The organism is Leifsonia sp., assembly GCF_051955155.1.
In the GTDB taxonomy this organism is placed as follows: Bacteria; Actinomycetota; Actinomycetes; order Actinomycetales; family Microbacteriaceae; genus Leifsonia.
The window spans coordinates 1-41694 of sequence record NZ_JBQCGZ010000118.1 but is presented as its reverse complement, the minus strand read 5'-3'; the positions used below and the strand labels follow the sequence as shown (position 1 = coordinate 41694).

Below are 41694 nucleotides of genomic sequence, written 5' to 3'. Positions count from 1 at the left end.
GGCGACCATGTCGTCGATCAGGCGGTGCTCGTAGGTGAGGCCGGCCGCGTCGAACTTCTCCTTGTACTCGGTGTCGAAGACCTCCTGGAACAGGTCCTTGAAGCGGCCGTCGTAGGCCTTCAGGATCGTGTTCTTGGTGGACAGGTAGACCGGGTACTGGCGGTCGAGGCCGTAGTTGAACGAGGCGCGCGCGAAGTCGCGGATGGACTCGTCCTGGTTGTACATGCCCATCGCGACGCCGGCGCCGGGCGCCTGGTAGATCTCGAAGCTCTGCGCCTCGCCGCCGTCGGCCGGCTGGAAGCTCATGGTGAGGGTGCCGGGGCCGTCGAAGGTGAAGTCGGTGGCGCGGTACTGGTCGCCGAAGGCGTGACGGCCGATGACGATCGGCTTGTTCCAGCCGGGGACCAGGCGGGGGATGTTGGAGATGATGATCGGCTCGCGGAAGACGACGCCGCCCAGGATGTTGCGGATGGTGCCGTTCGGGCTCTTCCACATCTTCTTGAGGCCGAACTCCTCCACGCGGGCCTCGTCGGGGGTGATCGTGGCGCACTTGACGCCGACGCCGTGCTTCTGGATGGCGTGGGCCGCGTCGATCGTGATCTGGTCGTCGGTCTCGTCGCGCTTCTGGATGCCGAGGTCGTAGTACTCGAGGTTCACGTCGAGGTACGGGTGGATGAGGGAGTCCTTGATCGCCTGCCAGATGATGCGCGTCATCTCGTCGCCGTCGAGCTCGACGACCGTTCCTTCAACCTTGATCTTGTCCACTGGTTCTCCTGGGTCTCTGCCGTGTTTCAGCCGACGACAGCTTACCGGAGCGCGGCAACTATCTTGACATCGAGACAATTTCGTCCAGGTGACGGTCAGAATCGCCGCGACTATGCCGGGGTCGCCGCCGCACGTTACCCTTTCGATATGGCTGAGTTGAGACTGGAAGAGTTGAGCGCGAAGAACGTCGTCGCAGCGAACGCGCTCACGTTGAAGCCGGGGCAGGAGCAGTTCATCGCTCCGGTGTCCTACTCGGCCGCGGCAGCCGTCGCCGACCCCACCACCTCCTGGCAGCGCGTCGTCCTCGACGGCGACGACGTCGTCGGCTTCATCATGGGCGACTTCGATCCGCACGCCCAGCACGAGGAGTTCCGCGCCATCCTCTGGCGCATCAACGTGGACGCGGACGACCAGGGCCGCGGCATCGGAACGTTCGCGGTGCGCGCGCTGGCGGACGAGGCGCGCAGGCGCGGCCACGACCGCCTGCACGTGATCTGGGAGTCCGGCGAGCTCGGCCCCGAACAGTTCTTCCTGCGCAGCGGCTTCCAGCCGATCGGCGAGACCCAGTACGGCGAGACGATCGGTGCCCTCGACCTCTGACGCGCAGGAGCCGGCCCCCGGCGACGGCACGGACTTCGCCTCGCGCGTGCTCGCGGTCGTGGACTCCATCCCGCCCGGGCGCGTGATGACGTACGGCGACGTCGCGGCGGCCATCGGCTCGCGCGCCGCCCGCATGGTCGGCCAGGTGATGGCGTACTACGGCGGCGAGGTGCCGTGGTGGCGCGTGGTCCGCGCGAGCGGGCACCCGCCCGCCGATCACGAGCACATCGCGCTGCAGTACTACCGCGCGGAGGGCACTCCCCTGCTCGGCGGCGGGACCACGGCCTACCGCGTCGACCTGCGCGCGGCGCGGCACACGCCTTGACAGGACCCACGCGGCGGGGTCATCCCTCAGACCGATGCGGGTCCCAGGTTCATGGTGTTGACTGGCAGAGATCGTCCACCGTCCTCACAGGAGCTTCCGTGCCCCGTTTCCGCCGCGCCGGCCTCGCGCTGACCGTCGTCCCCTTCGCGCTCGCCCTGTCCGGGTGCTCGGTCGTCGGCGCGTTCACCCCTCACGTCGAGCCGGCCATCTACGACTCGGCCAAGGAGTTCAAAGCCGCGGACACCTCCCCCATCGGCTCGCCGACCTTCATCCCGGACGACGCCACCGTCATCCGTGTCGACTACGACACCCAGACCGGCGCCGCGATCATGACCTACACCTCCAAGAAGCTGCTGGTCGACGGCGTCTGCAAGAGCCAGACCACCGCCCCCAAGCCGACCATCGACGACAGCTGGTGGCCGGTCAGCGGCATCCCGTCGACCGCCTCCAAGTGCCCGGACGGCTGGAGCGCCTTCGCCATCGGCTCCCAGGTCTACGCGGCCCGCACGGCCGCGAAGTAACGGCGGCGGACGCGGCGCCGACGGTCCCCGTTCGGAACGATTGCCCAGTGCTCGAACGGGCCAACACGCACCGAACGGGGACACTCACGCGTAGCAGACGTCGATCACGCCGCACCTACTCCGCGTACTCCTTCACGAGATCATCCTGGAAGAAGTCCCGTTCGATCACGAGCGCTCCGGCGACGGCTTTGTCGATCGTCAGGAGGACGCTCTGCGAGGATGCAGACGCCGAGGGATCCCGGAAACTCTGGGGGGCGAAGATCCCCGTGCTCACATCGGAGAGACCGCGGAGGGCATCGACCACGCCTTTCCTGGTCAGATCTCCTGTGTCGCACGCCGCGTCGAGCGCCTGACCGAACACGCTGGCTGTCGCGTAGCCGTAGTTGACGAAGATCGTCGGCAGGCCGTCCGGGAACGCGGCCGTGTAGGCATCAGCGACAGTAGCGGCCTCCTCGGAGCCCTCGGCACCGAACGGGAGGTAGGAGAGAACGACCCGCACCCGGTCGGCGATCTCTCCGCCTGCTGCGGTGTCGAGCAACGCCGGACCGAAGGCCGGTCCCTGGGTGAGCACCGGCACCTTCAGCCCGAGGGCCGCGGTACCGCTGACGATGCCCGCGAGCTGCGGGGGCGTCCCCGAAACGACGATGGCGTCGACCTTCGCGTCGACCAATTGCTGGACCTGCGCACTGTAATCCGTCGCCGTCGGCTCCACCGCGATGTCGACGATCTCCATGCCCTTCTTCTCCGCATAGAACACCGAGCCCTTCAGCGCATTCTCCCCGTAGTCACCAGGGAGGTGCACGTGACCGATCGCGCTGCCCGTGGAGATGGTGCCTTCTTCGGCCAGCGCGCTCAGTCCGTTGATGATGTCGTAGGGATAGATCGTGCCCGTGATCGGGATCGCGTCGTCGCCGAGGAAGTCGCTCGACCACGACGCGACGAAGGTCGGAATGGCCTTGCCGTCGATGTCCTGCTTCAGCGCGTTCACCTGGGGAGAGCCGAGCAGCTGGGTGAAGCCGAGGATGTCCGGCTCGAGCTCGGCGAACTGGGAGACCGCCTTCTGGACATCGTTGCCGTGATCGCGCACCTCGACCTTCACGGTGTATCCGCAGATTCCGCCATCGGCGTTCCGCTGATCGAAGTAGAGCTGATTGCCCTGGGCAAGCGTGGTGCCGAGAGCCGCGTACGGCCCGGTCTGGTCGGTGAGGGCCGCGACCGTCAAGGTGGTGCCGCTGACCCCGAAGTCCGTCTTCACCCCATCGCCGCCGGACGCCGACGAAGAACCTTTCGCGGAACATCCGGACACCAGCGCGGCCGTGGAGACGATGGCGATACCCGCCAGAACCGTCCTCGTGGTTGTCATCGCAGTTTTCCCTTCTTTAGTGATGCTGTTGCGGTGCAGGAATCGACGGCAGAGCCCGAGCAGCGGTGGCGCTCAGAACGCACGGGGCCGAATGACACGTGCCCAGGCCCGCGCGCCCAGCCTGGCGATGCCCGCCGGCTCGACGACGATCAGGACGACCACGAGTACCCCGAAGAGAATCGAGGACACCGTCGCGGCGTCGTAGCCTCCGGAACCTCCGGCCGCCAGCAACCCGGCTCGAGACGCGTAGCTCTCCAGGAGCAGTGGTGTCGCCGTGACGATCACGGCCCCGATCACCGCCCCCGCCACCGACCCGAGACCCCCGATCATCGCCATCAGAAGAAAGCTGATCGACAGCGGCAGTCCGAAGTTCTGCGGTGTCAGGTAGGCATAGGCCAGACCGCTGAGGATGCCGGCGCCGCCCGCGAAGGCCGAAGAGACGACGAAGGCGGCAGCCTTGTGGTGCTGCACATCGATTCCGAGGGCTGCCGCAGCAGCCTGGTTGTCCCTCACCATCGCGAACGCTCGCCCAGGGCGGCGGACCATGATTCCCCTGGCCAGGACCGCGGCGACGATCACCGAGAACAGAGCGAGATACCAGAGGCGTTCCTGTGCCCCGAAGGGAACGCCGACGATGTCGAACGGCGGGGACGCGCCGCTGAGCTGGAAACCGAAGATCTCGAAGGGGACGATTCCGCGCCCGTTGACTCCGCCCGTCACGACCGACAGGTTCTTGAGAAGATGCTGCCGGATGAAGACGAGTCCCAGTGAGGCGACGCCGAGGTAGAGTCCGCGCAGGCGAGCGGCGACAGGACTGAACAGCAACCCGGCGACGGCGGCGAGCGCGACACCGCCGATGGCGGCCGCCACGGACGGCCATCCCGGCCCCTCCGGATCCGCGAGTGCCGCATAGCCATACGCTCCCACCGCGGCGAAGAAGGCGTGCGCCAGCGAGAGCTGGCCTGCCGTGCCGACGAGAAGGGTCAGACCGATCGCCACGACGGCGGCGGCCATCGACCAGGAGCCGATCTTGAGCACCTGCGCGTCCACGTAGAACGGCAGGGCCGCGAGGACCAGAAGCAGAGCGGCGAGCACGGCGCGGCGCAGCCACCCGCCGTTCCGTCGCGAGATCGAGCGGGCGTCAGACACGGATGAGCTCCTTCGTTCCGAAGATGCCTGTGGGGCGTGCGAGCAGGAAGAGGATCATCAGGATGTATGGCGTGACGTCCCCGATTCCGCTTCCGAGGAAGCCGAGGGACGCCTCGTAACTGGTCGCGGCTGTCTGCGCGACGCCGACGATCAGCCCGCCGACGATCGCCCCGACGCTGGAGTCCAAGCCGCCGATGATGACGGCCGGGATCGCGTGGAAGGCCAGGAGGTGGCTGTTCGCGTCGAGCCCCGGACTCGGGAACATGGCGAGGAAGATGCCGGCCGTCGCGGCGAGCGCGCCGCCGATGGCCCACGCGCTGAGTGAGATGTTCCGCTGGCTGATCCCCATCAGGGCCGCCGTCTCCGAGTCCGCGGCGGACGCCCGCATCCTGATCCCGAACCGGGTCGTACGGAAAACCACGAAGAAGACGACGATCAGCGCGACGCCGGCGACCAGGGCGATGACCCTGGTGAGCGGGACCGTCGCGCCGATGACGGAGATGGTGGTCGATCCCCACGGGTCGTCGACGGTCGCGAATGTCGTCCCGATCAGCCGGGAGGTCTCCGCGACCAGGATGACGTCGAGACCGACGGTGAGGATGCTGAGAACCAGATGGTCGGCGCGGCGGGCGAGTGCGATGACGCGGTCGAGGAGCGCCCCCAGCAGAGCGGCAGCGGCGATGCCCAGCGCTGCGGCCGCAGCGAAGCCGAACCGTTCGGTGAGCAGAGCCGTCACATAGACTCCGACGACCATGACCGACCCCTGGGCGAGATTGAACACGCGGGTGCCCTTGAAGATGGTGACGAAGCCGAGCGCGATCAGGCCGTAGATCGCTCCGAGCGAGAGGCCGAGAACGAGCACCTGGACGAGTTTCATGGAAGCGCGATCCTTTCATCGGCCGTGGTGGATTCCGGCTGGCCGAGGTAGGCGGCGATCACGGCGGAATCCTGTCGAACGGCGTCCGGACGGCCGTCCGCGATCACCCGGCCGAAGTCGAGCACGGTCACACGATCGGCCAGCGCCATGATCAGCGGCATGTCGTGCTCGACGATGAGCACCGTCGTTCCCAGGGAATCCCGGATGGCGCGCACGATTCCGGCGATCTCGCGCTTCTCGCCATCTGGCATCCCCGCGACCGGCTCGTCGAGCATCAGGACTCTGGGCTCTGAGGCCAGCGCCCTCGCCAGCTCGACCTTCTTCCGGCCCCCGTACGACAAGACTCCGGCCGGAGCGTCCAGGGCGTCGCCGAGCCCGACGAACTCAGCGATCTCGCGGACCCGCTCCCGGTGCAACGCCTCCTCGCGCCGCACTCGAGGCAGCCCGATGGCGGCGCCGATGATTCCGGTCTTCATCAGCCGGTGCCGGCCCACCATGATGTTGTCGATCACGGGAGCGTGGGGAACGAGGGCGATGTTCTGGAAGGCACGGCCCAGCCCCAGCTCGGCGATCCGGTGCGGACGGAGCCCCGTCACGTCGTGACCGTCCACGCGGACCGTTCCCGTCTCGGGCCGGTAGAGGCCGGAGATCACGTTGAAGGTGGAGGACTTGCCGGCGCCGTTGGGTCCGATCACGGCGTGGATCGTGCCGGGGGCGACCGAGAACCCCACGCCGGCGAGCACCTGGACGCCGCCGAAGCGCAGTGAGACGCCGTCGACCTCGATCCCGACGCTCATGACGCCCACCGGCCGAGCGTCGCGCTCCGCGTCCCACGGGGCGCGCTCTCCTCCTCGGCCGTCCCGCCCAGGTACATGCGCCGTATCTCCGCGGACGCGCGCAATTGCGACGCCGAGGCCTCCAGCGACACACGCCCCCGCTCCAGGACGATCCCGCGGTCTGCGATGGAGAGCGCCATCGCGGCGTTCTGTTCCACGAGCAGTACCGTGATCCCCGCCCGGTTGATGTCGGTGAGGGTGCGGCCGATCTGCTGGACCACCTTGGGGGCGATCCCGAGGGAGGGCTCATCGAGGAGCAGCATCCGGGGCCCGCTCATCAGCCCTCTCGCGATCGCCAGCATCTGCTGCTCGCCGCCCGAAAGTAGCGACGCCGACTGGCGGCGCCTGCGGCCGAGCACCTCGAACATCGCGTAGGCGAGGTCGATCCGCCGCCGGCGCAGGGCAGCGCCGCGCACCGACGCCGCACCGGCGAGAAGATTGTCCTCGACAGTCAGGTCGGAGAAGACATGACGCCCTTCCGGCACGAGTGCAAGCCCCTGCTGGACGATCCGGTGCGGATGCGTCCGGTCGATGCGCTTCCCGCCCAACCGGATCTCACCGGACACCAGTCGGCCGCCGTGGAATGCCAGCGTCCCGGACGCAGCGCGCATGAGCGTCGTCTTGCCGGCACCGTTGCCGCCGATCAGGGCGCAGATGATCCCTTCCGGCACCTCGAATCGGGCCTCTTCGACGGCTTGGACGCCGGCGCCGTAGCGCACGGAAACGTTGTCGAATGCCAGCAAGCGGCTCTCCTCATCGAGCTCGTGGGCCGACGGCGGCGCCCGTGACCGCCACGCGGTCGGCGGGCTCCGCCGTTCTCACGAACCGAATGTCCCGCGGAACGGAGTTGCCCCTCAATCCCCCGTTCCGTCTGACGAAACACGCCCAGCGCGGCGCCGAACTCTGCCCGAACCGATCGTCGTGGCAGGACCACTCCCTGTCTGGATGACGACCCAGGCGATGAGGAGCGCACCAGACCGGTGGTCGCGGGATGCGCGGGAGAGGTCCCGAGCGCGGTTCGGATCTCGGCCGGCATGGCCACTACGACGCCCCATGCGCGACCCGCGCCTACCCCTCCGCCCCCTGCACCGCTCGCGCCGGGATGGTCAGCTCGACGATCGTCCCGAGCCCAACGACCGAGCGCACGTCCACGTGCCCGTCGACCGCGTCCACCCTGTCCCGCAGGCCCTCGAGTCCTCCGCCCTGCTCGATCGTGGCGCCGCCGCGGCCGTCGTCCTTGACCACGACCGTGACCACGTCGTCCTCGCGGGTCACCAGCACGGCCACGTTCCGCGCCTGCGCGTGCTTGGCCGCGTTCGCGAGGCACTCGGAGACGCAGTAGTAGATCGTCTCGGCGATCACGTTCGGCAGCGGCTCTGTCGTCTCCACGCGCACCTCGACCGGGAGGTGGCTGCGCTGCGCGAGCTCCTGGATCGCCGAGCGCAGGTCGCCGTCCGTCAGCACCGTCGGGTGGATGCCGCGGGCCAGCTCGCGCAGCTCGCGGAGCGCGTCGGCCAGCTGCGCCGACGCGTTCTCGAGGTCGCCGGCGAGCTCCCGGTTGCCCGCCGCCTCCGCCTTCGCCGTGGCGATGCGCAGGCTGATGGCGAGCGAGACCAGCTGCTGCTGGGAGCCGTCGTGCAGGTCGCGCTCCAGCCTGCGCCGGGCGTGGTACCCCTCCTCCACGATCCGCAGGCGCGACTCCCTCAGCTCCTGGATGGTCTGCTCCAGCCGGGCGCGCAGGCGGTCGTTGTCGACCGAGAGCAGGAGGGCGGACGAGACCGCGTCGAGCAGCCGGTCGTCCTGGCTGAGCGCGACATCGTGCTCGATCAGCGCGATCGGGCCCTGATCCGAGTCGATCGCGCGCGTCGACCGACCGGGCCGATCGTGCTCCGCGGGGTCGTGCGCCGGCTCACCGTCGCTCGTCACGTAGCCATGCCGGGTCTCGTCCCACCAGAACACCCGCAGCGAGCTGTCGTGCAGCGTCCTGGCGAGGCTCGACTCCCACAGGCCGCGGTCCACCTTGTCGCGCGCGACGATCACGAGGTCGGCCACCCGCGAGCGCAGGCCCCGCGCGTAGAGCACCCCGGCGACGAACGCGGGCGGGATGAGCGCGATGGCGACCGGCGGGATGAACTCGATCACGCTGCCGGCCCAGCCCAGGTCGAACGCGAACTGCAGGGAGTCCTGCAGCGTCCCGTACACCCAGAGCAGCAGGGCCAGCGGCATCACGAACGACACCCGCCGCGCGGGCAGGGAGCTGGTGAACCAGCGCACCGTCAGCCGCACCGCCACCGTCAGCATGAGCGCGAGGCCGACGAGCCGCCAGCCGAGGCCGAGCGCGAAGTCCGCGTCGACGCTCGGGAACACTGCGAACGCATTCGTCACGCAGCCGCAGTCGCTGCGCGTCGGCATCGAGAACAGCAGGATGCCGACGAAGCGCACGAGGAAGGCCGCCGCCACCGCCCCGATCATCCACCGGTCGAAGCGCGACTCGATCCGCCCGCTCGGGTAGCAGAGCACGAGGAAGCCGACGAACACGGCCCACAGGTCGGTCACGCCGGCGAGCAGCGGCCAGGCCCAGCCGACCTCGCGCGCCAGCGGATACCAGGCCCCCGCCGACCAGAACAGCGCGGCGCCGATCATCACCCAGCCGGGCACCGGGCTGCGCACAACGCGCCAGGCGATCACCGCGCAGATCACATAGACGAGGGCGACGCCGACGAACACCAGCGCCCAGCCGATCCCCGCCGGCCGCGGGCCGTAGTCGTCGGCGATGGCGCTGAGCACCTGCGGGAGCACATTGGCCGCGACCGTGACGGCCACGGCGAGCGCGCGGAGCCACAGCCGCGCGGCGTTCACGCTCCGTTGTCCCGACCGAGGAAGCGGAGCACGGCGAGCACCCGCCGGTGCCCCTCGGCGGAGTCCTCGACACCGAGTTTCGCCATGATGTGCCCGATATGGGATTCGACGGTGCGCAGGCTCACGTGCAGCTCCCCCGCGATCCCGACGTTGGAGCGGCCCTCCGCCATCAGCCGCAGCACGTCGCGCTCCCGGCTGGAGAGCGACTCGACGGTCGCCTCGGTGGAGCGCGCGGTCACCAGCAGTCCGACGACCTCCGGGTCGACGACGGAGCCGCCGGCGGCGACGCTGCGCACGGCGTTGACCAGGGTGTCCGCGTCGGCGACGCGGTCCTTCAGGAGATAGCCGGTGCCGCTGCCCGCTGTCATCGCGCGGATGGCGTACGCGGCGTTGGTGTACATCGAGAGCAGCAGGACGCCGACCCGCGAGCCGGACGCGCGCAGCCGTTCCAGGGCGACGAGTCCCTCGTCGGTGTGCGTCGGCGGCATCCGGATGTCCAGCACGACGGCGTCGATCGCATCGTCGGCTCCGACGACGTCGAGCAGCTGCTCGGCCGTGTCGACCGACGCCACCACCTCGACGCCGCCCGCACGCAGGATCTGGCCGATGCCTTCGCGGAGCAGGACGGCGTCGTCCGCCACCGCGACCCGGAGCGGGCGGGACTGAGAGCTCTGCCCCGCGACCACGCGCTTACCTTAGCAGGCTGCGAATCGCCTCACCGCTGAGTTCCGCCTTGCTGATGAAGCCTTCCGCGCCGCTGTCGGAGACCCGCGTCCCGTAGTCGCGCACCGACCGGCTGGAGGTGAGCACGACGGCCGCTCCCGTCTCGTGCATCGCGCCGACCAGGTCGAAGCCGTTCCCGTCGGGGAGCCCGATGTCCAGGAGCACCACATCCGGCGTCAGCCTGCGGCTCAGCTCGATCCCGCCTGCGCCGGTCTCGGCGTCCCCGACGACGGTGAAGCGCTCCAGCGCGAGCAGCTCGGCGGCCTGCGCTCGGAAGCGAGCGTGGTCGTCGACGATCACAACGCGGAGGCACATGCTGACCATCATCGCCTCCGTCCGACGGGCACCGCATCCGTGCTGACACGCACCCAGAACGGGTGACCCCCCGGATGCGGGCCAGCACCGCGCACCGGGACCATATGAGACAAGCTCAGATACCCGAGGAGAGCCGATGCCCACTGCCACCCGAACCGCCGGCCCGACCGGCGCCGTCCGCACGGACGCCGGGGCGGTCGCGGTGGGCTCGGAACCCCGGGGGGACCGCGAGCGCGCCATCGCGTCCATCGCCGCGATCGCCGCCGGGCGGGAGCTCCCCCTCGTCGTGATCGACCTGGAACGGGCGCGCAGGCAGTACCGTGCACTCCGCGATGCGTTCGGCTGGGTGGACATCCACTACGACGTCAGCGCGCTGGCGCACCCCGCACTGATCGCGGCCGTCGCGGACGGTGACGGCGGCTTCGAGGTCACCCACGAACAGGCTCTCGCCGCGCTCCTGCGCACCGGCGCAGACCCGCGCCGGCTCCTGCTCGCATCGCCGGCCGAGCACGCGGACGCCGCGCGCGCCGGCTTCGACCTCGGCGTCCGGCGCTACCTGGTCGACGGGATGCGCGACCTCGCGGCGCTCGCTCCCCTGCAGGCGGCCGACGGCCGCCCGCGGCCGCTCCTCCGGTTGCAGCCGGGGAATGCCGACCGCGGCGCGCGGGCCGCGGCGCGCGGCGTCCGTCCCGGTGAGGCGGTCCGCATCGCTCGCGACGCCATGCGCGCCGGACTCCCGATCGCCGGGCTGTCGCTCACGGTGCCGCCCGCGGCGACGCCGGCGGACTACGTGCGGGAGATCGTGCACGCGATGGGCGTCGCCGCCGACATCGAGGACACCACCGGACGCAGGCTGCCGATGCTCGACCTCGGCGAGGGCTTCCCCGGCCGCGCGGCCACCCGTCCCGCCGAGCGCGACGAGCTGGCGCGCGCGATCCGCGGGATCGTCGCGCCGGCGACCTCCGGCATCGCGATCACGGCGTCCGCGGGCCGGGCGGTCACGGCCGGCTGCCTGCTCGTCCTCGGCGGCACCGTCGAGCGCGACGTCGACCCCGCTGTCGCGAGCGCCTGCATCGACGCCGGAGCGGAGGTGGTCGTGCTGCGCGAGCAGCCGCGGCGCTTCCCCGGCCTCCCGTTCTTCCGCGGCAGGGACGGCGGCGCGCATCGCGTCCTCCGCCCGCGCGGCTCCCTGACCTGGTCGGCTGGCTGAACTCGACCCCCGCCCGCCCACCACGGCGGCGGGCCCGCGGGAGAATGGCTTCCTCCCGCGGGCCCGCCGGCACCACCCTGCTCCGCTACACGAGCGAGTCGCGCCAGGCCGCGTGCAGCTGCGCGAACCGGCCGGTGCCCGAGATGAGCTCGTCCGGCGTGCCGTCCTCGACCACCTTGCCGTGTTCCATCACGAGCACCCGGTCGGCGATCGCGACCGTCGACAGCCGGTGCGCGATGATCACCGCGGTGCGGTCGGCGAGCAGCGTCTGCAGCGCCTCCTGCACCAGGCGCTCGCTCGGGATGTCGAGCGAGCTGGTCGCCTCGTCCAGAATGAGCACCGCCGGGTTCGCCAGGAACGCCCTGGCGAACGAGATCAGCTGGCGCTGACCCGCGGAGACCCGGCCGCCGCGCTTGTTCACATCGGTGTCGTAGCCGTTCGGAAGACCCTGGATGAACTCGTGCGCGCCGACGGCGGTCGCCGCCTCCACGATCTCCTCCCTGGTCGCGTCCGGCTTGCCGAGCGCGATGTTGTCGGCCACCGACCCGCTGAACAGGTACGCCTCCTGAGTGACCATGACGATCGCGCGGCGCAGGTCCTTCGGGTGCATGTCCCTCAGGTCCACTCCGTCCAGCGTGACGGCGCCCTCGCTCGGGTCGTAGAACCGTGAGATGAGCTTCGCCAGCGTCGACTTGCCCGCTCCGGTGGACCCGACGAGCGCGATGGTCTGCCCCGCCGGGATGTCCAGGCTGAACTCCGGCAGGATGACGCGGTCCTTCTTGTAGGCGAAGGTCACGTCGTCGAAGCGCACGTGGCCCTCCGCGGTCCAGAGGTCGGTCGGCTTGACCGGGTCAGGGACGCTCGGCTCCTCCTCCAGCACGCCCGAGATCTTCTCGAGCGCGGCCGCGGCCGACTGGTAGGAGTTGTAGAACATCGCCATCTCCTCCATCGGGTCGAAGAACCGGCGCGTGTAGAGCAGCGCGGCGAGCAGGACGCCGATGGCGAGCGAGCCGTCCGCGACCCGGAAGCCGCCGACGAGCAGCACGACACCGACCGTGACGTTGCCGATCATCACCAGTCCGGGGTCGAAGATCCCGAACAGCTGGATGACGCGCGCGTTCACGTCGCGGTAGTCCTCGACCAGACCGCCGAACTCCTTCTCGTTGCGCTTCTCCTTGCGGAACGCCTTGACCGCGCGGATGCCGGTCATGGTCTCCACGAAGTGCACGATCAGCTTCGCCGACGCCACCCGCGAGATGCGGAACAGCACCTGCGAGCGCTTCTGGAACCAGCGGGTCAGCAGGTACAGCGGCACCAGCGAGCAGACCAGCACGACGCCGCTCACCCAGTCCAGCGCGAACAGGGCGATCGCGATGAACAGCATGTACAGGAAGCCCTGCACCAGCTGGTTGATGCCGGAGTCCAGCAGCTCGCGGATCGAGTCGAGGTCGCTCGTCTGCCGCGAGATGATGCGGCCGGACGTGTACGACTCGTGGAACTCGAGCGACAGCTTCTGGGTGTGCAGGAAGACCCGCTTGCGCAGGTCGATCAGGATGGCCTGGCTGATCCGCGCGCTCAGCACCGTGTACCAGGCGATCAGGACGGCGCCGATGACGCCGGTGACCAGGTACGCGACGCCGGCGGCGGCCACCGGGAGCCAGTTCTGCGACTTCAGTGCGCTGATGCCGTTGTCGATGCCGAACGCGATGATCGCGGGGCCGGCGACCTGGCCGGCCGTACTGATCACGACGACGATCGCGGTCAGCACCAGCCGGAGCCGCAGCGGGTGCAGCAACGAGCCGAGCAGGCGCAGCGAACGCCGCCGGATCTGCCGGCTCTCCTCCTTGCTGAGGTCGTTGCGCTCTTCGCCTTCGACGCCCAGGACGGTCGCGGTGCTCACAGGTTCACCTCCTGAAGGATCTCCTCGTTCTGATCGTCCTCGAGACTGGAGAGGACGAAACGGTAGTGCTCGCTGGTCGCGAGCAGCTCGTGGTGCGTGCCGACGGCGGTGATCCTGCCGTCCTCCAGCAGCGCCACCCGGTCGGCGAGCATGACCGTCGACGGACGGTGCGCGACGACCAGGGCCGTCGTGGAGGCGAGCACGCGCCGCAGGGCGGCCTCGACGAGCGCCTCGGTGTCCACGTCCAGTGCGGACAGCGGATCGTCGAGCACCAGGATGCTGGGCGCCGCCGCGACCGCACGCGCGAGCGCGAGCCGCTGGCGCTGGCCGCCGGAGAGGCTGAGCCCCTCCTCGCCGACCTTCGTCTCCACACCCTCCGGCAGGTCGTACACGAAGCCGGCCTGCGCGATCTCGAGCGCCTCGGTCAGCACCTTCTCCGCCTCCGGGGAGGCCGGGTCGAGGCCGTCGCGGCCGAGCAGCACGTTGTCGCGCACGGACGCCGAGAACAGCGTCGCGTCCTCGAACGCCATCGCGATCGCCTTGCGCAGGTCGTAGCGGGTGAGGTCGCGCACGTCGACGCCGTCCACCCGCACCGAGCCGCCGGTGACGTCGTACAGCCGCGTGGTGAGCGCGGTCAGCGTCGACTTGCCGCTTCCGGTGAGGCCGACCAGCGCCATCGTCTCCCCCGGTTCGACGCGCAGCTGGATGCCGTCGAGCAGGTCGGGGAAGCGCGCGGGCGAGTCCTGGTACCGGAAGTGCACGTCGTCGAAGACGAGCTCGCCCTTCGGGTCGGTGATCGTCTTCGGCTCCGCCGGGTCGGTGATGGCGTTGGTCTCGTCCATCACCTCGAAGAACCGGTCGGCCGCTGTGCGCGTGTCGAACGTCATCGAGAGCAGGAAGCCGATCGACTCGATCGGGAATCGCAGCACGGTCGCGGTGGCGAAGAACGCCACCAGCTCGCCGACCGACAGCGCGTCCTGCGACGCCAGCCAGACGCCGACGACCAGGCAGATGCCGAAGGCGACGTCCGGCACCAGCAGCAGCCACAGCCAGATGCCGGCGATGGCCTTCGCCTTCTCGATCTCCGTGCCGCGCAGCTCCTCGGCCTGCGACTCGAACTTCTTGAGGGCGTGCTTGCCGCGGCCGAACGCCTTGAGCACGCGGATGCCATGCACCGACTCCTCGACGGCGGTCGCGAGGTCCCCGGCCTGGTCCTGGCTGCGGCGGGCGACGATCGAGTACTTCTTCTCGAACACGAACCCGTAGATCCACAGCGGCACCGAGAGCACCAGGAAGATCAGGCCGAGCAGCCAGTTCCAGCCGATCAGGATGGCGAAGCCGACGATGATGGTGACGACGTTGACCACGAGCAGGACGATGCCGAAGGACAGCCAGCGGCGGATCAGGCTCAGGTCGCTGACGGCGCGCGAGAGCAGCTGGCCGCTCGGCCAGCGGTCGTGGAACGCGACGGGCAGGTCCTGCAGCTTCTCGTAGAGGGCGTTGCGCATCCGCGCCTCGACGTGCGTGCCCGGCGTGAGCACGAACCAGCGGCGCAGCGAGATGAACACCGCTTCGGCGGCGCCCAGTCCGACCACGAGCAGCGCGGCGGGCCACACCGCTGTCGGGTCGCCCGTCGACAGCGGACCGTCGACGAGCCAGCGCAGCACCTGCGGGATGCTGAGCACGACGAGGCTGGCCAGCAGCGCGGCGACCATCCCGAGCACGATGCGCGGGGCGGCCGACTTCGCGAACGGCAGGATGCGCAGCAGGGTGCGGACCGTGCCGGTCCGCTTCTTCTCTTCTCTTTGTGGCGGGTGCTGATGCGTTTCAGCGATAGACATGAGTTCCGTTTTCTCTGTGAATGCGTTTTCTTCGATGGGTCGACTCCGACCCGCTGAGCGTGCTGAGAGGTCGCGAAAGTGCCGCTGTGAGCCGCGAAAGGCGGTCCTCGTGTGAAGATCCGGGCCCACGGATGCCCGGGCGGTGTGCCGGCGACGTCAGCCGGAAGCGCGATCCGTCCTGGGACCTACCAGGCGGGGGCTTGCTCCGGGGACGCGTACGCAGCAGCGACGAGCCCGAACACGGTCACGGTTCGTGTGTTCTCTGTCGTTGTCATGGCGTCCTCCCGTAGCCCGATGCTCTTCTTCCGAATGCCGCAACAAGGCAGCCCTACAGCTTATTGCCAGGAATGCATGCAAAGCAAGAGCGGCGGTCAGATCGGTCGGCTGCTCGCCCAGCAGTCGTCCCCGCCCACGGACCGCCCGGTCCGCTCCGATTCGCCGAGAAGGCGGGCCGTTCGTGACGAACGCGGACCGTTCGTGACGAACGCGGACCGTTCGTGACGAACGCGGACCGCTCGTGACGAAGGGGGAGGTGCGGAGAGGGCGATCCCGTTCGTGACGAACGCGGGCCGTTCGTGACGAACGCGGACCGCTCGTGACGAACGCGGGCCGTTCGTGACGAACGCGGACCGTTCGTGACGAATGCGGACCGTTCGTGACGAACGCGGACCGCTAGTGACGAACCGGGAGGTGCGAAGAGGGCGATCCCGTTCGTGACGAACGCGGACCGTTTGTGACGAATGCGGGCCGTTCGTGACGAATCGGGAGGCGCGAGGAGCGCGGTCGCCCTCAGCGGATGCGGATGGAGAGGCAGGTGACGCAGCCCTCGAGCTTCTCGAACTCGCTGATCTCCACCGGGATGACGGTGTAGCCGAGGTCCTCGACCAGCGCGATCGACTGCGGAGCCGACGACGACATCAGGACGGTCTCGTCGTCCAGGACGACGACGGCCGTGCCGTGCGCCTCGGGGACGGGCAGGAAGCGCTCGAAGACGCGCGGCTCGTCCACGATCGGCTCGTAGCCGATGACCGTGCCGTCGGGAAGCGCGGTGACCGCGGTCTTCAGGTGCAGGGCCTTCGTGACCGGCACCGCGACCACGGTGTAGCCGAGCGGGGCGACGAGCGCGCGCAGCTGGCGGATGCCCTCCGCGTTGGTGCGACCGCCCCGGCCGACGTACACGGTGTCGCCGACCTTGAGGACGTCGCCGCCCTCCAGCGTTCCCGGCTCCTCGATGCGCTCCAGGCGCAGGCCCTGCGCGCGCAGCGCGGCCTCGGTGCCCGCGGTCTCCGGCCGGCGCGAGTCGGCGCCGGGACGCGTGATGACGGCGGTGTCGCCGAAGACGACGGCCGTGTCCTCCACGAACACGGAGTCGGCGAGGCGGTCGGCGCTGGCGACCTCCACGGTCTGCCAGCCCGCCTCGGAGAGGGCGGCGACGTAGCCGTCCCACTGCTTGTCGGCGAGCTCGGTGTCGATGCTCTCGCGCTCGATGTGCGTCACGAGTCCCTCGGCGAGGTTCGCCGCGGGGATGCGCACCAGTGCGATCCGGCGGCCGGTCTCGCCGGGACCCGGGACGGTGAGGACGCGGTAGATCGCGTCGCCGGCGGTGGGGAACGCGATCGCGATCGCGAGCCAGAACGGCATGTTCAGGGTCAGGAACCACTGGAAGATCTGCTGCCAGGCGCTGCCGGACAGGGTCACGTTGAGCGACGTGAACAGGACGATCGTGCCGAGGAAGGTGCTGACCAGGGCGACGACGATGCCGGTGACGACCGCGATCCAGCGCCGTTCCATCCCGCCGAGCAGCGCACCGGCGAACGCGAGCACCAGCGCGACCAGCGTGTTCCAGACCACGTACTGCATGATCGTGCCCAGCGCGTTGATGTTCAGGCTGTTGGCGACGAGCAGCACCACGGTCGCCGCCACCAGACCGATGGCGGCGACCGCGACGGCGGACACGATGGATGCGACGAGCCGGCGGGCCCACGAAGAAGTCATGGACTCCAACCTAGCGGACGCTTGCTATGCGTTCGCTGGCTCGCGCAGGCGCGCGACGGCCAGCTCCTCGGCCGCCTCGAGGGTCGTGATGCCGCGCTCGTCCGCGGCCTCGAAGATGCGGGCGACGGTCTCGCCGATCCGCTCGACGCGCTCCTGCGTTGCGGCGGCCGACGGCTCCTCCTCGTTCATCATCGAGAGGAAGATGACGCCGCCGGCGTTGACGACGAAGTCGGGCGCCCACAGGATGCCTCGGGCCGCGAGCCGCGCGGCGCCGGAGCGCTCGGCGAGCTGGTTGTTCGCCGGTCCGACGACGGCGCGCACGCGCAGCTCGTCGATCACGGCGTCGGTGAGCACACCGCCGACACCGGCAGGGACGAACAGGTCGCCTTCGACCCGGTGCGCCTCGGCCGGCTCCACCCAGGTGGCGCCGAGCGCGTCGGCGAGCGCGCGCTTGGCCGGGTTCACGTCGGTGACCGTCAGCCGGGCGCCCTCGCTCGCGAGCCGCATTGCGATCAGCGACCCGACGTGGCCGAGCCCGAGCACGGTGACGCGGCGGCCGTCGACGGAGCGCGTGCCGAACGCGCGCTCGAGGGTCGCGAGCAGGCCGGCGTAGACCCCGGCAGCGGTGGCGTCGCTCGGCTCGCCGACGCCGCCCTCCGCGGGCGGCAGGCCGCACACGTGCGCGGTGCGGGAGGCGACGACGGACATGTCCTCCGCGCTCGTCCCGACATCCTCGGCCGTCATGTAGCTGCCGCCGAGACTCTCGACGGCGTCTCCGAGGTCGAGCATGACCTCGTACTTGTCCGTCGGCGTCAGTTCACGGCCGCGCGGGACGTAGACGACCGCCTTGCCGCCGCCGCGGTTCAGGCCCGCCGCCGCGTTCTTCATGGTCATGCCCTCGGCCAGGCGCAGCGAGTCGCCGACCGCCTCCTGCCAGGAGTCGTACGTCCACACCCGGCAGCCGCCGAGAGCGGGACCGAGGACCGTGGAGTGCACCGCGATGCTGATGGTGAGGCCGCTCCGCCTCCCCTTCACCACGTGCAGTGTTTCGTGCGGCAGGTCGGTGGGCAGGACGGACATCGGTGTCTCCTCGTGGGATCGCGGTGAAAAGGGTGACGGTCTTGTGGACCGCCGTCCATTCTCCCGCGAGCCGGGCGAACCCGCAATCGGGCGGAGGTCGGCCCGCGGGTGTCGGTTGACCGATAGCAACCTGATAATGTGTGAAAATTCAGACAGCCTCCGGAGGACCCACCCGTGCTACCCGACCGCAAGCTCCGCGTCATGGTCGACGCTACGAGCATCCCGGCGAGTCACGGAGGCGTCGCACGCTATATCTACGGGATGCTCCAGGGGTTCGCAGCCGACTCGGTCGAGCTCATCGTCGTATGCCAGTCTGACAGTGCGGAGACGCTGGCTGCGATCGTGCCGTGGGCCACCGTCCGGACGACGTCGCCCATCCTCCGCGCCCGCCCGATGCGGATGCTGTGGGAGCAGATAGCCCTCCCTCGCATGCTCCGCGAGGTCCGTCCCGACGTCCTGCACTCGCCGCACTACAGCTTCCCGCTCGTCGGGAACGTCCGGCGCGTCGTCACCGTGCACGACGGGACGTTCTTCACCCACCCCGAGATGCACAATCGGGTGAAACGCACGTTCTTCCGAACCTGGAGCCGCGTGTCGTGGCGTCGGGCAGACGCCGTCATCACGCCGAGCCAGGCCACGGCCGACGAGCTGGCGCGCATTCTCGGCCCGCGCCCGGATGGGGTCCACGTCGCCCGCCTCGGGGTCGATACCTCGCGCTTCCACCCGCCGACGCCGGAGGAGCTGAGCGCGTTCCGCCGGGACAACGACCTCGAGCCGAACGAGCAGTGGTTCGCCTTCCTCGGGACGATCGAACCCCGCAAGAATGTCGGCTCGCTGCTCGACGCCTACCTCGGCCTCCGGGCTGAGCTCGGCCCGGCTGCGCCGCGCCTGCTCATCGCCGGTGCCCGCGGATGGGACGTGAAGACGCTTGCGCGGCTGGATGCGCTCACCGGCGACTCGGGCGTGAAGGTCTTGGGGTATGTCCCGCTCGAACACCTGGCGGCCCTGCTCGGCGGCGCCGTCGCCGTGGTGTATCCGAGCCACGCCGAGGGCTTCGGTCTCCCGGTCGTCGAGGCGATGTCGTCAGGAGCCACCGTCATCACCACACCGACGCTCGCCATCCCGGAGGTCGGCGGCGACGCTGTCGTGTACAGCGATCCCGACGTCGCATCGCTCCGGAAGACCATGACGGAGGTCCTCGCGGCGGAGCTCACCAGGGCCGATCTGTCGGCCCGGGCCATCGCACGAGCAGCGACCTTCGACTGGGCGGCGACCGCGGCTGCGCACCTCGCGGCCTACGTCGGAGGCGAGCCGATCCAGCGCGTCATCACCGCAGCATGAACCTGCGGCGCATCTCCTCGCTCGCCGGTGACCTCCTCCAGGTCAACCGCGCCTTCCTCACCAGCGGTGCGCGGCGGTCTCACCTGCGCGAGGCCGTGAAAGTGGACGGCTTCGACCGACGACGGGACGCCCTCATCCGCGAGGACGAGCGCGCCGCACCGGCGGCGGCCGTTCCGTACGCGCGGCTGGCCGAGACGAGCCTCACGCTCGCGGGCATCCGGACGAAGCCCACGCGCGACCGCACGGTCAACCTGGTGATCGGCGAAGTGCGCAGCTCCGGAATCTTCGCGGGCGTGCACACCGCGGTCACTCTGTCGGCACGCCTGGCCACGGCTCTCGGCGCCGGACTGCGCATCGTCATGCTCGACCCGACGTCGACCGACAACTCGCGGGCAGGTGCGACGGCGGCAGCGCGCCGCATCGTCGGGGACGACCTCCGGCTCGACATCGTCCCGCGGGAGGGCATCCGCGCGGCGGAGTACGGCACGGACGACGTCTGGGTCGCGACGCATTACAAGACGGCGCACGCCGTGCAGGTGGCGTGCGAGGTCGGCGCCATCTCCAGCGAGCGCGTCGTCTATCTGATCCAGGACTACGAGCCCGGGTTCGTCGCCTGGTCGACGGAGTCCGTGCTCGCGGAGGCCACCTACCGGGCGGGCTTCCTCCCTGTCGTGAACTCCATGCCGCTCTGGGAGTACCTCACGGGTGAGGCCGGCCTCGACATCCCGCGCGACCTCGTCTTCGCTCCGGCGTTCGAGGAGGAGCGGCTCCGTGAGGCAGCGGCCGCTCGGCGGAGGACACCGACCGCTCGAGTGCTCTTCTACGGTCGTCGTAGCAAGCACCGCAATCTCTTCGAGCTCGGCGTCTCGGCGATCAAGGCGGCGGCTCTCGAGCTCGGCGACGATGTCCGCAGAACCGAGTTCGTCTCCCTCGGGGAGCCGCACGACGACATCCCATTACCAGGGGGCGCCATGCTGACCAGCAGGGGCCGTCTCGCCTGGGAGGGGTACTTCGCCTTCCTGCCGACGGTGGACGTCGCGCTCTCGCTGCAGCAGAGCCCGCATCCCAGCCACCCGCCGTTCGACGCCGCGATCTCCGGCGGCCTCGCCGTCACGAACGACTTCGCGGGGACGCGCGGGGAACTGCACCCGCGGATCACGGCGGCACCTGCCGACACCGCGAGCCTCGCGGCGGCGCTGATCACCGCGATCCAGTCCTCCTGGGACGCCGAGCCAGGCGAATTCCGTCCCGTCGCCGCGGGATCGCTCGGCGGAGGCCTCGACCAGGTGGTCTCGGTCGTGGTCGAACGGCTCGCGGGCCGGCTCAGCGCTGCTTGATCGCCTCTTCGTAGGCCGCGATAACCGGCTCCGCATCCCCGGCCGTCTTCAGCACCCCGTTGTCGAGCCACGCCGCAGCGTCGCACATCTCTCGCAGCATCGCCATCGAGTGGGTCACCAGGACCACGGTGCGGCCACGCTCCTTGAGCTCCCGGAACTTCTGGGCGCACTTCTCCCGGAACGCCGCGTCCCCGACGGCGAGCACCTCGTCCACGATGAGGATGTCGGGGTCGACGTTTATCGCCACCGAGAAGCCGAGGCGCACGTACATCCCGCTGGAATAGTTCTTGACGGGCTGGTCGATGAACTTCTCGATGCCGGAGAACTCGACGATCTCATCGAACTTCCGCGTGATGTCCTTCCGGCTCATCCCGAGGATCGAGCCGTTGAGGAAGACGTTCTCGCGGCCGGAAAGCTCAGGATGGAAGCCGGAGCCGAGCTCGAGGAGGGAGGCGATTCGCCCGTGCGCCGTGAAGCCGCCCTCGTCCGGGTACAGGATGCGCGACAGGCACTTGAGCAGGGTCGACTTGCCGGAGCCATTCTGTCCGATCAGGCCGAACGTGGTACCGCGCGGGACGTCGAACGATACGTTGCGAAGCGCCCAGAAGTCCTCGTAGACGGCCTTGCGGCCACGCATGAGAGCCGTCTTGATGGAGTTGTTGCGTTCGCGGTACAGCCGGTACTTGAGCGAGAGGTTCTCGACGGACAGCGCGACGTCGTAACTCACAGCAGAACCGCCAATCTCTTCTCGTTGCGCGAGAAAACCAGGAAGCCGACCAGAAACATGCCGACCGCCCAGCCGAACGACCACAGCGTGTCGTCCAGGGCGGGCCAGCGGTTGTCGTACATCAAGTCACGGAAGACGCTCACGAACCGCTCCATCGGGTTCAGCCGGTAGAGCGTCAGCAGCCACTCGCCGTGGCTGGCGGCGGCGCGCTCGACCAGGCTCAGCGGGTAGATGATCGGCGTGAGGTAGAGCCACAGCTGCAGCGCGATGGTAGTGAAGTGCTGGATGTCGCGGAAGTGCACTGTGACGATAGCCAGCGTCATCGACACGCCCGTGGCGAACAGGGCGAGCAGGAGCATCTGGCCGACCACCAGCGGGAGCCAGGGCAGGATTCCTCCGCCGCCGAAGATGATGAGGAAGACCACCAGCAGGCCCATCTCGTTGAGCCACGTGAATCCGGTCGAGCCCGTGACGGCGAACGGGAGATTCATCCGGGGGAAGTAGACCTTCTTGATCAGTTGCGCGTTGGAGGTGATCGAGGCGAGGCCGTGATTGACCACGCGCGAAAAGAACGTCCACGGCAGCAGACCGCACATCAGCCACAGCGGGTAGATGTCCAGCCCGCTCGGGTCGCCGACCTCGGGCCGTGCACGCAGGATCACCGCGTAGACGAGGGTGTAGACGAGCATCGACGCGAGCGGGTTGACCAGCGACCAGAGTTGGCCGAGAACGGTCCGCCGGTACTTCGATCGCACATCGCGCAGGACAAGGTTCGCGAGAAGCTCACGCGAAGCCCACAACTCTGCGAGCGAGCTCACGAGAGAGGGTTTACGTTCACGATACACAGACAGTCCTAACGGCAAACCCTAGGAGTCTAGCGGGTCTCTAGCTGTCAATCCGATCCATGAAGGCGGCAGACGAAGCCCCGATAGGATCGGACACCGTGCTGGTCTACTTCGTCAATCATTCCACGGCGCCGATCAATCTCGGCGGAGCGGAGCGATCGATGATCGCGCTCGTGGAGGACTGGCAGCGGCGCGACCCCGAGTTCGAGCCCGTCTTCATCACCAAGGCTCCGCACGGGAAGTTCGTCGCCGCGATCGAGGAGCGCGGCTGGGCGTACGAGTCCTTCCCGTACCGCGGCTGGACGATCCCAGCACCCAACCCGCCGGCGAGCGAGGTCATGTACTTCGCCAACGACGACTACCGCTCGACGCTCGCAATCATCGCGATGATGGAACGTCGCCGGCCGGACCTCGTCGTCACCAACACGGTCGTCGCCCCGTGGGGGGCGTTCGCGGCGGCGGTGCTCGGCATCCCGCACGCCTGGTTCGTTCGGGAGTACGGAGACCTCGACCACGGGCTCACGTTCCAGAACGGCCGCGCTGAGACGTTCCAGGACATCGGGTTGATGTCGCAGGCCGTCTTCACGAACTCGCTCGCGTTGCGCGACCATGTCGGCCAGTACCTCCGCGGTGCCCGTATCGACGTCGTGTACCCCAGGGTCGAGGTGGACGAGGTGGCTGCGAAGGCGGCGGAGCTGCCGGCCGTCCGCCCTTTCGGCCCGGATGCCGGGCTCGCGATCACGGTCGTCGGTCGGCTCTCCGAGACGAAGGGGCAGTGGCGGGTCATCGAGGCGGTGGGCAGACTCCAGGCGCGCGGGATCACGGCGAGCGTCTGCCTGGTGGGCGGACAGGAACAGGTCGACTACGACAAGCGGTTGATGGATCGAGCTCGGGCGGCCGGCGTCGCGGACCGCGTCGTCATCGCGGGCGAGCAGGCGAACCCGTTCCCCTTCATCGCCGCGGCGGCTGTCTGCGTCACTCCCTCCGGCATCGAGGCCTTCGGTCGCACGACGCTCGAGTACATGGCGGCGGGTCGCGCCGTCATCGCCTCCGCCGGCGGTGGGAGCGCCGAGCTCGTCGAGGACGGCGTGACCGGATTCCTGTTCGAGCCGGATGACCTGGATCAGCTGGCGGACCGTCTTGCTCGCTACGCGTCGGACCCGACGCTCGCGGCGGCGCACGGGGCGGCGGCCCGAGAGCGCGCGGTCGACCTGACGACGCATGAGTTCAGCAATGAGAACGCGATCGCGCGCCTCGAGGAGACCGCCGAGGCGGAGCCGTACCGGCTCCCCAACGTCGCCCGCTACTGGTTCCAGCTTCCCGTGACCTATTTCGCCTCGGGAGGCGGCCGGCCGCGGATCACACTCGCGTTCATCGCTACGCGCCTTCCCGGCCGCATCAAGCGTCTGGCCGGGCGGCCATTGGCGGCACTGCGAAGAAGGAGGAGAGTGTGACCCGTCCTGTCACCGTCGTCGTCCCGGTGTACGGCGACCTGGAGACGCTGCAGGCGTGCGTCGCCTCTCTCATCGACAACGTCGACCAGAGCCTGCACCGTGTGCTGCTCGCGAACGACAGCGGGCCGGAGGCCGATGCGATCGAGGCGGCCCTGCTCGCGCAGATCGATGGCCAGCCCGGGTTCCGATATGAGCGCAATCCGAGCAACCTCGGATTCGTCGGCAACTGCAACCGCGCCGTGCTCGAGCTCGACGACACGGACAACGACATCCTGTTGCTCAACAGCGACACCATCACGACGCCCGGCTTCATCGAGACGCTGTCGGCGGCGTTGCACGAGTCGGAGAACACCGGCGCGGTCTGCCCGCGCAGCAACAACGCAACCGTTGCGAGCCTCCCTTTCGCATTGCGTGATCCCGCTGCCGTCCGATCGGTGGAACGGACCCGGCAGGTGCACGCGGCGCTCGCGAGCGCACTCCCCCTGTTCAGCGTGTCACCGGTCGCGATGGGGTTCTGCATCCTGATCCGGCGTGAACTCATCCGACGGTTCGGCCTGTTCGACGAGGCGTTCGCCCCCGGCTACGGTGAGGAGAACGACTTCTGCCTGCGCATCGGACGCGAGGGCTACCGATCGCTCATCGTGCACCGGGCGGTCGTCTACCACGTGGGCGGTCGATCGTTCGTCGGGGGGCGGCGCGAGGCCCTCCGCTCGGCGCACGAGAAGCTGCTGGTCTCCCGCTACCCGGACTACACCGATGCGGTCACGCGCTACCTCTACGTCGACCGCGACCCGGTGGACGTGTTCGCGGACTGTCTGGTTCCTGCAGACGGACCGGCTCGGGTGCTGGTTCACCTCGGCCGTCGCCACGGGGGCGTCGGGGAGAGCGAGCGCGCGCTGCTCGACGCCGCGGTCACCTGGCAGGGCGCCGGGGTGACGGTCGCCGGACCGGCCAGCGCCCTCCGCACCGTCGCGCGCACGCATCCCCAGCTCGCCCGGCGTCGCGCCGAGCATCTATCGGGAGTCTGGGACCTCGGGCTGCACGCGGGCCCCATCGGCGACGCGACCGTCCGCGGACGGCTCAACCGCACGTGCCTGCGCATCGCCGAGGTCGATGACGTCTCGACGCTCGACATCGTTCGCTTACGCACGGCTCCGGTCGACATCCCGGCCCTCCGCGAACGTTGGAGCGCGGAGACATCGCGCCCCGGCTACCTGGAGGACGCCGGCGCACCGACCGAGCCCCTCCATCGCCGGGTGCTCCGGTCGGCGGAGCGGACCGCCCCGCGGGCCGTCGGGCGCGCGAAGTCGCTCGCCCGACGTGTGCTGCGCCGCCCCTCCTCCTGAGCGACGGGACGCCGCGGCCTCACTTATGCGAGTACGGTGTCCAGTTCAGGCGACCGACGATCTCGTCCTCCGCGGCGAAGCGCACGCCCGCAGCGAGCATCCTGCGGGCGAGGTTCCAGTCACCCGGTTCGTCGACGAGCCAGCTTTCCTGGTCGTACTGGAAGAACCGCAGGCGGCCGTGGACGAGCGCCCCCTGGAAGCTGAAGCCACCGCGCTCCGGGGGCCAGGAGAAGATCCGCGCTTCGGAGCCGTCCACCTGGTTGTGCTGGATCAAGGCCCCGTAGGCGACCTCGGCCTTCGACGCACGCGCGAGCGCGAGCAGCCGCTCGATGTGGTCCGGCTCGAACGCGTCGTCCTCGTCCAAGGGCGCGACCCAGAGGCCGGCGGCCCGGCGGATGCCCTCGTTCATGCCAGGCGATCCCGCGACGAACCAGCGGTGCGAGCGCCGCTTGGGGTAGCTCCAGCGGTGCGGGAATGCGCTGTAGTTCACGCGCGGGTCGCCGAGTTCGCGCACGGCCGCCTCCGTCTCCGGGTTCGGGCCGTCGTTGACGATCAGGACCTCGATGTTCTCGTGCGTCTGTGCGAGAACCGAGGGCAGCGAGATCGTCATCAGTTCGTGGGTGCGCTGATAGGTGGCGATGCGCACCGTTACGAGGGGGTTCTCCTCGGTCCACGCATCCCCATAGCCTCTCTCCGAGCGCGCCAGTTCGAGCCGCTCGGTCGCGCTTGCCGTCGCGTCCCTGCCCGAGTGGAGCAGGAGCTTGTTGCGCTCGACGGTCTCCTCGACGCGCTTCAGACGCGTACCGACCCTCTCGAGCGCGTCTCGCACCTCGCCCTCGAAGGCCGCCGCCGACTCGCGGATCCCCGTGAGGCCGATGTCGAGGTGCGTGTCTACCCCGCGGAGATCGCTGACGACCGTCGACTGCACGAGGGCCGTGAGTGCCGCGATCTGCTCCCGCAGCCTCCGCTGCTCCTCGACCAATTCGTCGATCACGTCGCGGCGCTTCGGCCGGCGCGGACCCTTCGGCACCGTGTTGGCGTCATTCGTCACCGTTAGACCCTACCAATCCGATTCGTTCAGAACCCGCGCCATCCGCGCGACCACGTCACGGGTCACTCCCTCGTGGACGGGCAGAGAGACGACGCGGTCCTCGATCCGCTCGGTCACATCGAGTGGTCCCCTGGGTGCTCCCGCGAAGCGCGGGTGCCGGTGCAGAGCAGGGGCATAGTAGGTCCTGGCTTCCACGCCCTCCGCGGCAAGGGCGGCGACGACGCCGTCCCGATCGGCACCCTCGTCGAGGATCAGTGGCAGGAAGGCGAGCGTCGACCGCTCGACATTGTCGGGGACGCGGTGACGGCCGAGCGCTTCGGAGAACCAGCCGAGCACCCGGCGCCGCTCTGCGAGGATGCCGTCGAGCCGGTCCAGCTGACGGATACCGATGGCGGCGTGCAATTCCGAGAGTTTGCCGTTCAGACCCCACCGCACGGACTCCCTCCCGCCGTCGAAGCCGAAGTTGCTCGCGGACCGCAACTGGTCCGCCAGGTCCTCGTCCGCGGTGGTGACGGCGCCCCCCTCGCCGACGGCAAGGGGCTTCGTCGCGTGGAACGAGAAGACCTCCGCATCGCCATGGCCGCCCACCGGAGACCCGTCGGGGTACTCCGCCCCGAATCCGGCGGCGGAGTCGATGATCAGCGGTAGCTGTGCGGTGACGGCGACACGCTCCCAGTCGGCCGCTGCCGCGGAGCCGATGCCGAAGGGGTTGGCGAGCAGCAGGCCTGCTGTCGGACCGTCCTCGATGAGGTCGCGGATGCGATCAGGGTCGGCGGACAGCGTGCGTTCGTCGACGTCGACGAACGCGGGCACGAAGTCGAGCATCTCCACGGCCTGCGCGGCCGCGGCGAACGTGAACGAGGGCAACACGATGCGCCTGCGGCCGTCGCCGATTCCGACCAGGGTCGCGAGGGCGGCGACCAGCCCGATGGTGGCGCTCGAATAGGTAGCGACCCCGGGGACGCCGAGCCGCCGCGCGATCCCCTGGCGGAACCTCTGCTCGCGCGGCCCGAAGTTGCTGAACCGGCCGGAGGCCATGATGACCTCGTAGTCGGCGGCCACATCCTCGACAGGAGGGAAGTCGGCGCGGATCAGGGGGATCTCAAAGCTCATCGGCCCATCCTTCCGCCGTGCGCAAGCGGCGCGCCGGGCAACCGGCGACGACGGCGTTCTCCTGCGGGATGTCGCGGACGACGACGGCCCCCGCCCCGATGACGACACCCGCGGCGACGGACACGCCGTTGCGGATGTTGGCGCCGATGCCCACCACCACGCCGTCCCCGATGCGGCAGCTCCCGCCAATGTGCGCGCCGGGCGCGATCGTGACGAAGTCGCCGACACTCGTGTCGTGCGAGACCGTGGCGCCGACGTTGATGATCACGTGCCGTCCGACCCGCACATCCGTCGTCACGACGGCGCCGGGGGCGACGAAGGTGCCTCCGCCGAATTCCACGCGATCGCCGACGACGCTCTGCGCGGCGACGACCGTCGCGAATGCCTCACCTGGCCAGAGGCCGACCAGTCGTCGGCGCGCGCCGGGCGCGCCGACCGCCACGACGACCGGGGTGGCGCGCTGTTCCTCCGTCGCATCCTCGAAGGCGATCGCGTCGCCCGCGCGCGCGATGTGATCGGCCGTGACGGCGTGGAAGGCTATCGTGCGCCCCGCGGCGAAAGAGGCGAGTTCGCGAGCCTGACCGCCGGCCCCGAGTATGCCGATGGGAGGGAGCATGCGTTCGATCCTAGCGAGCGGGCTTCGCGGGCCGTCCGGCGAGGTAGGCCTCGACCGCTGTGAGGTGCGACCAACGCCGTTCCAGTCGTGGCACGGTCGTCGAGAGGTCGTCTGTGCCGTGAACGAGGTCGGCGATGGCCTCGGCGGGCGCGCCGGCCGCCGGCTCGCCGCGCACGATGGTCTCGGGTCCCGACGAGCCGTGCAGCCGGACCCAGCCGTCGGCGTGAGCTTCCAGGTCGCTGGCCGCAACGCGCACCTCGGCCAGCTCTGAGACGCGCCGCCATGAGATCGGCACCGCGTCGAGCAGGGTGAGGCCGACCCAGCGCAAGTGCCTCCGGTTCGCGGCCGTCAACTGATCCGCCCGGACTCCGTCGGCGAGCACGACACCGACGTCGAAGATCTCGACAGGATCCGGCGTGGACGACACCAGCCGGACGACAGCCGGGTCGAGACCCGCCAGCACGGCATCCTCGGGGTCGGCGACGACCTGCACCTCGAACCCTGCGGCAAGCGGTTCGATGAGATCGCGGCGGAGCCCCGCGAGCGCAACGCTTCTCAAACTCTGCTCGGGGATGGCCGTGGCGAGTCCTCGCAGATCGACCTCCGCTTTCCGGCGGCCGTCCCGCGGAACGAGGAGGTCGGCGAACCACTCGGCCGCACGGACGCCGAAGTAGTTGTAGTTGCGGACCGCCCGACGGTAGAAGGGGTACTTGCGGTCCAGGAGCCGCTCGTGCGCGTCACGGATCTCGTTCCTGCCGACGCTTTGGAAGCTCTTCGAGCCCTCGTGGAATACCAGGGCCCGGTTGGTCATCACCGACAGGTAGCCGGCCTGGTTGAGCCGCAGGCAGTAGTCGTTCTCCTCACCGTAACCGGGCGCGAACTCCTCGGCGAACAAGCCGTACTTGCGGATCAGTTCGCGACGGGTGAGGAAGCAGAATCCCATCGCGACAGGCGGGACGGTGTAGTCCGGCAGGTACGACACGATCGCGTCATACACGAGGCGGGTGCGCTCGATGTCGCGCCCCGCAGCGGGGTCGGCGAGGCGGTAGGGCAGGCTCGCGATGGTGGCGCTGTTGCTCCGCGCCGTCACGACGCCGTGCCGCGGGTCCGCGTACAGGACATCCGACATCGCATCGACGAAGCCCGGCGTGGGCACGGTGTCGCTGTTGAGGAGCAGGATGTCGCGGTCGCTGCGGTCGAGTTCGAGGGCCGCGCGGTTGCACGTGCCGACGAACCCGAGATTGCGCGCGTTGCGGTGATACTCGAAACCGTCGAGACCGTCGATCGCCTCCAGCAGCGCTGCCTCGATCTCGTCGGCGTCAGGTCCGACGTCATTGACCAGCATCACGGCATGCCGCGAGAAGTCGACAGTGGTCTTGAGCGCCTCGACGCAGGCGGAGAGCGACTCGAGGTCGCCGTAGACGGGCACGACGACGGTGACACCGGGGCGCGAATTCACGGACAGTTTCCTCACTGAGCCACGACGGGCGACGGTCCGGCCCGTGATCTTCCCGACGAGTCTAGCGGTGAGGCTCCCGCTAGAGTCTCTGTTGTGCGTGTCCTCGTCAACTGTCACAGTCCGGCGTACGAGACACTCGGGGGTGCGGAGAAGTCGATCATCGCCATTGCGGAGCGGTGGAGGGAACGCGACCCCGAGGTCGAGTTCGTCTTCGTCGTCCCCGCGACCGACGGCCTGCTCGCGCCTGCGCTCATCTCCCGCGGCTTCGCTGTCACACGCATCCCGTCGTTTCCGTGGGTGCTTCGCAAGGCCCCGGACGAGGGCGAGCGCATCCTGCGCTATCAGCGGCAGAACGCTCAGGCGCTTCAGCGGTTCACGGACCTGATCGCGCGCGAGAAGGTGGATCTGGTCGTCACCAACACGATCGTTAACCCCTGGGCGGCCGTCGCCGCTTCCGTCACCGGCACGCCGCACGCATGGCTGGTCCGCGAGTTCGGCGATCTCGACCACGGCCTGGAGTTCGAGTTCGGCGCGGAGCCGACCTGGCGTGACATCGCGACACTTTCCGATGTAGTCGTCGCGAACTCGGAGGCGGTCAGGGACCACATCGAATCGTTCGCGCCGGGCACGCGCGCCGTCGTCTCCTATCCCCCGGTCGCCGTCCCGGCCGACGCGGCGCCGGACGCGGCCGAGGATAACGCGCCGTCAGCGGACGTCGCTCTCGCGATCGTCTGCGTCGGCACGATCTCCGTCTCCAAGGGTCAGGCCGTCGCCATCGAGGCCGTGCAACGCCTGGCATCCGCGGGAGTGGAGGCCCAGCTGACGCTCGTCGGCGCCGATGCCCCCACCGGCTATCGCGACGAACTGCGCAACCTCGCCGACCGTCTCGGTGTCGGCGACAGGGTCACGATTCTTCCGCCGACCGACGATGTGGCATCGATCGTCGCGAAGGGGCACATCGCGGTCACCCCGTCGACCATGGAGGCGTTCGGCCGCACCACGCTGGAGTACATGCTGCTCGGCAAGCCCGTCGTGGGCGCGCGCTCCGGGGGCACCGTCGAGCTGATCGACTCCGGGCGCACCGGCTATCTCTTCACCCCGGGCAACCCCGACGACCTCGCGGTCGCCCTCGCCGTCTATGCCAACGACCGCACCGCCATCGCGCGGCACGGCGCCAGAGCTCGCGAGCGCGCGCTCGGCTTCGTCAGCGGTGACCGGGCGATCGACGCACTGATCGACCGGCTCGGCGCGCTCGGCGGAGGAGGACGCACCTCGGGCAGGACTCCTCTCCTGCTCGGCGGCGTGATGAGCGAGTCCGGCAGAGCCCTGGACTGGGTGCGTGCGCGCGTCCACCAGCGCGCTGAGACCCTCGAGTACCGCCTCGGCTCCCGCGTGGTCGGTCCCGGTCGGCGCCTGGTGAACCTGGGCCGGCGCGCGCGGCGCGGCGCTGAGCGCGTGCTGCGTGCGGAGTCCGAGCGTCGGTCTCGCCGTTCGAGCCCCGCTCCAGGGGCACCGTCGCAGGTGGTGGCGCCCGGTGCCGCGAAGCAGCCCCGCCCCATGACGACCCTGGTGAAGGACCAGGCGGTCGCCCTCGCTCTCGTGCGGCGCGGACTCGTCGACAAGGACTTCTACGGCGTGCTCGCGGGCAAGCGCTTCGCGACGGACCTCGACGCCGCCCGACACTTCCTGTCCACCGGTCTCGCCGCCGGTCTCGCGCCTTCGGCGGATTTCGAGCCGGAGTGGGCGGGAGCGGTGTCCGGGAAGCCAGCGGCCGCCGCGGTGCGCTACGTCGCCGGTCATGGCGGCGACAGCCTCGCCCGCGTCTGGACGGACGCGATGCACGAGGACTCCACCGCGATGGTGCCCTCGACCACCGTCGACCCGGACGCGCTGCTCGCCGCACCGATCGACGGGTCCGGCTTCACCGACCCCCGCAGCCTGTACGAGCGCCCCGGCCGGTTCATCGCGACGACCCTGACCCGTCAGCCGAGCAACGCGGTCACCGGGACCCGCTGGGATGCCGCCCTCGCCGCGTGCGCCCAGCGGTCGGACGACGTCGTCTCCATCCTGATGCTGACATACAACGACTGGCGCCGCACGGTTGCCGCGGTGGACTCCATTTTCGCTGCGCGCACCAAGACGGCGTACGAGATCGTGCTCGTCGACAACGGATCGGCGCCGCCGGTGCGCAGGATTCTCCGCGCCCTCTACGGTGCCAACCCGCTGGTGAATCTCATCGTGTCGCCGGTGAACCTCAACTTCGCGGGCGGCTGCAACCTCGCGTTCACGCAGTCGGTCGGATCCCGCGTCGTGTTCCTCAACAACGACACCGAGGTGACCGACGGGTGGTTGGATGCGCTGCTCGCAACGCTCGACGAGCCGGACACCGTCGGCGCCCAGTCGCTTCTCATCTACGGCCACGGCACCATTCAGACCGCTGGAACCGTGTTCGACGGTCCGAACACTCTGCCGCGGCACTTCCTCACCGATCACCCCATCGAGGATGCGTTGGCCCTGTCGAAAGACGCGCTCTCCGGATTCTCCGCGGCGACGGCCGCGAGCCTCGCCGTCCGTTCGGCGGACTTCGCGCGCGTGCAGGGATTCGACGAGCTCTTCGCGAACGGGATGGAAGACGTCGACCTGTGCCTTCGTCTCGGCGAGGAGATCGGCGGCGCCTTCACGACGTCGACCGGCTCGAGGGTCAAACACCACGAGAGCGTTTCGCAGGGGCGCGGCGCGCGGACCGTTCCGAACCGCGCCCGCTTCTGGCAGCGCTGGGCGGGCTCGTTGCCGGTATCGGACGCCTGGCGGTACGCGGAGCTCGGCCTCGCGACCGTTTCGTTCGCGCCGCGTGGCACGCGGCCAGGGGAGATCGGTCTCACGCAGGGCACCGAGCCCGTCACCGTGCGCCAACCCGATGCTCCGCGCAGACGAGTCGCCATACGCCGCCCGTACCTGTCGCCGACCGACGGCCGCACGGAGGCGCGCGCTCAGCTGGTCGAGGAGGTGATCGCCGCGCTGGGGAGGCTCGACGCCCACCTGATCGTCGACACCGCCTCCACCCGCTACCGCAGGACCCGAGCGTTCGACGATGCGGTAGTGCACTTCGCGTTCGACGGCGAGCCTGACATCCAGCCCGGAGCCAAGAACGTCGTCATCGCCGTCGGCGCCGCCTTCGACGACCAGTTCGCGCGCTTCGGCGACGTCGTGCTGCGTCTCACGGACAGTGCGGATGAACCCGCCGACCTCTCCGGCTTGCTCACCGAGGAGGAGGCGGAGCGGTTGCGCGAGGCGCTCGCCTGAGCCGACGCATCACGTCTCGGTCGAGCAGGGGCGTCCACTCTTGCTAGTGTGAACCGTCCTGTCCACCGCAAGAGAGTCGTGACCGCACCCGCCATGCTCGAGACCCAGCAGCCGACGACGAGGCGCGATGCACGGCGAAGCGGTTTCCTCCCCGAGTTGCAGGCACTGCGGGCGGTCGCCGTCACCGGCGTCGTGGTGTACCACCTCTATCCCGGCGTACTCCGCGGGGGCTTCGTCGGCGTCGACGTGTTCTTCGTCATCTCGGGCTTCCTGATCACGTCCCACTTGCTGCGCGGGTGGGCGACAGAGGGCCGCATCCGGTTCGCCGCGTTCTACGCGCGCCGTGCGTGGCGCCTGCTGCCCGCTGCGCTGCTGGTGCTCCTCGTCACCGCCGCGCTGACGATCCTGGTGCTCCCCGAGCGCAATTGGCCGCAGGTGTTCCAGGAGATCGGCGCCTCCACCTTCTACGTCGAGAACTGGTACCTGGCTGTCCACTCGGTGGACTATCTTGCGCAGAACACCGACATCGCAAGCCCCGTCACGCACTACTGGTCGCTCTCGGTGGAGGAGCAGTTCTACCTGGTCTGGCCGCTCGTCCTGGTGGCCGGTGGATGGGTCGCATCCCGGCTCGCGCCGTGGCGCCGCCGAGCGGTCCTCCTGAGCGTTCTCGGCGCAGTATTCGCGGCCTCACTCGTCGCCAGCGTAGCGCTGACGGCATCCGATCCCAGCCCGGCGTACTTCGCCACGCAGACGCGCGCGTGGGAGTTTGCGGCAGGCGGGATCGTCGCCGTCCTGCTCGCGCGGTCGGAGACCGCACCCCGTGCGCGTGCCGCGCTCTCCTGGGCGGGCCTTGCGGCCATCGCAGCCGCTCTCGCCTTCTACACGGGGGCCGTCCCGTTCCCCAGCTGGACAGCGCTGCTCCCCGCCGCAGGTACAGTCGCCGTCATCGTAGCGGGATCACCCGAGGTCCCCTGGGCTCCGAGCCGTCTGTTCGAACTGAGGCCCGTGCAGTACCTCGGCGATATCTCGTACAGCCTGTACCTGTGGCACTGGCCGCTCATCGTCTTCGGTCTGGCGGTGCTCGGCCGCCTCAGCCTCGCGGGGCATGCCGGCGTCCTCGTCCTCTCCCTGGTCCTCGCCGCCCTCACCAAGCGGTTCATCGAGGAGCCGCTGCGCCGCGGCATCGGCTTCCTCGGGCGTCCGCGGTACACGCTCCTCGCCACTGCGGCGGCGATGAGCGTTGTGCTCGTAGCCTCCCTCGCCATCGCTGGGACGACCACCGGACGCATCGACAGCGAGCGTGCGAAGGCCGTGGCCGCTCTCGACTCGAGCACGTGCCTGGGTGCGGGAAGCCTCGCGGCGGCGGGGTGCGGCGAAGTCGACTGGGAGGGCGGACTGATCCCCGGGACCGCGGCAGCCCCGACCGACGACGTGAACTCCATCGACTGCTGGAGCCGCAACGGGGACGACCGACTCAAGGTCTGTTCCGAGGGGCCGTCCACTGGAGCGGCACTCCGTGTCGCCCTAGTCGGCGACTCCCACAGCAACCAGTACCTCGCCGCGCTCCGTGCCCTCGCGCGTAAGAACCGCTGGCACTTCGATGTGTACGGCAAGACCGGATGCACCTGGTCGACTGTCGCCATCAAGCAGACCGCCGACTGGATGCGCAGTTGCGACGCCTGGCGTGCGAAGGTCGGGGCGCGACTGGCGTCCGTCGCCCCGTACGACGTCGTGATCACGAGCTACTCGGCGACCACCGACGTTGTCGCCTCCCCCGGCAAGACCGTCCAGCAGTCCGTCGTCGACGGCTTCGTCGATGTGTGGGCTCCGGTGGCGGCGCGGGGCACGAAGATCGTGGCGATCCGGGACAATCCGCGGCCGAACCCGGCGTACCTCTCGTGCATCGACGCGCATCCCGGCGACCCCGGCGACGCGTGCGCCGTCGACGAGGAGCGCGCCTTCCACTACTTCGACGGCCAGCCGGAGGCGGTTCGGAAGGTTCCGAACGCGGTCCTGCTCGACCTCACGCCGTACTTCTGCCTGAGCGACGAGTGCGACCCGGTGATCGGCAACGTCATCGTCTACCGCGACGCCAATCACCTGACCTCGAGCTACACCCGGACGCTGGCTCCCTACCTCCGCGCCGGTGTGCTGAAGCTGACGGGGCTGAAGGAGAAGCCGGCAGCCTGAGGCGGGCCGGCCGCGGCCGGAAGGCCGGCCGCGAAGACGCCGCGACCGGCCGCATCCGCTCAGTGGAAGAAGTGCCGCTCCCCGGTGAAGTACATCGTGACGCCGGCCGCCTTCGCCGCCGCGATCACGTCCTCGTCGCGGATGGAGCCTCCCGGCTGCACGATCGCGGAGACGCCGGCGGCGATCAGGATCTCGGGGCCGTCCGCGAACGGGAAGAACGCGTCCGACGCGGCGACAGAGCCGGACGCCCGCTCGCCTGCGCGGCTGACCGCGAGGTTGCACGAGTCGACGCGGTTGACCTGGCCCATGCCGACGCCGACGGAGGCGCCGTCCTTCGCGAGCAGGATGGCGTTCGACTTGACCGCGCGGCAGGCCTTCCAGGCGAACTCGAGGTCGGCGCGCGTCGCCGCGTCCGCCTCCTCGCCCGAGACGAGCGTCCAGGTCGAGGAGTCGAACTCGTCGAAGCGGTCGCTGTCCTGGACGAGCACGCCGCCGGAGATCTGCCGGAACTCGGTGAGCGAACGCGCGTAGCCCTCCGGCAGCTGCAGGATGCGCAGGTTCTTCTTGGTCTGCAGCAGCTCCAGCGCCTCCGGCTCGTAGCCCGGTGCGATGAGGACCTCGGTGAAGATGCCCTTGACCGTCTCGGCCATCGCGAGGGTCACGGTGCGGTTCGCCGCGATGACCCCGCCGTACGCGGAGACCGGGTCGCACTCGTGCGCCTTGCGGTGCGCCTCGGCGATGTCGTCGGCGACGGCGATCCCGCACGGGTTCGCGTGCTTGATGATGGCGACGGCCGGCTCCTGGAAGTCGTAGGCGCTGCGCAGAGCCGCGTCCGCGTCCACGTAGTTGTTGTACGACATCTCCTTGCCGCCGAGCTGCGTCGCCTGCGCGATGCCGCGCCCGGTCGGGTCCGCGTACAGGGCGGCGGCCTGGTGCGAGTTCTCGCCGTAGCGCAGGGTCTGCGTGAGCTCGGCGCGCACCTCGAAGCGCTCGGCGAAATCGTCGGTGGACGGGGCGTCGCCCGCGAACCAGGCGGCGACGGCTCCGTCGTACGCGGCGGTGTGCGCGAAGGCCTTCGCGGCGAGGCCGCGGCGCTGCTCGAAGCTGGTGCCGCCCGCGGCGACCGCGGCGGTCACGTCGGCGTAGTCCTCCGGCGACACCACGATGGCGACGTTGGCGTGGTTCTTCGCGGCGGCGCGCACCATCGCGGGACCGCCGATGTCGATCTGCTCGACGACGTCGTTGCCGACCGCCCCGGAGGCGACGGTCTCCACGAACGGGTACAGGTTCACGACGACCAGCTCGAACGGCTCGATCCCGAGGTCCTTCAGCTGCTCCTCGTGCGAGGCGAGGCGCAGGTCGGCGAGCAGGCCCGAGTGGATGGCCGGGTGCAGCGTCTTGACGCGGCCGTCCAGCGACTCGGGGAAACCGGTGACGCTCGCGACATCGGTCACCGGGTGCCCGGCGTCGCGGATGGTCTGGGCGGTGGACCCGGTGGAGACGATCTCGACGCCCGCGTCCGCGAGCGCCTTCGCGAGGTCGAGCAGACCGGACTTGTCGCTGACCGAGATCAGCGCGCGGCGGATGGGGACGACATCCCGCTCGCGGTAGAGGCTGGCGTCGTGACGGGGTCCGCTCATGCTCGGGAAAGCTCCTTGAGGTCGATGTGTCCGTTGGCGATGTCGAGGACGGCGTCGATGAGCAGCCGCCGCTCCACGGGTTTGATGCGCTCGTGCAGGCTCGCCTCGGTGTCCGTCGGCAGCACGGGCACGCGCTCCTGGCTGATGACGGGGCCCGCGTCGACACCGTTGTCGACGATGATGAGGCTCGCGCCGGTCTGGGTGACGCCCGCCGCGAGCGCGTCCCGCACGCCGTGCGCGCCGGGGAACTCGGGCAGGTACGCCGGGTGCGTGTTGATCAGGAACGGCGAGAACGCCTCGACGACGCGCGGCGGCACGAGGCGCATGAAGCCGGAGAGCACGACGAGGTCGGGCTGCCACTGCCGGATCTGCTCCAGCAGCGCATCCCCCCACTCCTCGCGGCTGTCGTACGAGGTGAACGGGACGGTGAAGACGGGCACGCCGAACTCCTCGGCGTGCTCGAAGCCATCCGCCTCCCTGTCCGCCCCGACCGCGACGACGCGCGCGGGGAACTCGGCGTCGGACGCCGCCTCCAGCAGAGCGCGCAGATTGGAGCCACCGCCGGAGATCAGGACGACAATCGAGAGCACGCGACAAGCCTACCCACCCGCGGAGGCGCGCTCCGACCGGTCAGCGCCGCCCGGCGCTTCCGGCCCTGCCGCCCACCCTGCTCCCCGCGAGCAGCCCGATCGCCGCGGCGACCGCGACCTCGGCCGCGGCGAGCGCGCCGACCAGCCACGGGTTGGGGCCGACATCGTGGAGCCGTCCCGGGCCGAGCGCCCCGGACGACCACCAGGCGAGGAGCCCGAGCTCGATCCCGGCGACGACGCCGATGCCCGCCGCGGTGAGCACGAGGGCGAGCGGCCCGTCCGGCTGCGCCCTCCCGGTGCCGCGGAGCAGCGCGGCGGCGAGGAAACCGGCCAGCAGCGGCACGACGATGCCGACGAGCCCGAAGCTGTAGCCGTGCGCGGGGATGACGCCGAACAGCGGCAGGCCGGGCAGCGGCCCGAGCGCGGTGCCGATCGGGCTCACGGCGGAGCCGGTGCCGATCGCGAAACCGGGACCGATCAGCCAGGACGCCAGCCAGACGACGAGGTTCGGCAGGAAGGCCAGCTGGGCGACGGTGAGTGCGATCCCGCCCGCGACCCCGCTCTGCAGCTGCTCGTAGAGGCTGATGATCGTCCCGTAGTTGCCGAAGATGAGGAGGGCGAGGACGAGGGCCGCGATCCCGATCACGATGGCGGTCGCTGCGCTTCCGGCGCGCACGGCGCCGAGCGCTCCGGCGCGCACCGGCGCGGGGATGGCCGCGACGCGGTCGCGCACGGCGACGAGGGCGGGCCCGGCGGCGCCTGCGGCCGGGTCGGCGCCCGTCGCCGGGTCCCGCTCCGGCACACCGGTCGGCGCGGCGCGCGAGTCCTGCGCATCGTCGCGCGCGGGCGAGCGCAACGCGGCGAACCCGAAGCCGGCCCCGATGCCGAGACCGTAGACGAAGGGCGGCAGCAGGACGCCCTGCCACAGCGAGGGCTGGACCGGTGCGCTGCCCGCGGTCAGGGTCACGAGCGCCGCGATCGCGAGGAACGCGCCGAGCGCACTCAGCGCGCCCGTCGCCCGGAACGGCGTCTCGGCGGCGCGCATCCCCGTGCGCACGCCGAGGCCGGCCGTGAGCACCGCGAAGCCGAGCAGCGCGATCGTGACCTGGAACGGGACGGCAGCACCGGGCAGGCCGAGAGTGGCGACGGTCTGCGGGTCGAGCGCGATGGTCAGGTTCACGCCGTGGCCGACGAGCCAGATGTCGGCGGCGGCGCGCCACACGACGAGGAAGGACGCCCCGAGCTGGTACTGCGCCGCCCACAGCACGGTCAGCGGCACCAGGCAGATCGCCAGGCCGATCGCGGCGACGATGACCGCCTCCAAAGCGGCGAGCAGTGCGACGGTTGCACGATTCATGACCGGCAGCACCCCACCCGGAACGCGGCGACCAGCCCGGCGATTGCACGATTCATGACCGGCAGCACCCGGCCGAGAACGCGGCGAGCAGGGCGACAGTTGTGCGATTCATGACCGGATGGAGCCTACCGGGAGCGCGCGCCGCCCACCCGGCGACACTTCGGCGCTCAGGAGACGGTCATGATCGGGGTGTCGTCATCCGCGTGCTCCGGAACGGTGATCACGGGCCGCTGCACCAGCTCGAGCACCGCGATCACGACCGCCGCGATCACGAGCGTCCAGATGATCAGGGCCGGGGTCAGCGGGCGGACGAACAGGACCACCGCGGCGGCGATGACCGCGACGGCCGCGCGCAGCAGGACCCGCTGCGCGTAGATCCACTCGCCCGCCTTGCCCGTCGTGATGCCGTGCCGTTCCGCGGAGGTCCGCACCCACGTCACACCCGAGCCGAAGAAGCCGCGGAGGCGCCGTGGCACCCCGAAGGGACCGGCGTACCAGCCCACGACCGCGACGACGATCGCCAGCACGAGCACGGCGACCCCGGTGTCCCGCATCGGCGTCGCCACGGTTCCGAAGACCGTCTGCGCCACCCCGGCCGGGATCAGCCCCGGAGAGACCGACCCGACGAAGACCAGCCGGCCGATCCCGATCCCGGCGACCACGACGATCATCGCGATCGCGAGCGCCGAGGCCGCCCCGATGAGCGCAAGCGCACGGCGCCTGGCCACGACCACCCCGAGTGCGAGCAGTCCGATGGCCACCCACGGCAGCCACGCGCCCGCCGCGACCGCGACGCCGTAGAACACCTGCAGCGTGGGGATGGACGAGTTCTGCGCGACCGTGATCGTGCGATCCACCGTGGGGATCTGCGACGCGAACGTGATGCCGCGCTCGACGAGCAGCTGTTTGACCCTGTCGATGATCGGCCCGAGCTGCACCCCGACGGAGCCGTCCGAGCCGACCGTGATGGCCGCCTGCGGGTCGCCCTGCATCGTGGCGACGAGCTGCGTGTGCGACGCGCGCAGCGCCTCCTGCCAGACCTGGGCGAACGCGTCGGACGCCACGAAGTTGCCGACGGTGGTGTGGATGAGCGAGAGGATACCGTCCGCCAGCGGTCCCTTGAGCGCCTCGAGCGCCTTGGTGGCCACCGGGCCGGTGCCGAGGTTCGTGATGCCGTCGACGACCTGCGAGGTGAGCGCGGGGATGTCGACGGAGTCCTCGATCACCTTCACCGCCTCATCCGTCACGTACGCCTGAACGCCCGGATCGTGGGCGAGCGGCGCGTAGGTGGCGACGAACGCGTCCGTGTCGGTGAGCTGCAGCTTCGCCCAGGACGCGACGACCGCGACGGGGGCGAGGATCGCGCCGATCACGATCAGCACGACGGCGAGCAGCGTCCATCCCCAGCCGCGCTTGTGCGCCAGGGCCGGAGCGGGCGCGGCACCGACCAGGGGCTCCGTGCCGTCGCCTTCGGTGCCGAGACGACCCCGGAGCTCGGCGTTCTCCTCCTCGAGCGCGGCGAGGCGCTGCAGCAGCTCTGCGTTGGTCAGGCGTGGCATCGGACGTCCCCTCCCTTCGGCGGTGTGCACACTGTAGCGCCGCCGGAGGGCGAGGGGGCAGGCCCGTGTTCGCGGCTGTGGAGAACGCGAAACGGGCCGGACCCCGTGCAGGAGTCCGGCCCGTCGACGGGGATGCGTCAGAGCGCCGCGTAGACCTCGCGCAGCAGCTCTGCGGTCTCGGACGGGGTCTTGCCGACCTTCACGCCCGCGGCCTCCAGGGCCTCCTTCTTCGCCTGCGCGGTGCCGGCGGAGCCCGAGACGATGGCGCCGGCGTGGCCCATCGTCTTGCCCTCGGGAGCCGTGAAGCCGGCGACGTAGCCGACGACCGGCTTGGTGACGTTCGCCTTGATGAAGTCGGCCGCACGCTCCTCGGCGTCGCCGCCGATCTCGCCGATCATCACGATGGCCTTGGTCTCCGGGTCCGCCTCGAACGCGGCGAGCGCGTCGATGTGGGTGGTGCCGATGACCGGGTCGCCGCCGATGCCGATGGCGGTGGAGAAGCCCAGGTCGCGCAGCTCGTACATCATCTGGTAGGTCAGCGTGCCGGACTTGGAGACGAGTCCGATCGGGCCCTTGCCGGTGATGGTCGCCGGGGTGATGCCGACGAGCGACTCACCCGGGGTGATGATGCCGGGGCAGTTCGGGCCGATGATCCGGGTCTTGTTGCCCTTCTCCTTGGCGTAGGCCCAGGCCTCGGCGGAGTCCTGCACCGGGATGCCCTCGGTGATCACGACGAGCAGCGGGATCTCGGCGTCGATGGCCTCCACCAGCGCGTCCTTCGCGAACGCCGGCGGCACGCAGATGATCGACACGTCGGCGCCGGTGTTCTCAATCGCCTCGACGACCGTCCCGAACACCGGGAGCTCGACGTCGCCGTGGGTGACCGTGGTGCCTGCCTTGCGCGCGTTGACGCCGCCGACGACCTGCGTGCCGGCCTTCAGCATCAGGGCGGTGTGCTTGGTGCCCTCGCCGCCGGTGATGCCCTGGACGATGACCTTGGAGTCCTTGTTGAGGAAGATAGACATTCTGTTGTACGTCCTTGCTTACTTCGCGGCCAGCTCGGCGGCCTTGTCGGCGCCTTCGTCCATGGTGAGAGCGAGGGTGACCAGCGGGTGGTTCGCCTCGGTGAGGATGCGGCGGCCCTCGTCGACGTTGTTGCCGTCGAGGCGGACGACCAGCGGCTTGTTCGCCTCGTCGCCGAGGATCTCCAGCGCCTTCACAATGCCGTTCGCGACCGCGTCGCACGCGGTGATGCCGCCGAAGACGTTGACGAACACGCTCTTGACCTGCGGGTCGTTCAGGATGACGTCCAGGCCGGCGGCCATGACCTCGGCGGAGGCGCCGCCCCCGATGTCGAGGAAGTTGGCCGGCTTGACGCCCTTGTGCTTCTCGCCCGCGTAGGCGACG

34 protein-coding genes and 1 pseudogene are annotated in these 41694 nt (G+C 69.9%); 10 read left to right on the top strand and 25 right to left on the bottom strand.

Features of this window, described 5'->3' with window-relative positions; all coding sequences use genetic code 11:
• A partial coding sequence (locus tag ACTHMF_RS12880; RefSeq protein ID WP_440318088.1) for an NADP-dependent isocitrate dehydrogenase occupies nucleotides 1–765 on the bottom strand: 765 nt, incomplete at its 3' end.
• Between the two features lie 147 nt (nucleotides 766–912).
• Here ACTHMF_RS12880 and ACTHMF_RS12875 point away from each other — a divergent pair.
• From ACTHMF_RS12875 to ACTHMF_RS12865, 3 genes are all read left to right on the top strand, one after another.
• Nucleotides 913–1365, top strand: a complete 453-nt coding sequence (locus ACTHMF_RS12875) for a GNAT family N-acetyltransferase (RefSeq protein ID WP_314148307.1) — start codon at nucleotides 913–915, stop codon at nucleotides 1363–1365.
• Nucleotides 1349–1690, top strand: coding sequence for an MGMT family protein (locus ACTHMF_RS12870; protein ID WP_440318086.1), 342 nt, complete (start codon nucleotides 1349–1351; stop codon nucleotides 1688–1690). Before ACTHMF_RS12875 ends, ACTHMF_RS12870 begins: the two co-directional genes overlap by 17 nt.
• A 98-nt stretch (nucleotides 1691–1788) precedes the next feature.
• Complete coding sequence (locus ACTHMF_RS12865) at nucleotides 1789–2211, top strand: hypothetical protein (RefSeq protein ID WP_314148305.1); 423 nt, start codon at nucleotides 1789–1791, stop codon at nucleotides 2209–2211.
• Nucleotides 2212–2326: 115 nt separating this feature from the next.
• On the opposite strand, the gene ACTHMF_RS12860 is transcribed toward ACTHMF_RS12865, so the two are convergent.
• From ACTHMF_RS12860 to ACTHMF_RS12825, 8 genes are all read right to left on the bottom strand, one after another.
• Complete coding sequence (locus ACTHMF_RS12860) at nucleotides 2327–3574, bottom strand: ABC transporter substrate-binding protein (RefSeq protein ID WP_440318085.1); 1248 nt, start codon at nucleotides 3572–3574, stop codon at nucleotides 2327–2329.
• Between the two features lie 72 nt (nucleotides 3575–3646).
• Nucleotides 3647–4669 carry a branched-chain amino acid ABC transporter permease gene (locus ACTHMF_RS12855; protein WP_440318084.1) on the bottom strand — a complete coding sequence of 341 codons (1023 nt, stop codon included), beginning with the start codon at nucleotides 4667–4669 and terminating at the stop codon, nucleotides 3647–3649.
• A gap of 46 nt (nucleotides 4670–4715) precedes the next feature.
• Nucleotides 4716–5600, bottom strand: coding sequence for a branched-chain amino acid ABC transporter permease (locus ACTHMF_RS12850; RefSeq protein ID WP_314148302.1), 885 nt, complete (start codon nucleotides 5598–5600; stop codon nucleotides 4716–4718).
• Nucleotides 5597–6397 (bottom strand): ABC transporter ATP-binding protein, encoded by an 801-nt coding sequence (locus ACTHMF_RS12845; protein ID WP_314148321.1) that lies wholly within the window; start codon nucleotides 6395–6397, stop codon nucleotides 5597–5599. Before ACTHMF_RS12845 ends, ACTHMF_RS12850 begins: the two co-directional genes overlap by 4 nt.
• Entirely contained in the window at nucleotides 6394–7179 is a 786-nt protein-coding gene (locus ACTHMF_RS12840; RefSeq protein WP_440318081.1) for an ABC transporter ATP-binding protein, read from the bottom strand. Before ACTHMF_RS12840 ends, ACTHMF_RS12845 begins: the two co-directional genes overlap by 4 nt.
• Before the next feature lie 325 nt (nucleotides 7180–7504).
• Nucleotides 7505–9295 (bottom strand): sensor histidine kinase, encoded by a 1791-nt coding sequence (locus ACTHMF_RS12835; protein ID WP_440318079.1) that lies wholly within the window; start codon nucleotides 9293–9295, stop codon nucleotides 7505–7507.
• A complete protein-coding gene (locus tag ACTHMF_RS12830; RefSeq protein ID WP_440318077.1) occupies nucleotides 9292–9981 on the bottom strand; it encodes a response regulator transcription factor in 690 nt (229 codons plus the stop codon). The genes ACTHMF_RS12835 and ACTHMF_RS12830 overlap by 4 nt, the downstream gene beginning before the upstream one ends.
• Nucleotides 9982–9985: 4 nt before the next feature.
• A complete protein-coding gene (locus ACTHMF_RS12825) occupies nucleotides 9986–10333 on the bottom strand; it encodes a response regulator (RefSeq protein ID WP_314148297.1) in 348 nt (115 codons plus the stop codon).
• 136 nt (nucleotides 10334–10469) lie between these two features.
• Here ACTHMF_RS12825 and ACTHMF_RS12820 point away from each other — a divergent pair, with 136 nt between their 5' ends.
• On the top strand, nucleotides 10470–11543 hold the full coding sequence (locus ACTHMF_RS12820; protein WP_440318075.1) for a hypothetical protein: 1074 nt from the start codon (nucleotides 10470–10472) through the stop codon (nucleotides 11541–11543).
• A gap of 85 nt (nucleotides 11544–11628) precedes the next feature.
• On the opposite strand, the gene ACTHMF_RS12815 is transcribed toward ACTHMF_RS12820, so the two are convergent.
• The 4 genes from ACTHMF_RS12815 to ACTHMF_RS12800 form a co-directional block, all read right to left on the bottom strand.
• On the bottom strand, nucleotides 11629–13443 hold the full coding sequence (locus tag ACTHMF_RS12815; RefSeq protein WP_440318073.1) for an ABC transporter ATP-binding protein: 1815 nt from the start codon (nucleotides 13441–13443) through the stop codon (nucleotides 11629–11631).
• Entirely contained in the window at nucleotides 13440–15284 is a 1845-nt protein-coding gene (locus tag ACTHMF_RS12810; protein ID WP_440318071.1) for an ABC transporter ATP-binding protein, read from the bottom strand. Before ACTHMF_RS12810 ends, ACTHMF_RS12815 begins: the two co-directional genes overlap by 4 nt.
• Nucleotides 15285–16073: 789 nt before the next feature.
• Entirely contained in the window at nucleotides 16074–17279 is a 1206-nt protein-coding gene (gene ddaH / locus ACTHMF_RS12805) for a dimethylargininase (protein WP_440318069.1), read from the bottom strand.
• A 24-nt stretch (nucleotides 17280–17303) separates the two neighbouring features.
• Nucleotides 17304–18359, bottom strand: coding sequence for a Glu/Leu/Phe/Val dehydrogenase dimerization domain-containing protein (locus tag ACTHMF_RS12800; RefSeq protein WP_440318067.1), 1056 nt, complete (start codon nucleotides 18357–18359; stop codon nucleotides 17304–17306).
• Between the two features lie 201 nt (nucleotides 18360–18560).
• Here ACTHMF_RS12800 and ACTHMF_RS12795 point away from each other — a divergent pair, with 201 nt between their 5' ends.
• Nucleotides 18561–19700, top strand: a complete 1140-nt coding sequence (locus ACTHMF_RS12795) for a glycosyltransferase family 4 protein (RefSeq protein ID WP_440318065.1) — start codon at nucleotides 18561–18563, stop codon at nucleotides 19698–19700.
• Nucleotides 19697–21037: a rhamnosyltransferase WsaF family glycosyltransferase gene (locus tag ACTHMF_RS12790; protein WP_440318063.1), complete on the top strand. Its 1341-nt coding sequence runs from the start codon at nucleotides 19697–19699 to the stop codon at nucleotides 21035–21037. Before ACTHMF_RS12795 ends, ACTHMF_RS12790 begins: the two co-directional genes overlap by 4 nt.
• Here the strand turns inward: ACTHMF_RS12790 and ACTHMF_RS12785 are convergent.
• Both ACTHMF_RS12785 and ACTHMF_RS12780 read right to left on the bottom strand, forming a co-directional pair.
• Entirely contained in the window at nucleotides 21024–21764 is a 741-nt protein-coding gene (locus ACTHMF_RS12785) for an ABC transporter ATP-binding protein (RefSeq protein ID WP_440318061.1), read from the bottom strand. The genes ACTHMF_RS12790 and ACTHMF_RS12785 overlap by 14 nt on opposite strands.
• Nucleotides 21761–22582: an ABC transporter permease gene (locus ACTHMF_RS12780; RefSeq protein ID WP_440318059.1), complete on the bottom strand. Its 822-nt coding sequence runs from the start codon at nucleotides 22580–22582 to the stop codon at nucleotides 21761–21763. Before ACTHMF_RS12780 ends, ACTHMF_RS12785 begins: the two co-directional genes overlap by 4 nt.
• A gap of 86 nt (nucleotides 22583–22668) precedes the next feature.
• Here ACTHMF_RS12780 and ACTHMF_RS12775 point away from each other — a divergent pair, with 86 nt between their 5' ends.
• Together ACTHMF_RS12775 and ACTHMF_RS12770 are read left to right on the top strand one after the other, a co-directional pair.
• Complete coding sequence (locus ACTHMF_RS12775) at nucleotides 22669–24063, top strand: glycosyltransferase (protein ID WP_440318057.1); 1395 nt, start codon at nucleotides 22669–22671, stop codon at nucleotides 24061–24063.
• Nucleotides 24060–25409 carry a glycosyltransferase family 2 protein gene (locus ACTHMF_RS12770; protein WP_440318055.1) on the top strand — a complete coding sequence of 450 codons (1350 nt, stop codon included), beginning with the start codon at nucleotides 24060–24062 and terminating at the stop codon, nucleotides 25407–25409. The genes ACTHMF_RS12775 and ACTHMF_RS12770 overlap by 4 nt, the downstream gene beginning before the upstream one ends.
• A gap of 19 nt (nucleotides 25410–25428) precedes the next feature.
• Here ACTHMF_RS12770 and ACTHMF_RS12765 read toward each other — a convergent pair whose 3' ends face one another.
• The 4 genes from ACTHMF_RS12765 to ACTHMF_RS12750 are packed head-to-tail and all read right to left on the bottom strand — an operon-like array spanning nucleotide 25429 to nucleotide 29648.
• Nucleotides 25429–26460 (bottom strand): glycosyltransferase family 2 protein, encoded by a 1032-nt coding sequence (locus ACTHMF_RS12765; RefSeq protein ID WP_440318053.1) that lies wholly within the window; start codon nucleotides 26458–26460, stop codon nucleotides 25429–25431.
• Between the two features lie 9 nt (nucleotides 26461–26469).
• Nucleotides 26470–27573: a DegT/DnrJ/EryC1/StrS family aminotransferase gene (locus tag ACTHMF_RS12760; protein ID WP_440318051.1), complete on the bottom strand. Its 1104-nt coding sequence runs from the start codon at nucleotides 27571–27573 to the stop codon at nucleotides 26470–26472.
• Nucleotides 27563–28189, bottom strand: a complete 627-nt coding sequence (locus ACTHMF_RS12755) for a hypothetical protein (RefSeq protein ID WP_440318049.1) — start codon at nucleotides 28187–28189, stop codon at nucleotides 27563–27565. The genes ACTHMF_RS12760 and ACTHMF_RS12755 overlap by 11 nt, the downstream gene beginning before the upstream one ends.
• Nucleotides 28190–28199: 10 nt before the next feature.
• On the bottom strand, nucleotides 28200–29648 hold the full coding sequence (locus tag ACTHMF_RS12750; RefSeq protein WP_440318090.1) for a glycosyltransferase: 1449 nt from the start codon (nucleotides 29646–29648) through the stop codon (nucleotides 28200–28202).
• 93 nt (nucleotides 29649–29741) lie between these two features.
• Here ACTHMF_RS12750 and ACTHMF_RS12745 point away from each other — a divergent pair, with 93 nt between their 5' ends.
• Both ACTHMF_RS12745 and ACTHMF_RS12740 read left to right on the top strand, forming a co-directional pair.
• The gene (locus tag ACTHMF_RS12745; protein WP_440318048.1) at nucleotides 29742–32951 is read left to right on the top strand and encodes a glycosyltransferase; all 3210 of its coding nucleotides are present in this window, start codon (nucleotides 29742–29744) and stop codon (nucleotides 32949–32951) included.
• Between the two features lie 78 nt (nucleotides 32952–33029).
• Nucleotides 33030–35141, top strand: a complete 2112-nt coding sequence (locus ACTHMF_RS12740; RefSeq protein WP_440318046.1) for an acyltransferase family protein — start codon at nucleotides 33030–33032, stop codon at nucleotides 35139–35141.
• 59 nt (nucleotides 35142–35200) lie between these two features.
• On the opposite strand, the gene purH is transcribed toward ACTHMF_RS12740, so the two are convergent.
• The 6 genes and pseudogenes from purH to ACTHMF_RS12710 all read right to left on the bottom strand — a co-directional run.
• On the bottom strand, nucleotides 35201–36781 hold the full coding sequence (purH, locus tag ACTHMF_RS12735) for a bifunctional phosphoribosylaminoimidazolecarboxamide formyltransferase/IMP cyclohydrolase (protein WP_440318044.1): 1581 nt from the start codon (nucleotides 36779–36781) through the stop codon (nucleotides 35201–35203).
• Nucleotides 36778–37371 carry a phosphoribosylglycinamide formyltransferase gene (gene purN / locus ACTHMF_RS12730; RefSeq protein ID WP_314149351.1) on the bottom strand — a complete coding sequence of 198 codons (594 nt, stop codon included), beginning with the start codon at nucleotides 37369–37371 and terminating at the stop codon, nucleotides 36778–36780. The genes purH and purN overlap by 4 nt, the downstream gene beginning before the upstream one ends.
• A 40-nt stretch (nucleotides 37372–37411) precedes the next feature.
• Nucleotides 37412–38728, bottom strand: coding sequence for a cell division protein PerM (locus ACTHMF_RS12725; protein WP_440318042.1), 1317 nt, complete (start codon nucleotides 38726–38728; stop codon nucleotides 37412–37414).
• Between the two features lie 167 nt (nucleotides 38729–38895).
• Nucleotides 38896–40287 (bottom strand): hypothetical protein, encoded by a 1392-nt coding sequence (locus ACTHMF_RS12720; protein ID WP_440318040.1) that lies wholly within the window; start codon nucleotides 40285–40287, stop codon nucleotides 38896–38898.
• Between the two features lie 137 nt (nucleotides 40288–40424).
• Nucleotides 40425–41312: a succinate--CoA ligase subunit alpha gene (gene sucD, locus ACTHMF_RS12715; protein ID WP_440318038.1), complete on the bottom strand. Its 888-nt coding sequence runs from the start codon at nucleotides 41310–41312 to the stop codon at nucleotides 40425–40427.
• Between the two features lie 18 nt (nucleotides 41313–41330).
• Nucleotides 41331–41694, bottom strand: a pseudogene (locus ACTHMF_RS12710) (ADP-forming succinate--CoA ligase subunit beta); the annotation flags it as partial.

Excerpts from the sequence above, each read along its gene's own strand:
- ACTHMF_RS12875 (WP_314148307.1), top strand. The coding sequence starts at position 913 with ATGGCTGAGTTGAGACTGGAAGAGTTGAGCGCGAAGAACGTCGTCGCA.
- ACTHMF_RS12860 (WP_440318085.1), bottom strand. The coding sequence starts at position 3,574 with ATGACAACCACGAGGACGGTTCTGGCGGGTATCGCCATCGTCTCCACG.
- ACTHMF_RS12850 (WP_314148302.1), bottom strand. The coding sequence starts at position 5,600 with ATGAAACTCGTCCAGGTGCTCGTTCTCGGCCTCTCGCTCGGAGCGATC.
- ACTHMF_RS12845 (WP_314148321.1), bottom strand. The coding sequence starts at position 6,397 with ATGAGCGTCGGGATCGAGGTCGACGGCGTCTCACTGCGCTTCGGCGGC.
- ACTHMF_RS12825 (WP_314148297.1), bottom strand. The coding sequence starts at position 10,333 with ATGTGCCTCCGCGTTGTGATCGTCGACGACCACGCTCGCTTCCGAGCG.
- ACTHMF_RS12820 (WP_440318075.1), top strand. The coding sequence starts at position 10,470 with ATGCCCACTGCCACCCGAACCGCCGGCCCGACCGGCGCCGTCCGCACG.
- ACTHMF_RS12810 (WP_440318071.1), bottom strand. The coding sequence starts at position 15,284 with ATGTCTATCGCTGAAACGCATCAGCACCCGCCACAAAGAGAAGAGAAG.
- ddaH (WP_440318069.1), bottom strand. The coding sequence starts at position 17,279 with ATGACTTCTTCGTGGGCCCGCCGGCTCGTCGCATCCATCGTGTCCGCC.
- ACTHMF_RS12800 (WP_440318067.1), bottom strand. The coding sequence starts at position 18,359 with ATGTCCGTCCTGCCCACCGACCTGCCGCACGAAACACTGCACGTGGTG.
- ACTHMF_RS12795 (WP_440318065.1), top strand. The coding sequence starts at position 18,561 with ATGGTCGACGCTACGAGCATCCCGGCGAGTCACGGAGGCGTCGCACGC.
- ACTHMF_RS12790 (WP_440318063.1), top strand. The coding sequence starts at position 19,697 with ATGAACCTGCGGCGCATCTCCTCGCTCGCCGGTGACCTCCTCCAGGTC.
- ACTHMF_RS12775 (WP_440318057.1), top strand. The coding sequence starts at position 22,669 with ATGAAGGCGGCAGACGAAGCCCCGATAGGATCGGACACCGTGCTGGTC.
- ACTHMF_RS12760 (WP_440318051.1), bottom strand. The coding sequence starts at position 27,573 with ATGAGCTTTGAGATCCCCCTGATCCGCGCCGACTTCCCTCCTGTCGAG.
- ACTHMF_RS12755 (WP_440318049.1), bottom strand. The coding sequence starts at position 28,189 with ATGCTCCCTCCCATCGGCATACTCGGGGCCGGCGGTCAGGCTCGCGAA.
- purH (WP_440318044.1), bottom strand. The coding sequence starts at position 36,781 with ATGAGCGGACCCCGTCACGACGCCAGCCTCTACCGCGAGCGGGATGTC.
- ACTHMF_RS12725 (WP_440318042.1), bottom strand. The coding sequence starts at position 38,728 with ATGAATCGTGCAACCGTCGCACTGCTCGCCGCTTTGGAGGCGGTCATC.
- ACTHMF_RS12720 (WP_440318040.1), bottom strand. The coding sequence starts at position 40,287 with ATGCCACGCCTGACCAACGCAGAGCTGCTGCAGCGCCTCGCCGCGCTC.
- sucD (WP_440318038.1), bottom strand. The coding sequence starts at position 41,312 with ATGTCTATCTTCCTCAACAAGGACTCCAAGGTCATCGTCCAGGGCATC.